Source organism: Lederbergia citrisecunda (genome assembly GCF_018343695.1).
Lineage (GTDB): Bacteria > Bacillota > Bacilli > Bacillales > Bacillaceae_C > Lederbergia > Lederbergia citrisecunda.
Genome location: NZ_JAGYPJ010000001.1, coordinates 4050430 through 4108100 on the forward strand (window position 1 = coordinate 4050430; position 57671 = coordinate 4108100).

Below are 57671 nucleotides of genomic sequence, written 5' to 3' on the forward strand. Positions count from 1 at the left end.
ACCAAAAGACATTAGGGAAAACAATCAAGAAAGTATTTATGTTTATGAAATGAAAAATAAAACGGAGTTGAAATTTATTTTTTCAAATGACTTGAAGAGTGTTGATCATATTTCTATTTACAACCCAGGACGCTTCGAAACTAAACAATATACTCTCGATATAAAAGGAAATTCGAATCAATTATCCGTCAAAGCTTGGGAAAGTATGAAAAACTGGCGAGAGGAAATTAAACAGTTTTCAGTAGAACATCCCAGCGTATATGTAAACGGTCCAAATAAGAAGATGGTTGCTTTGACATTTGATGATGGACCTGATGAAAAAATAACTCCGGCAATCATTAACATATTGAATGATTACAACGTAAAAGGGAATTTTTTCTTTTTAGGAAGTAATGTAAAGCTTCATCCAGAAGTAGTAAAGCAAGCTTTTGAAAGTGGTCATTTAGTTTTAAGTCATAGTTTTAATCATGTAGAACTATCAAAGTTAGGAAAAAGCGAGGTTGAGAAGGAAGTTAAGCGTGCTGGTGAGGAAATTCAATCCGTTATTGGAAAAATGCCAGCCATTTTGCGAACGCCATATGGAGATACAAATGATCAAGTAGTAAATGTTTCAAAAGAACAGGGATACTCCATTGTACTTTGGTCTATCGATACGCTTGACTGGTCGCAAAAAGACGCAACTAACATCGTAAAAAATGTAGTGGACAATGTACGCAATGGTGATATCATCTTAATGCATTCAGACTCAGATAAAATGGAAACAGAAAAGGCACTCCCATTAATGATTGAATCATTGGAAAAAATGAATTTTGAAATTGTGGAATTAGAAACTCTATTAAATATAAAGGCTTACCAATAGAAATTGGGGGGTGGGATCAATGGAAAGATTAATAATTAGAGATTTAAGGATAGAAGACTGTGAAATAATATCGACGGCATTTGCAGAACAAGGATGGAACAAGCCTGTATCTCAATATGAAAGCTATTTTACAGAGCAAAAAGAAGGAGTTAGAAAAATCCTTGTTGCCGAATTTGATAATCAATTTGCAGGATATTTAACGATTAGATGGAAATCAGACTATGAACCCTTTGATTCAAAGGGTATTCCAGAAATAGTAGATTTAAATGTATTAATAAAGTTTCGAAAAAAAGGAATCGCCGCCGCTCTAATGGATGAAGCAGAGAGAATCGTAAGTGAAAAATGCGATTGTATAGGTATAGGATTCGGGCTTACTGGTGATTACGGAGCCGCCCAAAGAATCTATGTGAAAAGGGGATATATTCCTGATGGCCTGGGTATGTCTAAATCAGGAAGATTCTTGACATATGGGGATCAAATTACAGTTGATGATGATTTAGCCTTATATTTAACGAAAACATTTAAAAAATAGTTAGTTTTATACAGAACAAACACCTAATCAAACGTTTGATAAAGCTAACGGACATTCATTATGATACAAAATTTAATAAAGGAGAATTCTAAATGAACCGTCCACAATCTTGGTCAAATTGCGATGAAGATATAAAGTCGTTTATCATGGCGCTAACTGAAAAAATGAAAAATGAGCAGGGTCCCAATTTAATAGGTATATATCTTCATGGTTCATTGGCGATGGGGAGCTATTACCGGCCAAAAAGTGATATTGATATAATTATAGTCGTTAAACGAAGACTAGAAAATGAAACGGCGCGCTGTGTTGGAACTACTATTGCTTTGGAATCTCAAAAAAGACCAACAATCGGCGATATTGAATTAAGTATCATTACAAAAGAGGTAGCAAAACATGTACCAGTGCCAACTCCATATGAACTTCATTACAGCACGGAATGGGCTGAAAAGATATTAAACAATGAGGTGGAATATAGTAAAGAAGTTACCGACTCTGATCTTCCGTCACACTTAACCTATGTTGTACAGCGAGGGATTTGTTTGGCTGGGCAACCGATACAAGACGTTTTCGGCCAATATCCATGGAATATGTTAATTGAATCGGTCATTTACGATCTGGAATGGATTCTTGATGAAGATCATATTCTAGAAACCCCGTATTATAGCATTTTAAATATATGTCGTGTATTTCAATTGGTTAGCGAAAACAGCCAAAGGGTACATAGTAAAGACGAAGGTGGAGAGTGGGGACTTTTGCATTTACCTAAAAATTTCAACCCGCTTATTCAACAAGCACTAGACGTGTATCGCTCTCCAAAAATAGTGAGTAAAGATGAAAGAAAAACAGGCGGCAGGGAATGGGAATCTTCCAAACTGCTCGCCTTTAGAGATTATGCCCGAGAAAAACTACTAAACCTCTAGCATTTCATATAAATATGAACGAATTATTTTTCCATCTTCATCACCCATAGTACCAATAACATCAAAATAAAGATCTATCAACTCAAAAAGAACCTTTTGGATGCTTTCATCGTTCATTTTTACTTCATAGGTTCTTTTTAATTTTGATAAAAACGGGCTATCCAATTGATCGATGGATTTATCAAAATCATAGTTGATCCCATTTTGTATGCATAGGAAACGTATAATTTGGTCTCGGATGAAGTCCATGTCTTTCATTGCTTTCATGTATTGCTTACGTTTTAATGCTACCGCTGCGCTTCGGTAAAATTGCCAAATGAAGCTCAGGGAATCTTGTATCGCTTCATCTATATTAGAAAAACCATGTGATGTTAATGATTCTTCAAGTATTCTTTGAATCTCGTTGTTTTCTCGGTCAAACATAACCTTCCAATATGGTTTAGTGGCTCGAAGTTTCTCCTTCGACCATACGCCTAAATCCAACTCTAAATAATTTTCAAAAAAGAAACATGTTACGAAAATATCCTCTTCATGTCGATATACCTTTTCTTTTAATACGTGAAAATGATGATTAATATATTCCTGAAGCTGATCATGGATTTGAACAACATCCTTACTATTTTTTACAACGATAAGGAGATCAAGGTCAGAAAACTCATCCCTAAAGCCGTTTGCGCCAGAACCGACTAATAGCAGACCTTGAATGTCATGTATGGTTCTAGAAAAATCTATAATTTTATTCAATAAAGTAGTTCGATCTTCACTTTGATACATAACAATCTCCCGCTTATTATATTTAAACTGCCACAAACCATCGAACTCGTTCTTTTACTAATGATTCCGGCCAGTCTTCCAACAACTGCATCCAGCTCTTACCTGCATCAATCGATTGATAAATTCCGAGATTATTCACAGCGTAAAATACTCCAGGCTCCGACTCATGAGAAATAAGAGAAAAGATAGAAGAGCCATGACGTTTAGGCAATCCGTCATGAATGGCTTCCCAAGGATTTCCGCCTTCACTGCGTACAATGACAGTGCTTGCCCGACCGGGATCATAGGCGGAGTATGCACCTTGAGCAGCAGAAGCGATTATAGTATCAGGATTGGCTGGGTCGACGGCTATATCTACAAGATACGTATCCGAACCAAGTCCATCAATAAACGTTGCCCAAGTTTTGCCACCATCTTGAGATTCCGCAAAACCACCACCTGCTGCTTCATATATACGGCCTTTTGCTAATGGATTCATTGTCATAGTATGACAGTCATATTGGGATCCGGGTTTACGGTCCTCCCAATGAATCCCTTTATCTTCACTTTTCATTACTCCACCTAATTCAATCCCGACATAAATCTTATGTTCGTCGTGAAGATCAGGTTGAATCCAGCGGACATGATGAGTATTTGGGCGAGGAGGGAAGCGCCAAGTAGGTTTTGACGGCAAATCAAGGAGCTTTGGAAAATGTACCCATGTTTTTCCGCCATCTTCCGAACGGAAAAGTTCACTCGGTTCTGTTCCTACCCATACGACATTGTAGCCATTGATTATTTCCGTCGGACTAACCGCAACGCTTAAAACACGATCGTGAAAAATTCCTTTGCCTGCTGGCTCCCATGTCGTTCCACCATCATCGCTAATCCAAAGCCGATCATTGAAAGTCCCAGCATATAGCCTTTTTGGACGAATGGGATCGATTGCCAAGCAGTAGAAATTATGAGGCGCTTTCATTTCATAGAGACTCCAAACAGAATCATTCTTCGTTACTTTAAAGATGGAACTTCCCGCCACAAAATATAATGCAGATACCATGATATCATCTCCATAATATTTTTAGTCTAATTCAATTCCCATGCCTTTGCTTTTTCAATCTCTTCCATTAATACTATTCTAGCTTTCTGTTCATTTTCCTCGTTGTCTGGGTATTTACGGTAATGAGCCTCAATGATGATGAGAAGAAGATTGTATATTTGATACACATTCAATAAACATTTCTCACTGTTGGAAAATGAGCTATCCCTCCCATATCCGTTCTTAAATCCTTCATTTTCTTCTGCAAACCCGAATACAAAGTCCAATAAAGGATCGCCATATAGCGCTCTTTCATAATCGGTAATTCCAGTGATTTGTAAAGTGTTAGGATCAACAAAAATATTCCCCCACCATAAATCGCGATGCACAAACCTAGGAGTTTTAACCGTATCTAGGATCGAACGCTTATCCAAAAATACCTGTCTCAGCTCCTCAAAACTTAACGGAAGCTCAATATTTTCATCAATTGCATCAAGAATTAGGTCATCAATAAATGAAATAAAAGCATCTGACCATTTTTTATAGCCTTTATTATTTGCAACGTGTAACCAAATGCATTTCCTTTCATATTGTGAAATTGTTTCGCGTACGCCCCAACTTGGTGACTTATATACAAAAACTCATCCTCAGAAAAGTGGTCATATAACTGATCCAGTGGCTTGCCATGGATATATTCCATAAAAAAATAGTCCCGATTGATGAAATTTTTGCTAAAGTTGTAATAAAATACAGTCGGAGTGGGGATTCTAGTATTATTTGCAATGAAATTAAGAGCTTTTATCTCTGATTTCATGATGTCTTTTTCACAACGCAATACTTTTATATCATTTGAATGGGCTACCTTTAGAACGGTTTTCATGTTATTTTCAAAAGTAATAAAATATGCTACATTAAAAAAGCCTCCTTTTAGTTCTTCAATGGATATTATTTTTGAGTTGTGTCCGAATGCTGCCATTGTTATTTGAAGTATTTCTTCATTTGAAAGTTTTTTTTGTAATGCTATCCAAAGTATTCATCCCTTTTGAAAAAGTGGTTTTTAAGTTTCTTCGCCAAACTTTAAAAACCTCCTGCATCATAAAAGTATTGATCTACAAAAAAATAGATGAAACATTTTTTGTTGAAAACCGTCTATTAATCGATAAAGGCTATTTTCTTAAAGTTTGTTGTATTTGTAAAAGTCCACTCCAATAAGGGAGTTTAGCGGTTCTTATTAGGTTGGCAACTCTTTTCTCAACAGAATAATTAATGATAAGGTCCAAATACTTTTATGCTATATAGGAACAAGCTTTGAGAAAAGAGCCTAGATAAAACTAAGTTTCGTATGAAATTGGAAAGAGGTTTATATGTCAGAGTTATTAAGAAATCGTTTTGTACGTGTCATTTTCCTATCGGCATTGTTTCTGCAAGTTGGAATTTGGGTGCGGAATTTTGCGGTCCTTTTATTTGTAATGGAAAAAACGAATGGAGATGCGTTTGCTGTTTCGATGATTTCGGTTGCTGAGTTTGCCCCTATCTTCATTTTTTCTTTCATAGGAGGAACATTCGCGGACCGATGGAAGCCGAAGCTCACTATGATTTGGTGTGACGTGTTAAGTGCCGTTTCAGTCTTTGCAGTGTTAATTACTTTAGTGATCGGCTCATGGAAAATCATCTTTTTTGCTACGTTAATATCGGCGATCTTATCACAGTTTTCGCAACCATCAGGAATGAAATTATTTAAAATGCATTTGAAACCCGAATTAATTCAGTCAGCAATGTCTATTTACCAAACAATTTTTGCGATATTTATGGTTTTGGGTCCAGTGCTTGGTACATTTATATTTCAACAATTTGGAATAGATGTTTCGATTGCGATAACAGGTGTTGCATTCCTACTCTCAGCGGTAATGCTTTTATTTATCCCAGCTGACCATGCAATAGAAAAAGAAAAAGCGACAACGAGTGTTCTTGAAGAAATGAAAGCTGGGGTTAAATACGTTCTGGCTAAAAAGGAATTAAAACTGCTTGGCCTTTGCTTTACGGCTGCAGGTCTTGCAATTGGGTTGATTCAGCCACTCACCATTTTTCTCGTAACAGAAAGATTGGAGTTGGCAAAAGAAAATTTACAATGGCTATTGATGGCAAATGGAATTGGGATGATTCTTGGAGGGGCTCTTTCTGTCATGTTTACGAAACAAGTTGCCCCACAAAGGCTACTTGTTATAGGGATGTTTGCTAACGCTATTGGGATGAGTGTAGTCGGATTTTCTACTTCCCTTCCGCTTACTATGGGAGCAGAGTTCTTTACAGGATTATTTTTCCCTTGTATTCAGATAGGGATCAATACGATGATTCTTCAAAGTACAAAAGCAGAATTTATAGGCAGGGTAAATGGTACATTAAGTCCATTATTCTCTGGGGCAATGGTTCTAACAATGAGCTTTTCCGGTATTCTTAAACATGTGACATCCATTGTACTCATATTTGAATTGTCAGCAATTCTTTTCGTGATTGGAATCTTAGTCATTATGCCGATCTTTAATATGAAAATTCAGCCTCAAACAGAAGGGGCATCAAACGTTTGATTAAGTACCCGTTCGGCGGTAACGTCCACTCTATTTGTAGTTTTCTACATGGAGTGGCTTTTTTGTGTTAAAATCTTTGTGAACTTGTACAGGAGTTTCTAGGAGGCATGTGTAATGTTTTGGGAATATCTAAATACACATCAAGACTTAAAAAACATCTTGATTTCCATCGCTATATTATTATTTTTTCTGTTATTGAGAAAAATTTTTGCGAAATATGTGTTTACTCTATTTTTGAAATTGACAAGTAAAGCTCCGAGTAAACTGTTCTCTAACATTTGGATTGCATTTGAAAAACCGATGCAATGGTTTTTTATCATACTAGGGATTTATATTGCTGCGCACTATTTTCCTTATTTTGAGCAAGGAGATCAGCTTTTTATCAGTTTGGTTAAATCTGCAATCATCTCACTTATAGCTTGGGGACTCATTAATCTATCTGGTTCATCTTCCCTCCTTTTTACGAGAATAAATAAAAGGTACAATATCGAAATAGATAATATATTAATACCATTTTTATCTAAAGCAATTAGAGTTATTATTGTAGCTTTGGCGATAAGTGTTATCGCTGAAGAGTTTAATTATAGTGTGAGTGGATTTGTAGCGGGACTGGGTTTAGGTGGTCTAGCCTTTGCACTTGCCGCTAAAGATGCCCTTGCTAATTTATTTGGTGGCATCATTATTATTACCGAAAAACCTTTTACAATAGGTGATTGGATATCGACACCAAGTGTTGAGGGGAAAGTTGAAGATATCAGTTTCCGCAGTACGAAAGTACGTACTTTCACCCAGGCACTCGTTACTGTACCCAACGCTACACTTGCTGATCAACCGATTACCAACTGGAGCAAAATGGGAAAAAGACAAATTTCATTTTCCTTAAAGCTTCCCCTTGATACTCCGAAAGAAAAATTGGAAAGAACTATACAGCGGCTAGAAGAGATATTGAAAGGCTATCCTGCTATTCATCCAGATTCCATACATGTCACATTTGACAAGTATATGGTTGATGGATATGAAATTTTCCTTTATTTCTTTACGACATCAACTGAATGGGGAGAGTATTTAAAGGTAAAAGAAGACATTAATTATAAAATACTTGATATTCTTAAAAATGAAGAAGAACATGAAAAGGAAATCCCTTCCAGGTAAGATTCTTAATTTTTTTCAAATCGCCCGCTCAATATGTATAAAGAGCGGGTTTTTTGTTGAAAAAAAACGCTAAATTATTATATTTAGTACATTGCATTGTGTAGTACTGTATGATATATTGTTTTTGCAAGGTATTTTTTATTGCTTAGTATTGTATAATATATAGTAGCGAAAAAGAAATGAGGTGTCGTTTAGCATTGAACGTACAATTTAAAAAAGGTGTGTTGGAACTTTGTGTTTTAGCATTACTTGATAAACAGGATCGATACGGATATGAATTAGTTCAAAAAATATCCGACCAAATTGCTATTTCTGAAGGCACAGTATATCCACTTTTAAGACGGCTGACAAAAGAAGAGTACTTTACAACATACTTACGAGAATCAACGGAAGGACCATCCCGGAAGTATTACAAATTAACGGATAGAGGAAGAAAGTATTTATACGCGTTAATTGAAGAGTGGAAAGAGTTCATTTCTGGAGTAAATCAATTAATAAATGAAGGGGTTAATCATGAATAAATATCAATTTATGAGAATATTGGAGTCATCATTAGAAAGACTTCCATCCAATGAGCGATTCGATATTTTACAAGATTTTGAAGAGCATTTTACGATTGGATTAGAAGAAGGGAAAACGGAAGAACAAATTGTGCAATCACTTGGATCTCCGTATCAAATAGTCAAAGAGATTTTGGCGACGCATCATCTTGAAAAAGTGCAAACAAAAGCGACGACAGGAAATATTTTTCGAGCAGTATGGGCAGTCATTGGATTGGGTTTCTTTAATTTAGTGATTGTGCTCGGTCCTTTTATTGCGATAGCTGGAGTTATTGTGGCCGGATGGGCAGTAGGAATTTCTTTTATTGCTTCTCCATTGTTGGTCTTGGTTAATACGGCCATTTTTCCGGGAACATTTGAATACTTTGATTTGTTTTTCTCAATGGTTCTTTGCGGCATCGGGTTATTTATCTCGATAGGAATGTTCTTTGCCACTAGGGGAATTACTAACGGCTTTATCCGTTATTTAAAATTTAACGCAAGAATTGTTAAAGGTGGGTTAAAACATGAATAATATAAAAATTATAGCTACTGCAGCCCTTTTTCTTTTACTGGTAGGTATTGTGGGCAGTATAGCTACGTTTAAATCAATGTATCAGTCCGAACAAATTTCAAATGAAAAGATTATAGAACAAGATTTCTCAAACATAATGATAGACTCTAACAACTCAAAAATAGAAATCTATCCTTCAAATGATTCCAAAGCAACTGTTGAACTTTCAGGGAAGGTAGCTAAAAATTTGAAATATACATTTTCTGCTGATGTAAAAGGCGATACACTGAACGTAGAATTAAAGGAAAAACTTAGAAAGCTATTTAACTTTGATTTTTTTGCAACGTCTGTAACGCTTAAAGTATACGTTCCCGAAAAACAATATAAGTCGATCGAGTCATTAAGTAATAACGGATATATAAAAGCGGAGAAATTAAATACTGACGAATTTATCATCGAAACGGATAACGGACGAATTCAGCTTAAAGATATTAACACTTCCACAATCTCGGCAAAAGCAAGCAATGGCATGATTGATATGAATAATATTAAAGCCACTTCTGTAGAAACTAAAGCTGCCAATGGAAAAGTCAATCTTAATGATGTAGAAGGTAAAATCGTAGTCAAGGTAAACAACGGAAGAGTTTCCCTTACAACCAATAATTTAGATCGACCGATTGATATTAAATCAGATAACGGAGAAATCATCATTAAAGCGGACAAAGAACCGACCAATGCAACGATTGATGTAAGCGTGGATAATGGCATAGTCGATATCTTTGGCCAATCCAACCGAAATGTTGTCTTTGGCAACGGCGAAAACATGATTAAACTTGTTACTCATAATGGCAGAATTACAGTAAACAAATAAATCTGATAACGGATGAATACAATGGTTTAAGGTATTCATCTTTTTTTATTAGATGGGGCTTAAAAGCTTGGAATTATATGTACTGGAGCCCTTAAAACTAGGGAAAATTGAGTGTTAGGTCACCAATCGGTGGATTGACTCCATTGATTATGGAAAAAATTAAAGGATATGTCACCACTCATTGTATTGGTGACCTTTGTTTGGGGAAATAGTATTTTAAAGGTAACCAATCGTGGTATTGGCTCCCTTATTTTTGGAAAAAAGCAATGGTAAGGAACTCAATTGTAGTAGTGATTTCTTTAATTAGATAAAGAGGGTGCATCAAGTTATAAAATTTAATATTTGAAACATAAATGTAAAAGAGTAGATTTTTCCTTTAATAAGCATGAAAAATAGTAAAAAAATATCATTGAAAAAATGAAAGAGGCTCTATATATAGTAGGAAAGTATTGACAACACTGCTATAATATTGGTAAGAACTCAATGTTAAAGTTATTTTGACAAAGGGGTAAAGCATATATGGGCGAGAATTTCATAAATATTGGTGAAATCCTACAGTCGTTAAGGGTAAATAAAGGATTGGCTATAGATGAATTGGCGGAAGGGATTTGCTCCGTTGAGGAACTCGATTTAATGGAAAAAAACAAGCAAGTTCCTACAATTGATCAACTATTTAGGTTGGCCAATAAACTAAATGTAAAATTAAGTGACTTCTTTGATTTCACTTCAGCGGACTCTGCTAGTTACGTATCAGCAGTTAGTGGGTTGATTAATAAGTATAGAAGAGAACGAAACTATAAAGCTATCAACGAAATTGTGCAGAGAGAAAAAAATAATCCACTCTTTAATTTTTCATCCAGCCAGCAATTTCTACTTTGGCATGAGGCGATTTGTTTATACAATCTAGCTGAACCAGGGAAAAGAGATAAGCAGTCATCTATTCTGATGTTAAATGATGCGTTGGACATGACAAATCCACTGCGAAAAGGTCTTTCTGAAAGAGAAATAGAAATTAAAATGGCAATAGCATTGATAGAAAAAGATGATATGAACTTTGAGGAAGCCATTACATTATTAAAAGAGATATTAGAGGATATAGATAAACTCCCTGCTTTGGCAGAGCCACAACTTCGATTAAGGGTACTATTTGGATTATCACAGTCCCTATCGAGATTAGAAGAATTTGAGGAATCCTTAATTTATAGTGAAAAAGGAATACAACAGTGTATTAACGATGATGTCTTATACTTACTTGGTGAATTTCTTTATCAGACAGCATCAAATAACTTAGCATTAGACAATAAAGAGCGTGGTATTAAATATCTTACAAAAGCACTAAATATTTTTAACTTACAAGAAAATAAAGTGTTTAGTAGTCTAGTGGAAGCAGAGTTGGAAAAATTATCAACTTAATGATATAATTTGGAATAGTAAAATAATATATATATAAGGAGATATAAAAATGAAGAAACTGATACTTATTTCAGCTCTTACATTAGGTTTATTTGGCCTGGGAGGTTCATTAGGTACAGAGCTTGCAGGGGAGCCTCTACCCGATTTACCAACCCAATATAGTGTAGACCCAATAGTTGCAGGAAAGCCACTACCTGATTTACCAACCCAATATAGAGTAAATCCAATAGTTGCAGGAAATCCATTACCTGATTTACCAACCCAATATAGAGTAAATCCAATAGTTGAAGGAAAACCGTTACCTGATTTACCAACTCAATATAGCGTAGACCCTATAGTTGCAGGAAATCCACTGCCTGACCTACCAACCCAATACAGTGTAAATCCTAAAACATTCGCATAACCTAAAGCAACGCAGCACTCAATGCTTCGTTGCTTTTTTTTATGGAAAAAATAATAAAAAATGCATTGACTCTCACGTTACGTGATACCTTATAGTTAAAAAAGAAGGGAGGAAAAACAGTTTGAAAATAAAAGAAGTGGCTGATTTGGTTGGGATCAGTGTGCGCACACTGCATCATTATGATGAGATTGGGTTGTTAATTCCTGAGGAAACGACGGAGGCGGGGTATCGAATTTATTCAGATGAAAATCTTGAGACGCTGCAGCAAATATTATTTTTTAAAGAACTGGGCTTCCCTTTGAAGAAAATTAAAGACATTATCAGTAGTCCATCGTTTGATCGATATGAGGCACTTTTGATGCACCGAAAAATGTTGCTTGAGAAGCGGAGGCGGCTTGATCGGATGATTGAGACGGTGGAAAAGACGATGAAGTATATGAAAGGAGATATTTACATGTCTAATAAGGAAAAGTTCGAAGGCTTTGATTTCAGCCAAAATCCGTACGAGCAAGAAGCACGTGAACGTTGGGGGGATGAAGCTGTTGATAAATCCGAGCAAAAAATAGGCAATATGTCCAAGAGTGAAAAGAAGGATTTTGAAGAAAGGTTTAATGAAATTTATCGTAAACTTGCAGCGATTCGCCATACTGCACCTGATTCAAAAGAAGCTCAGGAAGGAATAAAAGAATGGTATGATTTTTTAAAAACTATTGGGGATTATTCTCTCGACGCGTTTAAAGGATTAGGCCAAATGTATGTCGATGATGAACGTTTTACGAGAAATATTGACCAATTTGGTGAGGGCTTAGCCGAATTCATGCGTGATTCGATGGCCGTTTTTGCAGACCGAACCAATAAATAATTTCGCATCCAATCGAGACAGAGCTCGTCAAAAAGAAGTAAATGTGTCTCGATTCAAATCCAATCACGACTGATAAAAGAGCTTGGGACCCCAAGCTCTTTTTCCACGACAATTAATGAAGTTTTAATTTATTTTCAACTTCCTGACAGACTTCTTCTGCGGACATACCATTTGCATCAATGATCGACCCTTCTATGGAAATGTTTTGGATTCCCATAAAATTTGAATCGAGACCTGATACGACACAACAATCTACATTTTTAATATCAGATTCGTTATGGACTGTAATTACTTCGTACCCTTTTTCTTGAAGTGCTTGTTGTACATTTGTTAATGCTGGCTCGATACCGATTTTTGCCACAATGCACACCTCCCTTTCCAACCTAGTTTTCCTGTTTATAATGGAAATATTCACCCGTCAATGTCTCGCTTATTGTAAAAAATAAAACCTAAACTAGACATCACTATCGCAATGAATGTCAATATTGAAACAATCATAAAGTCCATGTCTTCAACGGGAAGTTGTGGAATGAGGCCGTATGGTGATAGATTGCTCATCCAATCTGGGAATTGAAGCAATCTGCCTAAATAAACAACAATGAATGAGTAAAGCAAGTAAATCCAAGCGAGTCCGGAAAACCTAGGGGCCAATCCGAGAAACAAAACCGCTAAGCCAATCATTGTCCACATCGCTGGAAGATAGGCGATGGCAGCACCATAAATAGTACTAAAGGAAATCCCATCATCCATTACGGCTGCACCCGCAGACCATAATCCAATGGCAGCCATTGATAGAGTGAGAAAACCAATTCCAAACGATACGATTACATAACTAGTCAAAAGTCTCGAACGTGAAACAGCTCTACTTAACAAGTGCTCAGTTCGATTTTTTCCTTCCTCTCCTTTTAACTTTAAGATTGCCATTAATGCTGGAATCGTACTAATCATCGCCAATATGGACATTAGCATCGAAATAAATTGCTCCGTCAGAGAATAACCTTCTACGGATGTTAAAATTTCTTCCATCATTTCAACATTTTTTAAAAATGACTCTAGATCACCTAATACAGATCCATAAGATGCCCCTAAGATAAACATTCCAATTGCCCAGGAGATGATTCCTGTTCGTTGCAATCGAATGTTCAGACCAAGTGAACTTTGTAAAAGTACGGACGCATGACTCTTTCCGGGTTTGGATGGTAAAAATCCTGCACCTAAATCACGAATCGCATTTAAATAGTAAGCAAGAATAAATAAAACAATTGATACTCCGACAGTAAGGAATATCGGCAACCAATAATTGTTGACGTACACTTCCGAACTTAATATCCAGCCTAGTGGAGAAAACCATGACATGGTTTCGTTACTTACATCGCCGATTGCTCGGATCAAATAAGAAACACCTAATACGACAAAGCTAAGTCCAATCGTACCGCGTGAGTTTTCCGCTAGCTGAGCAAACACGACTGTAATACCTGTGAAGAAGATCCCTGTTGCACCTAATGCGGCTCCATATAAAAGGGAACCATTCAAGTCCATACTTTCAATTCTTAAAGCATACAATCCGAATCCGATTAAAAGTGCTAATAGCACATTCGTACCAACTAAAACTAAAATAGTAGCACTTAAATTGGACAATCGGCCAACAGGCAACGAGCGAATTAATTCGATCAGCCCTTCTTCCTCATCTGCTCGTGTATGACGGGCCACGAGTAAAATGCTCATAAGACCTACAATAATAGCAGTAAATAGCAGCATTTGATGTGCCATCATTGCTCCAATTGTATAGTGATCCAGTCCATAGCCTTTACCTACCATTGCAGTCATGGCAGGATTCCGCATTGTTTCAGCAATTGCCTGTCTATCCAAATTTGTTGCATATAAATCTTTAAAAGCAAAGGCAACCAAAAAAGTTATAGAAGCTAAAGAAATAAGCCAAATAGGAATTCGTATACGATCTCTCCGAATGATAAAGCGTGTAATGCCGCCAGTCTGATTATAGAGCTTATGGGCCATTAAGCTTCACCTCGAGACCCTTCGTAATGGCGCAGAAATAAATCTTCCAATGTTGGCGGTGTGCTTTCTAATTTTACGATCCCGAACTGACTGATATATTTCATGACACTGTCCAATTCTTCCGAATCTACTTGGAATGAAAGGAACTGTTCTTTTCGAACAATATCGTGAACACCTTTTAGTTCATGAAGAGTTGTCATGATCTGTTTCGTTTCAACGATAAGATTTAGTCTCGTTAAATGGCGTAATTCATTTAAGGACCCTGTTTCAATTATTTTTCCTTCCCGAATGATCCCAACTCTGTCACACAACTTTTCGACCTCAGATAAAATATGACTCGAAAGCAGCACGCTTTTTCCGGCTTTTTTGGCATCCATCACACATTCTTGAAAAACTTTTTCCATTAATGGATCGAGGCCAGATGTTGGCTCATCTAGAATGTATAGGTCTGCATCCGAAGAAAAAGCAGACACCAATGCAACCTTCTGTCTATTTCCTTTCGAATAAGTTCGGCACTTCTTCGTAGGATCTAAATCAAATTGTTGTATTAGTTCTTCGCGTCGATTCTTATGATTTGAGCCTCGAAGTTTTACAAATAAATCGATTACTTCTCCGCCTGTTAAATTTGGCCACAAATTGACGTCTCCAGGAACATAAGCAATACGTTTGTGAATCTCAACAGCATCTTTCCATGCATCAAAACCGAAAATCTTGGCTGCACCTTCCGTCGCTTTTAAAATTCCGAGCAGCACACGGATCGTTGTAGATTTTCCAGCGCCATTTGGACCTATGAACCCAAAAATTTCACCTTCATTCACCTCTATATTAACTCCGTCTAATGCAGTAAAATTTCCAAATCGTTTTGTTAAGTTGGATGTTTCTAATATGTTCAATCCACTCACCACTCCCATAAGTTTTGAAATATTTTACTTTATATAGTTCATAATATATATAAAATGATTCTGTTTCAATATATTTATGAAATATATTAATTGTTTTATTACAAAACTTTCATTAAACTTAAAGGGAGGTGAAAAAAATGGATGGATTTATACGCCGTAAAGAAATGAAAAAAGCAGATATTTTAAGTGCAGCATTAGCATTATTTATGGAATTTGGCGTTCAAAAAGTATCCATAGCGGAAATCGCGAGGAAAGCCAGTGTATCTCAAGTGACGATCTATAATTACTTTGAGAGCAAGGATAATTTAGTTCATGAGGTCATCGTTTTTTACATAGATAAAGAGTGGTGTGAATACGAACAATTACTTAAGAGCAATCTTAAATTTCCTGAAAAAATTAAAAGGATTATTTTCAACAAGAAGGAAGCGGCTAGCAATATTCATGAGGACTTTTATCAGTATTTTATGAAGGAATATGCAGAGGGAATGAGCTATATGGAGAATCTTTATGCGGAAAAAGCCTTTCCTCGTTTTATTGATTTGTTTAATGAAGGGAAAGAACATGGTTACATTGATCCTGCATTATCAAATGAAGTCATATTATTTTATATTCAAATGATGATGGAATATATGCAGCGTGAGGATGTTTATCAAAAGGTCCTGCCAATGACGGAAGATTTAATGAAGCTTTTATTTTATGGGATTATGGGCAAAAGAGGGGATGAATGAAATAGGATACGGTAAAAGATTCCGTATCCTGGATAGAAAGTCATGTAAAATATTCCTGTTTCGCTTCTGGAAAATATTTTTTCAAATAACCGCCGAGTGTATCTTTAATATCAGCTTGTTCCTCATCCTTATACACATATTTACCTATCCCATATTTTCCCCATTTATATTTCCTCTTTGCCTCGTCAAGTTCGAGCTTGGTCATGGGGTAGTTTTTTTGGATCACTCGTTTAGCTGGCATCGTAAAGCGATGTTGAATTAATTCAAATGTTAAATTCTTTTTAGCAAAGCTTGGTAGCTCTGCTTCAAGCTTTTGAAACATTTCTTCATATCCTTTTTTCCAACCGTCGTGCAAATAAATAGGGGCTACAATAAAGCCTAGAGGGTAGCCAGCATTCGCTATTTTTATTGCTCCTTCAATCCTTTCATTTAATCGAGATGTTCCTGGTTCAAAATACTTAATAATATAATCATCGTTAATGCTAAAGCGAAACCGGGTTCGACCATTATGTTTGGCATCAAGCAGATGGTCGACATGGGCAAACTTCGTAACAAACCGTAATTTTCCAAATTCCGATCGACCGAAATATTCAATTGCTTTTTTTAACGTGTGCGTCAAATGATCAACACCAACAATATCTGACGTACAGGATGCTTCGAACCTTGTTTCCTCTGGTGCACGTTCTTGCATATAGTTTTCTGCCGCTTCAAGGATTTCATCGACATTTACATACGTTCGAATATATGGCTTACTTCCCATCGTCGTTTGCAAATAACAATAATGACAATGCCCCATACAACCAGTCGCAAAAGGAATCGCATATTCAGCAGATGGCTTCGACGTATCAAATTTCAACGTTTTTCTCACACCAACAACAAGCGTAGATTTGGCAATTCTGTATTTTTGAAAATGGTTTTCACCAGGTAAATTGCGGATCTGATTATGAGATGTCGTTTGTCTCGTTTCAATTCCCATTTCATTAAATTTATCTACTAATGTCTTTCCAAGTGGATATTCAAGAGCACCCGGTTCAAAATAGACCAATTGGGGGATAAATGGTTTAACCATAATACTCCTCAATATCAGCAGAACCAAATGCTTCGAAATAAGCTTGTTCTGCCTCTTCCTTTGATTGATAAATGGCTAAATCTTCGGAAATGGGGTAATACGTCTCGTATAGAAAAAGTGCTAATTGATTCGGAGAATCGGGAGCTTGAACGACAGCGGCTTCTTGAATATTTGCAACGTCCTGTGTATGAGGATTACGATAAATGACATATACAATTTGACCTGGGTTGAAATTAATTAGCATATGATCGTCCTACTTCCTAATAAGTAATAATTGAATGTGTTAATACTATGCATAAAATCATCAACTTTATTCACTCATCCAAAGACTACAAATTTTTCACTAAATTTAAAAAATATAACTTTAATATTAGGTGATATTCTATAATGATAAATAGGAGAGGTGGGAATACATAATGTTTAGCAATTATGGAAAACTTTGTACGGAGTTTTACGATTTTACAAAGCCCGTTGGAATGTCGATAGATGGAGATATCGAATATTACTTAGATCGGTTAAAACATGTTCATGGAAGAATCTTGGAAGCGGGAGTAGGGTCAGGGAGATTTTTGATTCCACTTTTGGAAAAAGGATTTGTTGTAGATGGCCTAGACTATTCTGCAGATATGTTAAAGTCTTGCAAAGAGCGTTGTGAAAATAGAGGTTTCCATCCCGAGTTATATGAAGGTTTGCTTGAGGACTTTCATTTGCCTTATAAGTACGAAGCGATTATTATGCCGACAGGCACTTTTGGTTTACTAGAAACAAGGGGAGCTGCGCTAAATGCATTAACATGTTTTAAAAATCACTTGCAACCTGGCGGCCGAATTATTATTGACCTAGGATTACCTAATGATTTTAAAGTAGGGGATATATCTAATAGTGTCATTTCTTTTCCTAATGGTGAAGGAATCACGCTTGAAGGTAGATCAATTGAACTTGATTGGGTTCAGCAAAGAACCGTAACACATCTTAGGTATGAAAAATGGAAAGACGGAAAGCTAATAGATACAGAGCTCCAAAGATTAGTATTGAGTTGGTATGGAATTGAAGAATTTAAACTGATTTTAAGTGATATTGGATTTACAAACGTTTCCGTTTCATCTGGGTATACATATGAAAAGAACCCAACCAGTGCAAATGAAATCATTACGTTTGAAGGAGAAGTAGATTAAAAGAGTAAGATTCCTAATACGCACTATGGTAGTTTTTAACAGGCTGTTACTTATCTGAAAACGTACTGTTTTTTGGATTTGTTTCTCAATTTTAATTGTTAAGCTAAGGTGCTTAGGGGGTGTGAAGGTGATTAAGAAAAAGAAAGTTCTTCTTTTATACGCAGGTATTTTAGTTGCTGTATTCATCTTCATCCCGCTGTTCGGGAATCCTCTTAGTGCATTATTTTAATAAAAGGAATTTTTTACCAATATATTATATACTAGTCTTTTTTATGCTTTAGGAAAATAATCTTTTCACTTATTTTTACTGAACAGTTCATAAATGTCTGATCATATATGTAAAGCACCGCTTAATATCAACTAATTATTTATAGGGTTGAGAAAGCAACAATTACCGGAAAAACGCAAAATCAGGTGGGAAAATTATTTGCCTTATTCCACCTGATTTTAATTTTTCTGAGCTTATTGTGTTGTGTATGAATATTTGATGATTGTTTTTTCATCAAGTGGGTCATTATTCGAAAATAGATCAGGGATGTCCTGTAGCATTTCTAGTAATACTTCGGTAGTTTTACCTGCATCACATACCCTTGTTTCCGCATTTCCGAAATTCCCTTTAGTCATTGCTTTGCGACGTAACAGAATGTCATCAACCTTCCAAAAATAATCGGACCAAGTTTCACCACAATGCCTTTGAGATGGAACATCAATGATACGGCCATCCATCATAATCGTTTGAAGGGGCTTGTGCATGTCGGTCAACCTGCCGGGAATATTGGCCCATTCTTCAATTCCGTGGATAAATGTATTTTTTGTCAAATCAACCCCAACTAGCAAGATTTGAGCATTCCGGTCTAGCAACCTGCCCCATGCTGATTCACGTGCACAAGGGGTGGTGCAATATTCGTCTCCTGATGTGAAAGCTTCAGCATCTTTTCCAAAGGCAGCAACAGAATGGGTAGGATGCGCAGAACGAAGAACATTCGGTCTTTTTCGGAATAATTCCGTTAATATGCCTACACAGGAAGGAGAGTCCGTTACTGAAAAAATTGGATTTCCCGTATTAATATATGACCAACTATGAGTCGGAAAAACGAGAAGGCCGTCATTCATATATTCCTGAAAGGCATCCAAAACAGTATCCGCTCTTCCCGCAACAGGACCAATTTTTTTATAAGAAGAGTGGACTATTAATGTTCCCTCCGGATTAATTCCTAGATTATACAAATCTTCTATCAAGCTTTCTTTCGTATGCATTTCTGATGTCCTTTCTAATCTTTCTCATCTTGATTGGAGGTCTTATATTTACAAAACATCCGATTTCATTTCGATTGAAAGTCGCTCCTCGCTTCCTGCAGCAGTAAGGTAGATTTTCCTTTCATTCGGAATATAAGAGACTGTGTAAAGTGTACCAAAAAATTGATCATAATTCGTATAAAATAAAGGAGAGTCCGCTTTGCTGAACCAATCGTGAAGCTCCTTTACAGTTTGGGAGGAGGTAGCTTTTTCTAATACTGCTAAACGGTCATCTGATGAGCCTACCCATTTTCGGTTGTACCCCTCCATTTTACTCGTCTGGAATTTGTTTACGCAGGCAAGCTCGTTTGGACGCGTTAAGATTTGAACATCTTCAGGTGAAGCTTCGACGACAGCAAAGTTTCCTTTTCCATCTAGCAGAGAGTAATTATAGCAAGCAGCATGAGGTAATTCTTTCAATAATTGAATAGCCTCATCCACATCTTTGCACATTTCTAAAACAATTCTCACGATCGTGCTGCATACAAAGCCTTTTTTATAAAATTCATTGTTGACAAAATGTAAACCAACGACTAATCCTGAACGATTCATTCCGTCCAATCGACCGACTAGAAATTGGGCATTACCGTAAACTGTATCGTTCTTAATAAATAAGCCATCATAGACCCTTGGACTGAAATCATAATTCCTCACATAAAAATCGCTTGTAATGAAACTAGTACATCCTAATTCTGCAAGCTGTGGCATGTCGTATCCGGCAAGAAAACGAAGGATGTCAGCTTCCGGAAATCCAGAGCCATCGATAATGCCCTGCAGTTCCTCAAGAAGGGGAGGACAATAAATATTCAAAACCTCTTTTATTTCCTCCGCATTTTGTTGCAATTGATATGCTTTTTGTAACTCCTTGAATTGAGCTTGTATCGCTATAGAGTTTTTTACCATGGCACCTATAGCAAGGCCACTTTCGTAATAATTACCAGAAATCACTACTTGTTGGATAGATAACACATGACCACTCCTTTACGTAGAGATTATATGAATTGTAGAAATACTTTATCATATATGAATAGAAAAAAAAGGACTTCATTTGCTCAATGAAGTCCGAGTAATTTTTATTTTGAGAAGCGCTCTTTTACAAAGCCAATGATTGCAGGTAAAACAGATATAAAGATGATAAGCAAAATAACCGTGGAGAAGTTATTTTTGATGATTTTGATATTACCGAAGAAATACCCGGCGATTGTACAAAGCAACACCCAAATCGCACCGCCGATAATATTATAGGTGATAAAATAACGATAGTTCATTCGGCTTGCTCCTGCTACGAATGGAGCAAATGTACGAATAAATGGCATAAAACGAGCGAATATAATGGTTTTACCACCGTGCTTCTTAAAGAATTCCTCTGCTTTTTCCATTTTTTCTTTGTTGATCATCTTGCCGATCCAGCTATTTGATGGAATCGATGTTCCAATTTTTTTTCCAATATGATAATTGACGGTATCTCCAATTACTGCCGCGCTAAAAAAGACAATCAACAGTAAAACGATATTGAATGCACCGACTGCCGCAAAAGCCCCACTCGCAAACAATAAAGAATCTCCAGGTAAAAATGGAAAGACTACGACACCTGTTTCAACAAAGACAATTAAAAATAAAATCGCATAGGACCATATATCAAATATTTGAATGATGTCGATTAAATGTTCATCAATATGTAAAATGAAACTAATTAAACTTTTAATAATATTCACGATTCCAAATCCTTTTTAAGTATTTAGTAGAAAGGTACACAACACATTATCGCCTTTTTACGAATATACCGCAAGTGCTACAATAGAGTGAGGGGACGAAATCATGCTTTCAGCTTATCTTGCTAAGAAAATTATTGATGAAGTTATGAAGTTGTTTGATAAAGATATTATCATTGTCGATGAAGATGGCATTATTATGGCCAGTTCTGATGAACAAAGGGTCGGAAAGTTCCATGAAGGTGCTTTAATAAGCGTTCAGGAAAAAAGAAAGGTTATCATTAAAAAAGAAGATGAAGCCACTTTACAAGGTGTGAAAGCTGGAGTGAATTTACCAATCTTTTTCCTAGATAGAGTGATTGGTGTTATTGGCATAACTGGTGAACCAGAACTAATCTTTCCTTATGGTGAGTTGTTAAAAAAGATGACGGAGCTACTTATACAGGAAAACTATTATTCGGAACAAAAGCAATGGCGCTCTAGAATGATAGAGTCATTTGTGTATGATTGGATTCAGCGGAAGGATTGGTCACCAGAGTTCATTGAGTTTGCAAAAATTCTCAATATTAATCTTCAACTAGATAGAAGACTCGTATTAATTCAGTTAAACGAGCAGCCCGAATTTATCATAAAAGGAATGAGTGAACTTACGTATATTTGGGATGATTCTAGTGAAGATTTATTCATTCCTTGGGGAAATAACCGTCTTCTCTTCATTCATCACGATAAAAAAGATAATGTGAGGCATATGGTAGAAAGGCTGAAACAGTTAAAATTGTATATTACGTCGACTTGGAACACAGATGTATCTATCGGTGTCAGCCAGCCAGTGGTAAGCTCACAGATGGCAAATGGATATGAACAGGCAGAACGCGCATTAAAAGTGGCATTAAAAACGAACGACATTGTATGTGAAGAAGACCTGCGCTTGGAACTATGTTTAGAGGAAATTAGTCCAGCTTCGTGCGAGAAGTTCACGGAGCGAATTTTACAAGGTGTCATTCATAATGAAGAGTTACTTGAAACTTTTTATATGTATTTTGAGAAAAACATGTCTATCAAACTTACAGCTGAGGCTCTACATATACATATTAATACACTGCATTATCGGATTAAAAAATTGGAAAACATCACTGGCCTAGATTTGAAAAAGGTTCCAGATATCGTCAATCTCTATTTAGCTCTCCGTTTTTTGTATGAACATCCAAAAAAACAATGAAATTATCTATTGGATTTTACATTTTTGCACATAGAATTGTATGTAACAATCTTATAAGATAAATAGAAAGCTTGAAAAGGGTGTGAAAGAATGATTACGGATCAAATAAAGGAGAGGCTATCCTCGATTGTAGGAGAAGAAAATGTAATCGCTTCACAAGCTGGTCGCCTAGTATATTCATATGACGCTACACCAAATTATCAGTCAATGCCTGATTTGGTAGTTGCACCGCGCAATATAGAAGAAATAGCTGAAATTGTAAACGTTTGCCGATATGAGAAGATTCCAATCATTCCGCGTGGATCAGGGACTAATTTATGTGCAGGAACGGTCCCAACTGAGGGTGGGATTGTTCTTTTATTCAAACATATGAACAAAATCCTCGAAATTGATGAGGAAAATTTAACGGTAACCGTTCAACCAGGTGTGATTACGCAAGATATGATACGGGAAGTAGAAAAGCGAGGACTATTCTATCCACCCGATCCGAGTTCAATGAAAATATCAACCATTGGCGGCAATATTAATGAGAACTCAGGTGGCTTACGTGGCTTAAAGTACGGAGTAACGGCTGATTATGTCATGGCTCTAGAAGCTGTGTTACCGAACGGGGATATTATTCGAACCGGTGGAAAACTGGCCAAAGATGTGGCGGGCTATAATTTGACCCAGCTTCTTGTTGGCTCGGAAGGAACCCTAGCCATTATAACAGAAGCGACATTGAAACTCATTCCGATTCCGGAAACGAAACAGACAATGCTTGCACTTTATCAAAATATGGATGCAGCAGCGCGATCTGTTTCGGAAATTATTTCATCAAAAATTATTCCAGCAACACTAGAGTTCCTAGATCAACCAACATTAAAAGCAGTTGAAGATTTTGCGAAAATAGGCCTTCCAACTGATGTGGAGGCGGTCCTTTTAATTGAGCAAGACGGACCACATGAGATTGTGGAGCGGGATATGAAAAAAATGGCGGATATTTGCACAAAAGAAGGAGCTGTTTCAGTAAAAATTGCAGAAACAGAAGTAGAGGCCCTAGCCTTAACAGAAGCTCGCAGGTCGGCTCTTTCTGCATTGGCAAGATTAAAACCGACGACCATTCTTGAAGATGCAACCGTTCCACGCTCGGAAATCGCTAATATGGTAAAAGCCATTAATGAAATTGCCGAAAAGCACAATGTCACGATCTGTACGTTCGGTCATGCGGGTGATGGTAATTTGCACCCTACCTGTCCAACAGATGTTAGGGATAAAGAGGAAATGAAACGGGTGGATGCTGCATTTGCAGATATTTTTGCGAAAGCCATTGAACTTGGCGGGACCATTACAGGGGAACATGGAGTCGGGATGATGAAGGCTCCATTTTTGGAATGGAAGCTCGGTACAGAAGGAATTTTGATCATGAGGGCAATCAAGCAATCATTTGACCCTCATAACATTATGAATCCAGGGAAAATTTTTGCAAAAGAAACACGGAAACGGCTGGTGGTAAGCCGATGATTGAAATGACGAAAAGGGAAAAAGCGATTCAGGAAGCATTTAAAGAAAGAATGGATGAAACGGAACTGCTAAACTGTATGCGCTGCGGTTTTTGCCTACCAGCTTGCCCAACTTATATTGAAACCGGATTTGATGAGACTCACTCACCGCGTGGGCGAATTGCTTTGATGAAAGCCGTTCATGATGGCTTGATTTCTCCAGATGATGATGTGGAAAGATCGCTAAATCTTTGTCTCGGCTGTCGTGCGTGTGAGCCGGTTTGCCCGGCAGGTGTCCAATACGGACATTTGCTTGAAGATGCAAGAGATATATTTAATGAGTATAATCGTCATTCCCTTCCGATAAAAATGGTGCGCAAAACGATATTTGAAGGATTATTTCCACATCAGAATCGGATGGCAAATGCTATTGGCTTGCTTAGTTTTTATCAGCGGAGTGGTTTACAAAAGGCAACTCGAAAAATAGGCTTTATAAAGCTTTTTCCTAAACATCTCAGGCAAATGGAAAAGGCCTTACCTGACGTGCCTTCGCGAAAAACGATGAAAAATAGACCTACGAATCTATCAGCAAATACGTATCAATTTAAAGCAAAAGTGGCCTTCTTTCGCGGATGTTTAATGGATACGATGTTTATGGATACGAATGATGCTACCTTAAAGCTTCTACAAAAGGCAGGATGTGAAATCGTTATTCCCGAGGGGCAGAATTGCTGTGGGGCTTTGCATGGGCATAGTGGAGAAATGGATAAAGCGAAGGAACTAGCTAAGCGGAATATTGATGCATTTGAGAATACTGATGCAGATTACATTATTGTGAATGCGGGTGGTTGTGGTGCTTTTTTAATCGATTATGATCACTTGCTGAAGGATGATCCCGAGTATGCTGGCCGCGCAAAAGAGTTCGCAGCAAAAATGAAGGATATATCACAAATATTATATGAGCTGGATTTTCATAAACAAGTTCCACTTTCTCTTAAAAATCAAATTGTTACGTATCAGGACTCCTGCCATCTACGCAATGTCATGAAAACATTTTTACCACCACGGGCCCTCATTTCCGCTATCCAAGGGGCAAATTTTAGAGAAATGGAAAAAGCCGATAGCTGCTGTGGCTCAGCGGGGATTTATAATATTATAGAATCCGAGATGTCGATGAAAATTTTGGATCATAAAATGGAAAAAGTGGCAGAAACAGAAGCCCACACAATTGTAACAGCCAATCCCGGATGCCTGCTTCAAATGAAGCTTGGGATCGAAAGAGAAGGGCTATCAGATAGAGTCCGCGCGATCCATATTGTAGATTTGTTGTTAGAGGCATGTGATTAATAATAAAAAAACAAGGAGGAAAACATGGATAATCATTTATTTCTTTTCGGTGGCGGCCCTCCTTTCACTATGAACATGGCAGAATTATTTGCAAATAAAACTTCCCATCCGGAAGGTCCGATCTCCATTTTATTTGTTGAAAGAGATGGCTGGGAGGATTATATGCCTGTTTATACAGGAGAATTAGAAAAATTGGGTATTAGTGAATTTTACTATTTGCCACTTCCGGCTACACCCATTGAACAAGTAATCGATTGTCTCTCTAAAAGTGCAGGGATCATGATTGGAGGCGGAGATACGAATTTATATGCAGATTATATCGTTGAAACGGACATTTCTAATGTCATAAAAGATCGATATGAACAAGGTATCCCAGTCGCAGGTTTTTCAGCAGGTGCATTAATAAGTCCGAAGCTGTGCGTTATTTCCCCAAAAGATAATGTGCAAAATGAATTTCAACATCGAAGAGGATTAGGATTAATATCAGATGTATTAATTGCGGTCCATTTTTCGCAATGGAATGAGGAACATCATTTAAGAAATGCCGCTAGTCATTTTAGTGATCATGAGTATTACGGTATTGACGAAAATACATGTGCCTATTTCTTAAACGGAAATCTTGAAGCTATGGAAGGTGAAGGAGTTTATCGTTTGGAGAATGAAATGATAAAAAAGATAAATTAAAAAGGTTTATTGGAGAAAATAACCAGTCGAGAGGATACAACTGGTTATTTTTTTGTGATTGTCGATAACTTATCTTTTATCATTTCATACGCAGCTCTATCTTCTTTTTTAGCAAAAAATCTCAATGCATCTATCCCTTTAAACAACATTCCGCATAATAACCTCTCATGAAAATGGGGAATTTCCTCACCGTTTTTTCTCCACGCTTCGTAAAAGGTTTGAGGGATTTCGAGCTGAGGAGCCCAAAAGTGTAAATTAGCGATATCGAACATAAAGTCCCCATACGTTGCCATTTCCCAATCGACAATGGCGGTAATATCCTTGCCATCCGAAATAATATTACCTAAATGAAAATCTCCATGGACGAGATATTTTTCGTTAGGAGCATATGATGACAATTCCAACATCATATCGTAATAATAATCAAAAATCTCTTTTTCTAAGAAACTCTGATCAAAGAGTGTATACCAATCCTTCCAAAACCCATCCTGTTCTTTCTGAAAAAAAGATTCAATGTATTGTTGCCATGTATTAAAAGAACCTTCTCCATCATGGTTTATTGCCCCATGTTTTCCGGATGAATCGATTGGAATTTCAGTAATCTTTTTAAATTCAGTAGCTAGTGCAGGCAAAACCTTTTTAATTTCATTTTCAGGGTACGCGACCAAAGATTGTCCAAGAGCTTTTTCCGATATTGAAAAAAATACATCATTTATATTACCGTTTCTTTCAATTCGTGGGATCGGGATTCCGAGCTTGGAAAGATTTTTATACAAATACTCGTCTTTTAAAAATCTTTCACCAGCACGATTAAAATGAATGACAAATGCTTTGCCTTGATAGTTATAACTAAAGACTTTGCTCAGCTCTCCGAAGGTAATTGCTTGAACATTCGAGACTGAATCATTCATTATGTTTTGGATAATCGTAATTGCTGTATTCAAATCCATGTCTAATTTAAACGATTTCATTATTCTATCCACCTTCCTTCCCCTAATTATACCAATTGTGGAATCTGTAATGACAATAAATATTTATGAAAAAGTACTTCATCATGCATAGTAATATGTGTTACAATGCAAAATGAAGGAGGGTTTGTATGAATAATGCTACTCCCATAAGCAGCGATCTGATTCGTGGTCATATTGATACGATCATTTTGCGCGTTTTATCTGAAGGGGATAATTACGGATATGAAATCATTAAAAGTATTTTTGACCAAAGTAAAGGAAAATTTGAATTGAAGGAACCGTCCCTTTATACAAGCTTGAAGAGATTAGAGAAGCAGAAATATATCTCGGCTTACTGGGGGGACGAAAGTCAAGGTGGCAGACGAAAGTATTATAAAATCACGGATACTGGAAGAATGGCTTATAAAGAGGCTGTCGATTTATGGCTTGGTGCAAAGGAATTAATCGATTTATTGATTGTAAAAAGAGGTGAAAATGATGAATGAATTAAAGGTATATGTGGATCATTTATTTAGAAAATATAAGCATCATCGTAATATCAACGAACTGAAGGAAGAAATCTTAGGGAATTTAGAAGCGAAAGTATCTCATCTCCTCGCAGAAGGTGAAAATGAAACGAGTGCTATTGCAAAAGCTAAAAGCAGTATCACTAATATAGATGACCTCATTGATAGTAATATGTCCGTCAAGATCAATCAATTTTGGTTTAAAGCCTATCAGATTGCTTTTTTATATGTCATCGTGGCATGGATTATCACCATTCCATTTACGATCGTTGGTATTGGATTTTTGATGAATTTCATGTTGTTTTTAGTTGTCCTTGTTCTTCTTATTGTCTATTTGATTTTAGGAAAAATACTAAAAAGTAAAAAGGAAAAAATAAGCCAATTGAACATTGTTTCTTTTGTAAAGACAAAGAAAGTAATATGGCTACTTTGGGCTCTTTTTATTGTCGTGACATGGGGTTGTATAACTGCGATTTTGTTTGGGAGCAATATATGGTTTGCAAGACCTATTCATATTGATGGGCCATACCAATTCGGAGTATTAATTGCGAGATATGCTTTGCCATTTATTTCAATCATCATTCCACTTATTTTTACAGCTTGGGAGAAATTAATCACGCAATTTGAAGCGGGTGAATTACATGAGTAAGCTAGGGAAATGGATCGTTGTTTTATTAGTCTTTGGATTAATGTTATTTGGTATCGTGCAATTTGTAGTAATTCCGAAGCAAAACGCAGCTGCTGAGCAATATGTAATAGAACAAGAGAAGCCACTTACACATGATTTGGAGTATATTAAGCAGTACAAAAATCCTTATATGGGAAATGCGGGAAATACCACTCAACTTTTTGGTCATCTGCCATTACATGATATATTGAAAGACTTTGAACTGAAATCAGACGATTTAACGGTGATGGTAAATTATACGCAGAAAACGACAGACATTAACAATCAACTGTTAAACCAATCTCTTATCTATAATTCAACTGCCGCTTTCGCATTAATCGAAAACCTTGAAAAAATTGAATATCATTTTGTAGATGAGACTATTACAGTGGATAGAGAAAGTATTGAAAGACAATATACGAATTTTGATGAGTTAACTGAGAGTACTAAAATTTGGAATGAAAAAGTTCGAAATCCGTTAAAGGATACTAAGTATGTAGAGGATTTTATTAATGAAATTTTGCATTAAAACATGAAACAAAAAAGGGAGAATGAAGTCAATCTAGTGGTGTCTTCTACCTTCTGCTTAATAAACGCAATAGCACAAAAATACGAAACCCCTTCAACGTTAAGCTGAAGGGGAAGGAAGTATTCTAGATACTTAACTCTAAAATTATCAAAATGTATTTTCAAAACTAATACTTTCATTTAAATCTCAATTTTGACCACATCTTCGGCATTAAGTAAGTGCAACTGCTAAACCACTAAAGGAAATTGGTCCTACAACAGTAGCTTCTGTTCCACTTGTAATATTTTGAACGGTTACTTGATAAGTATGGGTACCTTGACTCACATTTGAATCTATTGCTTGAAATGTTTCAACATAGTTTACCTCCGACGTAGGATCTGATTCTACCCCTACTTGAAATCTAAAGAATTCTAATCCATCACGGAAGATCCTAAACAACAACTGAGATGTACCAGTAACCCCACGCACGCCCACGGATGAAATTAATTGTACCCGATTGTTAGTTGCATTACTTTGAGGAATAGTTAAACGAATAGTTGCTAATACAACTCTAATAGGAGATTGAGGGATAGCGATATTAACTGAATTAGCCCTACGAGAGGGTTGTGTTGCTTGGTAATCTATAATACTAACCATTACAGCCACCTCCTTAATTTTATACTTTAAAATACGTTATTAAGAAGAAATGGCTTGGATAATATAATTATAATGATAGGTAAAAGGTGTCGAAAAATGAAAAAAAGGCTATTTTTTCTTTTGAAATGTATTTAAACAGTCTATTTTGTGGACCAATCAAGGATAAATTTAATAGGACACATAGTATTTTAAATAATAAATGTTGTATTAATCCTCAAGTACCTTATATATTTTTTTAATCCTTTTTAACTGAGGTGCCGTAAGTTCGTTTTCTCTTTTTCGTAACACGGTTAATAATTCCGCTTTATTGTCGTCTGTTACTGCAAGGATAGTGCTTTCAGAATGCTGTGGGATTTCCTTTGGTCTACAAGTCTCCAAATGTGAGAGTAAAAACGGAAAAATACGCTCAGTGTTTTGCTTGTTTACGGCTGCTAACTTTGCTAGGGTTAAGACTCCTTTATCAATAGTGATGACTGAGCCAGTTTTCATTGCAGAAAATAAAGTTTCGATATGTTCTATAATAATCTCAGATGACTCTAGTGCTATGGTAGATAGTGCAGTCATGGCTCCCCAAACTAAACGATTATTCCGACTTTTAAGAAGGTCTATGAAAATTAAGGCATACTCACTTATGAGTTCCGGTTTCAATTCTCCAATTTCATAAGCTACTTTTATACAATCTTGTTGAATCTTCTTATCCTTATTAGATAAGTTCTGAATTACTTCTTTTATGCCTTCACAATTATTTGTGTTAACTAATTCATGGGCAAGTTCAATATTTGGCTCTTCATCTTTATGATTAAGTTGTGTTGCTAACTTGTTTATTATCGTCATAATAATCCCTCTTTTAGCAAAATAATCGGATACCATAATTACTAAACACTGTTATTCTCTGTAAAAGGGATGCCAAGAAATCTCGACAGCCCTTTTGCCTTTTAATAAAAATGTCAAGCAGTGACTTTTTCAGCTGCTTCACTTGCCTCTTTTCTAAAGTAAAAGATAGCTCCCATTAATGCGACAAGTATAAATCCAAATAGTACGAGCGACCATAACGTAACAGAAATATGGAATCGATCTAATAATTCACCAGCTACTTTAGGTAGGAAAGCCCCTCCTAAACCACCCATTGCAACAAGTAGACTTGTTGTCCATTCCTCTAACCCGGCAGAATTTTCGTTAATAATCAGCAATCCAATAGAGAAAATACCGCCCATTAATAATCCTGTTAAAAAGATGGCTACGTAACTAATAATAGCTGTAGGTGATACGGCAAAAATGATTAAAGCGAAAAATTGACCGATACAGCTAATGATAAAGAGTTTAATGTAACCAATTTTATCGATAATAAACGTCATGCATAGTCTTCCAATCGTCATAGCCAACCAGAAAACCGTAATGCTTAATGCAAGGAAGGAAGCATCTAAGTTGGTTGTTTTTCCTAAAATCGTTGGTAAGTAGTTCGGCAGTACCATTTCTGTACCCACATACATAAAGAAAAAGAAAGCTCCAATAGCCAATAGAGGAATTTGTTTTCGAGGGTATCGGTTTCTACTAGTCTTCTCTTTAGTTTGTGTACGTACTTTCACCTGCTTTTTTAAAATAGGGTCTACTTCTCCAAATGAAAGAAAGAACCAACCAATTAACGTGACACTAGTTATGATGGCGACAGTTGTAAAAGAGGCATTCCACATTCCGTTCAGAATAAAAAATGCAGAAACAATCGGGATTACAAGTGCTCCAACGCCAAAAAATACTTCAGTCAGTACAAGCGTGGAAGCTTTTCTTTCTTTTAAATGTCCAACTATTAGTGCTGCGACAACGGTTTCAGCAATCCCGATGCCAGCCCCGCCAATTGGAGCGGTGAATAATAAGAAATCCCACTTTGGGACAGAGCCAAGTACAAATTGGGCAATAGCAAAACAAAGTAGTGCTAGGGAAATAGTCATTTTACGCCCAATCGCTTTTACAATCATCGGTGCAAATGATACCCCGACGAGAAATCCCAAAAACTGATTCATAATTAGCTGGCCGCCGTCTCCATAATGAATGCCATATGATTTCACCATGGGTTCAAGAACGGTACCAATGATAATATGGCCAAAACCGTTTAAAGCATAAATAACGCAAGCGAAAAATACAAATTTCTTCATATCATTCTCCTATACAATTAATTTCCAAGCTATCTTATCAGTAAAGTAGAAAAAGGTCTATAGAAGAAAATGATTAGGGAATAAAAAAGGAGTGTACGAAGGACGTATTGAAATAATATAGATGAACAAATTTATAGACGTAAAGGACGGTTAAATAATGGAATCAGTCGAGAACATGATTTTGCCAGAAGCAGTACAAAAATGGGTAGTAGATTCTATTAATTCAGAAGCTACGATTGAGTCTATTAGTCAGTTGAAGGGTGGCATTTCCTCCCTTGTTTGTATTGTTAAACTAAAAGTGAATGACGAAATAAACGATTATGTGGTCCGCTTACATTTTGCTGAAGGCTGGGCTGAAAATAATCCCGATTTAGTGATTCATGAAGCTGAGAACCTCCGTTTTACGAGGTTGAAAAACCTTCCGACTCCAGAAATCATTACGATTGAAGAGACAGGGACTCGTTTTGGTTCCTATGCTTCTATCATGTCCAAGCTTGAAGGCAAAGTTGTTCTAGAGCCCGATGATATGGATGGATGGCTAAGTGGGCTTGCTCAAGCACTTGTACAAATACACGAAGTGGAAGCAAGTCAATTTCCACGACCTTATTATACATATCAGGATCTTAATGCTTTTGAGATTCCATCATGGGTGAGTTTAACGGAAGAATGGGGAAAAGTTCTTAGTATTATAAAAGGTCCACGACCTATATTCAGAGAGTGCTTTATCCACCGGGACTATCATCCAAGCAATGTTTTATGGGAAGGAAACTCTGTAAGTGGAATTGTAGACTGGATTAACGCATGTATTGGTCCAGCAGGTATTGATGTCGGTCATTGCAGGCTCAATCTTGCTCAGTTATACGGAGTGAAAGAAGCTGACCTTTTTTTATCTTATTACCAACAGTACGCTGGACCAAATTTTGTTTATGATCCATATTGGGATTTAATTTCCCTCGTTGATATTCTTTTCTGGGAACCCGAAGTGTATCCAGGATGGACAGACTTAGGCTTTAAAGGATTAACAGCTCAATTAATCAAGGAGCGTCTGGAGTATTATATGGTAAGTTTAATCAACCGTTTTTAAAGAATTTCGACTTAATTTAACGGTTAAACAATGTACAGAAATTAGTATGTTTGTTAAAATGAATATAGCATTTTTGATAAATATTTACATTAATAGTAGGGAGTGGGATAAGCATATGAGCAAAAAAGCACTAATTGTATGGGGTGGATGGGATGGTCATCAACCGGAACAAGTCGCGCAAATATTTAAAGGAATCCTAGAAGAAGAGAATTTTAATGTAGAAGTTTCTAATTCACTAGATTCATATGCGGATACGGAAAAATTGAAAGCGTTTGATTTAGTTATTCCGCATTGGACAATGGGACAAATTAAAAATAATGTTGCGCTTAATATTTCCGAGGCCATTGTGAGTGGTGTAGGATTAGCGGGATGCCATGGTGGTATGTGTGACTCCTTCCGTAATAATGTGGACTGGCAGTTCATGACAGGAGGAAATTGGGTTGCGCATCCTGGAAATGATGGAATCGAATATATGGTTAATATTAAGCATTCATCCAGCCCTCTTTTAGAAGGTATTTCAGATTTCAAGGTTGTCAGTGAGCAATATTATTTACACGTCGATCCGGCAGTAGAAGTTTTGGCAACAACTCGTTTTCCTGTTTTTGAAGGTCCTCATTCAACGAATAGAGCAGTTGATATGCCGGTTGTATGGACAAAACGATGGGGAGCGGGACGCGTTTTTTACTGCTCATTAGGCCATCTAGCAAATATTGTAGCAATGCCGGAAGTGACTGAGATTATGAGAAGAGGCTTCCTATGGGCTGCTGAAGGGAAGACCCTTTACAGCGAACTGGGAGCAGAATTATCAGAAGGCAATGTTCGTTCCTTTACGGGTATGGGAGATAGCCCAAATTAATAGAAAAGCGGAAGCGCCTTGTTTATCGACGTACAAACTTCAGGACCTTTGACTGAGATAAAGGAAACACGAAGAGGAACGAGTCGATGTTGACTTATCGTAGGGAAAAGGGCAAGAAGTTTGCTAGTCGATAGGCGCTGTAGCTAGACAAAGAAAAGCGGAAGCGCCTTGCTCATCGACGTACAGGCCCACAGGATGTGGGTCCGTCGAATTTTAAAAAATTAGAGGTTGGGACAAAACTCACCTCTGAATGAAAAAGCCGGAGAAATTTTACAACGAGTAAAATTTCTCCGGCTTTGAATATTTTTGCAATAAAATAAGGACAACTTCTGATAAAATTAAGTTACCACACCAAATCTAATCAGAAAGAAGTGTCCTTATGTTTAAAAATTATAACATGAATCAAATAGTTTTGCCTTTAGATTTAGAAGTAAAATTACAAAGTAATGATATTGCCTTCCATATCCATCATTTAGTTGAAAGTATTCCTCATGAAGCGTTCGAACCATTTCTACGAAATGAGGGCTGTCCTGCCTATCACCCACGCATGATGCTTAAACTTATCTTATGTGCCTATTCGCAATCTGTCTTCTCAGGGCGCAAAATTGAAGCCCAATTAAAAGACAGTATCCGTATGATGTGGCTGGCTCAAGGGTATGAACCGAGCTACCGCACAATCAACCGATTCCGTGTTCAAGCAGAAGTGAAAGAATTAATACGCCAATGTTTCGTCCAATTCCGTTGCCAATTGATCGAAGAAAAACTTATCGATCAAGAAGCTGTTTTTATTGATGGTACAAAGATAGAGGCAAATGCGAATAAATTTACCTTTGTATGGAAGAAATCTATCGAAAAGTATCATATTGGATTAATTGAAAAGTCAAATGAACTATACAACGAGTTACTTGAAAAAGAAATTATACCTGAAATTGAACGAGAAAGTGAAGAACAGTTATCACTTGAAGAACTTACTCAATTAGCCAAAAAGGTAGACGATGTCGTTACTGAGTATGACAAAAGAATCGGAGATTCTTCAGATGTAGAAGAACGTAAAGTTTTAAGAAATAAGCGGAAATTCCCGAAACAAGCACGGAAACAATTAATGGATTATATTGTTCGAAAACAAAACTATCAACGAGACTTTGAAATCTTTGGCGAACGAAATAGTTATTCAAAGACGGATCACGATGCGACATTTATGCGCATGAAAGATGATTATATGAAAAATGGTCAATTGAAGGCAGGCTATAATGTACAAGTCGCAACAGAGGGTCAATATGCGCTTGCCTATAATCTATTTTCAAATCCCACAGATACACGTACATTAATCCCTTTCTTAGACACAATTGAGGAAGATTATTTTAAGTTACCAAAGCATATTGTCGCAGATGCAGGTTATGGTAGTGAACAGAATTATGATGATGTCATTTCGAATCGTAAACGAGAAGCTTTAATTACGTATGGCATGTACCTCAAAGAGCAAAAGAAAAAATATAAACAAAACGAATTCAATCCAGACAACTGGCATTATGATAAAGAAAACGATACATACACTTGCCCAAATCAACAAAGCGTAGTTTTTAAATATCATTCTGTACGTATGGATAAAACAGGCTTCAAACGAGAGTTTAAGATCTATGAATGTGAAGACTGTTCAGGCTGCCCTTTCCGTTCATCATGTACAAAAGCAAAAGAGGGAAATAATCGAAAATTAATGGTGAATGAGAAGTGGGAACAACAAAAAGAATATGTGAGAGCGAAGCTTTCAGAAGAAAAAACGAGTTCCATCTATCGTAAACGAAAAATCGATGTGGAACCAGTTTTTGGATTCTTGAAGGCTAATTTGCGTTTCACTCGATTTTCTTTACGAGGAAAATCGAAGGTTGAAAACGAAATGGGTCTAGCGTTAATGGCTGTGAATTTACGAAAATTCGCAGCCAACAACTAAGAATGAATAAGCATTAATATAGAAAATAGAAAAAAGCGAAATTAAGTACGCTCAATTTCGCTTTTTTCGTTAATTGAAGCTAGTTATGTCCCAGCCTCTTTTTTAGGCTGAGAGGTATTCTTTTGAAGAATCATAAGTGATGCCCCTCCAATCAATAAGATCCCTGTAAATAGAAATCCTTGATTTGCAGTTAAGCTTAATAATCCGGTTAATCCTGAGCCGACAACAACGCCAATCGAAAAGAATGCGTAAAAATATCCATATGCTTTACCTCGATGTGTTTGTTCTGTCGCCTCAATCAACAAGGAATTAATTGATGGGAATAAAAAAGCAAATCCAATTCCATAGATCCCCATGATTACATAAAGGAATGGAATGGTATTGCTGAAACTAATCATGATTAAGCCCACAGCCATTGCTGCCATTCCGAATGTAGCACTCTTCACCGGCTTGATGATGTCAAATAAATTGTTAATCGGCAAAACGAAAACGAGAATAGCAACAATGCCAAATGTACTTAAAAGAAGTCCGCTCGTTTGTGAATCTTGTCCAAGTGCAACTACTTTTAATGGAAGCATATACGCAAGTACTCCTTGTGAAAACATTAAGAAAAATGCTCCAGAAAAAGCTCTCATGATAAGCGTATTTTTGAAAAAAACTTTTACCTTTAACGTATCTGACCCATCTTTTATTCCTCTTTCAATTACTTTCCTGCGTAAGAAAATAATAGAAAGAATTCCTAATAGAATCATAAAACATGCTGTAACACTTAAAACTGTTATTTCATTAGATTTACTTGCAACAATCCCACTAAATGCAGGCCCAATTACAGCAGCAAGTCCAACGAATGCGCCGGAAAGTGCAGCGCCTTTTCCTTTTTTCTCTTGATTAGAAGAATTCGCTAAGTATGTAAAAGCTGCTGGCACAATTAATCCTGCCGTTAAACCATGTAAAAAGCGAATAATAAGTAGAGACCATGCGTCAGCGGCGAGAAAATATGAAAAAAGCATTATACCAGTAAATAATAGTCCCAGTAACAAGATAACAAACGGGCCTCTTTTATCTGTTAGAAACCCGGAAATTATATTTCCTATTGTATTTGAAAAAGAGTACATCCCAACGGCCAAGCCTGTTAAAAACGGAGTGGCACCAAGTGATGTTGCAAGAGGAGTCATAATCGGCAGCTGAGTAAATAAATCAAAAAATGAAAAAAATACGATGAAATATACGAAAACCCGCATAAATGGTAAGCCTCCATCTATTAAACTTATCTTTATCATCTCTTTTTAAATGGAAATAGGCAAGTGGAATCATTTATTGGAATTTTTTATTGTATATACTGTTGACCCATCAACCCAACAGTGAGTATAATGAATTTGTAGAAAATTTAGTAAATATAGGAGTTGATAGATGTAAGCGCTTAATATAATATTTCGATATTATGTTTCTGTAATTCCTCCTTCCTTAGAAAAAGTAGCAACAAGACTACTATCATTTCATCACGATCTTCCCATCTTATGCTTCACCACGATTACTAGCCACACCCAGAAATGTTCCATCATACGACTGCTATCCAAAAACTTAATCATTCATTAGGGGGTGAAATGGATTGCCTCGTTTACAAGAGATATCACAACAAGAACCCATTCTTAAAAACACAAAGAGTCGTTTCCGCTTCACAAGACAGGAAAAGCGTAGTTTAGCAAAGGGTTTACTTTTTATTTCTCCTTGGTTAATCGGCTTTTTAGCCTTCACTTTAACGCCTTTTCTAATGTCTTTATATTATAGTTTTACAGATTATGATATTATCCAATCGCCTGTGTGGGTTGGATTACAAAATTTCCAGACACTTTTTCATGACAAGTTATTTTGGAAATCACTCTACAATACCTTTTATTATACTTTAGTTTATTGCCCGTTGAGTGTAATTGTAGGGGTGTCATTGGCGCTATTACTCAATCTAAAAGTACGAGGGATGGCCATTTATAGAACGATATTTTATTTGCCATCGATCGTTCCGTTTGTAGCTTCTTCTATTCTTTGGTTGTGGTTATTGGATCCACAATTTGGAATTATCAATTCAATTATCGCAATTTTTGGAATCCAAGGACCGGGTTGGTTAGTAGATCCTCAATGGTCAAAGCCTGCACTTATCATGATGGGGCTTTGGGGTGTTGGTGCGCCTATGATTATTTATTTAGCAGCCTTGCAAGACATTCCGAATGAAATGTATGAATCTGCTGATATAGATGGTGCTGTGGGGTGGCAAAAAATATTGTTTATAACCGTTCCGATGCTTACACCAGTCATTTTATTTAATCTAATTATGGGACTAATCGGATCGTTCCAATATTTTACACAGGCGTATATTATGACCAAAGGTGGCCCAAACGATTCAACATTATTCTATGCTTTGTATTTGTATAACAATGCGTTTTCATATTTTCATATGGGTTATGCTTCTGCAATGGCTTGGATTTTGTTCGTCATTATTATGGCGACTACGTTGCTCATATTTAAATCGTCCGCACGATGGGTTTATTACGGTGGCGAATAACAATTAATGGGGAGTGTTATAGTTGAAGGTAAAAATTAGATCATTATTAGTAAACGTTTTGGCTATTTTGATTTTAATCAGTATGACGGCTTGTAGCTCTACTGGTTCATCTTCGAATAAAAACAATTCATCAAAGGATGGAGTTGTTGAAGTTACGTATTGGCATATGTGGACAGGTGATTGGAAAAAGTTGATTGACGATCTTGTTGATGAGTTTAATGAAAGCCATCCAGACATACGTGTAAAAGCTCTGTCAATTGCAGGTGACGCAGATTCTAAATTCCTCACTGCGCAGGCAGGTGGAACCCCTCCAGATGTGATGACACAGTGGAACCAGGTAATACCTTCATGGGCAGAAAAAGGCGCTATTCTTTCATTAGAAGAATACATTAGTGGCAGCGCTCCAGAATTAAAGGATTGGATGTATCCAATCGTAGCTGAAATTGGTAGTTATAAAGGAGAAATGTATGCGGTTCCATTTTCAATGGATGCATTTGCACTCTTTTATAATAAGGATATTTTTAAAGAAGAAGGTTTAGATCCTGAAAATCCTCCTAAAACAATTGGGGAATTAGATGCGGTTCAAGACAAACTCTGGAAAATGGATGATAGGGGCTTTGTAGAACGAGTTGGATTTATGCCAGCGGGTATAACTCTTTGGGGACCTGCATTTAGCAGCCAATGGGCCGATGCGGATGGAAAAATAACAGCGACTCATGAAAATAATCTCAAAGCTTTGAAATGGTTTGAGTCATACACTAAAAAATATGATCCAATGAAAGTAGCTTCTTTTAACAAAAGTATGAGTGCTAACACAATCAATAGCACATGGCCATTTCTTGGCGGAAAAACAGTATTTGATGTAGATGGAATGTGGCGTTTGTTAGACCTAGAAAAATATGCACCGGATTTAAATTATGGAGTCATCCCTTTACCGTATCCAGAAGAAAATGGGAAACCTAATTCTTCATGGGTTGGAGGAAATTACAATATTATCCCAGCGGGTGCTAAGCATCCAAAAGAAGCGTGGGAATTTATCCTATGGCTAACAGGTTATAAAAATGAAGAGTGGGCAGGGAATATGCTACCAAAAGGTGGATGGATTCCAGCTTCTCCTAAAATCACAGATACAGCCGGATACCAAGATTTTATGAATGAAATCCCGGCTCGTAAAGTATTTGTAGATTTATTTAATAGTGAAAACGTTCAAATTACTCCAGTAATTCCTGTCCAGCAGTACTATTGGGACCGTCTGGAATCAGCTGAGGAAGCCGTCATGACTGGGAAAAGTACAGCTGAAAAGGCTTTAGAAGAGGTTCAAAAAGAAGTGGAAAATGAAATGAAGAAAATTAAGTGAAAAAAATAAGGGAGTTTATCTCCCTTATTTTTGAAAGGGGGGGCGTGAATGGGCTCAAATTATAACGGTTTCAGAAGAAAAAAAAGGCATATTACAAAGCAATTCACTGCTCATGTTTTTCTAATTTTATTTGGGATCTCTTTCTTATTTCCTTTTGTTTGGATGTTATCGACATCTTTAAAGCCTGAATCTCAAATATTTAAATGGCCTCCTGAATGGATTCCGGAAACTTTTATGTGGCAAAACTTTCCCGAGGCGTTGACGTTTGTACCATTTGCCTTGTATTTCAAAAATACATTAGTTATATGCGTGCTTACTGTTTTAGGAACAATTATTTCATCTGCCTTTGTAGCATATGGTTTTGCTAGAATCCAATGGAGGGGAAGAAATATTTTCTTTTTCCTTATGCTGACAACAATGATGTTGCCTTACCAAGTAGTCATGGTTCCACTATTTTTAGTATTTAAGGAGATTGGTTGGGTTGGAACATTCAAACCATTAATAATTCCCGCATTTTTCGGTACGAATGCATTCTTTATATTTTTATTAAGACAATTTTTCCTAACCATACCGTATGAACTGTCTGATGCAGCAAAAATTGATGGCTGTTCGGAATTCCGTATTTTTTGGCAAATTGTGTTGCCGTTAGCGAGGCCCGCCATAGCGACAGTTGGTTTATTTACCTTTATGGAAAATTGGAATGACTTTTTAGGACCATTAATCTATTTAAATGATGAATCTAAATATACGATTGCCTTAGGGCTGCAACAGTTTATTGGTCAATATGGCACCCAGTGGGGAATGCTGATGGCCGCCTCAACAGTGGCTACTGCTCCGATTATTATTCTATTTTTCTTTACACAAAAAACATTTATCCAAGGTATCTCTACTACTGGGATAAAGGGATAATACGAAATTAATAAAATATCAATAATAATGAATTGAGGGAAATGCTATGCCGAAAATTACAATCATTGGGGCTGGGAGCTCATTTACACAGCATATTGCTGTAGATATTTTATCCATTGATGGCCTTTCAAAAGGCACTATTGCATTAGTTGATGTTGATCAGGAACGATTAGATATTGCGCATCAGCTAGTTGAAATGGTTATAAAAAAGTTAGATAAAGAATGGAATGTAATATCCTCTGTCAATCGAAAGGAAGTCATTAAGGATTCAAATTATATTATTAATCAAATAGAAGTAAACGGATTAAATACAGTTAAAAGTGAGTTTGAAATCCCTTTAAAATATGGTGTAAAACAGTGTATAGGCGATACAATGGGCCCAGGAGGTCTTTTTAAAACACTTCGGACACTGCCACAGTGGCTTGAAATTATAAAAGACATTGAGGAATTAGCTCCTAATTCAATTATATTAAACTATACAAATCCGATGTCTGCTGTCACATTGGCAACTAGTAGAGTTACAAACATTCCAGTAGTAGGACTATGTCACTCCATACAAAATACATCTAGGCAGCTTTCAGATTATATTGGCGTTCCATATGATGAATTACATTGGAAGGCAGCAGGAATAAATCATATGTCTTGGTTTGTTGAATTAAAACATCAAGGTAAAGATATGTACCCACTTTTGATAGAAAAAACGAGTAATAAGGAGTTTTTAGAGAAAGATTCAGTAAGACTGGATGCGATGAAATATTTAGGAGCGTTTGTTTCTGAATCTAGTGGGCATTTTTCCGAATATATTCCTTACTATCGTAAAAGGGATGACCTGATAGATATCCATTGCAGTACGGGATATAACGGTGGAACTGGGTTTTATGCCAATAATTGGCCAACTTGGCGAAAAGAAAATGATGAATATATTAGAGGCATTTTAAGTGGAGAAAATGAACTAAGCATATCTCCTAGTAATGAGTATGCGGCAGTGATAATAGAAGGTATGGAAAAGAACACGCCAAAAGTGATCTATGGGAATGTGCCTAATAATGGTCTGATTGATAATTTACCAAACGATGGCATCGTTGAGGTCGCTTGCCTAGTTGATCGAAACGGAGTAAATCCTTGTCACTTTGGGAAACTTCCAACACATTTAGCCGCACTGTGTCAAAGTAATATGGCTTTCTTTGATCTTGCTGTGAGTGCTGTTTTAGAGAAGGATAAAGAGAAAGCTCTTTACGCGCTATCGATTGATCCATTAACTGCAGCCGTATGCTCCCTTAAAGAAATTAAAGAGATGTTTAATGAATTATATGAAAGTGAAAAGGAATACCTAAACATCTAAGATAAAACAAGATAGGATGATGGAATGAAATGGGAATCTATTGGATTCCCATATTTGTTTACATAGGGCTACCTAATAAATATGTGGATTAATTCCACTAATGAGAAAGGGATAAAAATGGAAAGAATGCTTGATCATTCGAGTGTGGTACCTTTATATCATCAGCTTAAAGAATTGCTTAAAGAAGCAATCGAAAAAGAGGGTGGAAAGCCTGGAGATAAAATGCCATCGGAAAACGAGTTATGTGCTCAATATAACATCAGTAGAAATACAGCAAAAAAAGCAATAGAAGATTTAGTACAAGAAGGAGTATTGAAGAGAGTTAAAGGAAAAGGCACCTTTATTGCAAAACCAAAACTTGAGCAATCCTTGTCCGGTTTTTACAGTTTCAGTAAAGTAATGCAGGAGAGTGGCATAGAGTCAAAGGATATCATTATTGACTTGAAAGTAGTAGAACCAACCACAAAGGTAATGAGAGTATTACAGCTACTTCATGGTGATAAAGTTATTGAATTAAAAAGACTACGATGCGCTAACAAGGAACCGATCATTTTTGAAACATCCTATATTCCTGAGCATTTTGTATCAAGGATTTCAACGGAGGATATACAAAATAGTTCTTTATATGATGTGATGGAAAAAACTTTTGGAATCATAGTGGCAAAAGCAAAAGAGGTTTTCGAGCCAATCCTAATTCAAGAATACGAAAGCAAATATTTGGAAGTTAAGGAGGGATATCCAGCCCTTTTATTGGAACGAATAGCATTTGATACTAGCGAAAATCCGGTAGAATTTTGTCATTCTGTTGTGCGCGGAGACCGATGCCGTTTTTATACGGAATTAATATAAATTGACCCTTGAAAAAATTATTATTAAATAGAATTTCAAGTGACGGGAATGAAGGAAATGGACGTCGTTCCGTGAACCTTCTAAATAATTGCACGAAAGCAGTAGAGCTCATCGGCACCGTACCGACTGTTGTCGGTAGAATACAAAGATAAGCATGCGGCTTTTATCAAGAGGTGTTTGTATGGATAAGCTGAGTTGCTTTGCAACGCCATATTATGGCCTGTGGCTCGAGGGTAAGCAGATTATCCAAAATAAATCCCGCTCAAGTCTTGAGCGGGAAGTACATACTATCGGCTAGGTCGGGGAAGTCGATAAACGGATTCCGGTTTCCCTGAATATTTTGGATTGCCTGGTTTCTGTGTTTTTCATGAAGGAGCGGTGAAAATTGCGCATTCCATTTTCTCAATAATTGGAAGTTCACTCTTTTTCCGAATCCCCTCCTGATTTCGTTTGGATAGCGGAGGATGAAATAGAGCATTGCCCTTGCAACAGTGCCTTTGCCATATTCTGGTTCGAAAAAGTTAAAGTCGGCGATGCCGCAGTTATTGCGGATTTTTTCATCCGGCGATTCGGGATCGTAATAAGGAAAATCATGAAAGGCAAAGTTGGCTCTCTTTGCATTGCATCCGGGATCGCACGCAAACAGGTGATGAAGGTCTCCTTTCATTGGCTCACGCCCCCCAAACCAAGATTGCGGAACGATATGCTCTGCGTTGAATTTGAATTCTTCAGGTACTGTTTTATCCGGATGAGCGGCTTCTCCAACTTTGAAATCAGCTTCCTTTTGCCGCATGCGGACTTCATAATCCTTTCTGAGCAAATCAGCAGGATGATTTTCTTCACCGGAATAAATGCTCTTTACGCTTCCGTTTGGCTGTAGATCAACCCATGTATATAAATATTCATCCTTGCTGACGAAATAGGGCAGCCGGTTTTTATGGGTCCTTTCCACGAGCGAGTGAAGTATATTGAATTTCTGCCGTGAATTCCCCATGAGTAGATCCAATCCGTGATAATATTGAGAAATGAACTCACGATCCAATCCTTCATCATAATAGGCACGTTCATTTTCCTTCATATTCATCTGATTATGCTGGACACTCCCGATTCTTTTCTCGAGCTGCTCCAATTTCATCGTATCACCCCCTAAAGGACCTTCGTTGTCCAAGTTTCACAGTTCCAAACGTCCGTTGCTATTTTTCGGTAAAAATCCGGCTCGTGGCTGATAAGAAGTATGGAACCTTTATATGCTTTCAAGGCGCGCTTTAGCTCTTCCTTCGCATCTGTATCAAGATGGTTCGTAGGCTCATCCAGCACAAGTAGATTGGATTCCTGATTGACAAGCTTGCAGAGGCGAACCTTCGCCTTTTCACCGCCGCTCAGCACATCCATTCTGCTCTCGATATGCTTCGTTGTGAGGCCACATTTGGCTAGTACGGAACGGATTTCGTACTGGGTAAACGATGGAAACGAATTCCACAGCTCTTCGATACATGTATTGGCATTTCCGCCTTGCACTTCTTGCTCGAAATAGCCGATGTGCAAATAATCCCCAAGCCGGACACTTCCGGAAACGGGCTTGATTTCACCAAGGATGCTGCGGAGCAATGTTGTTTTTCCAATTCCGTTTGCGCCTGTGAGCGCAATTTTTTGACCGCGATCCATTTTCAAGCTTAGCGGCTTGGACAGCGGCTCATGATAGCCGATGACAAGCTCGTCTGTTTCAAAGATGGATTTTCCACTCGCCCTGGCTTCACGGAAATGAAATTCAGGCTTTGGCTTTTGTGCGGAAAGTTCGATGACCTCCATTTTATCCAATTTCTTTTGTCGTGACATCGCCATGTTTCTTGTCGATACCCGGGCTTTATTGCGAGCGACGAAATCCTTCAGCTCGGAAATTTCCTGTTGCTGCCTCTTGTATGCCGCTTCAAGTTGCTGTTTTTTCATTTCATATACTTTCATAAAATCATCGTAGTCTCCGACATAGCGGTTCAGCTCTTGGTTTTCCATATGATAAATAAGATTAACTACACTGTTTAAAAACGGGATATCATGTGAAATCAGGATAAATGCATTTTCATATTCTTGAAGGTAGCGCTTGAGCCATTCAATATGGACTTCATCCAGATAGTTGGTTGGCTCGTCCAAAAGCAGAATATCCGGCTTTTCCAAAAGTAGCTTCGCGAGCAGAACCTTGGTCCGTTGACCTCCGGAAAGCTCTTGGACGTCCCGTTCAAGACCAATTTCATCAAGACCGAGTCCGCGGGAGATTTCCTCAACCTTAGCATCGATCATATAAAAATCGTTATGGGTGAGCGTTTCCTGAATGATGCCAGTTTCTTCGAGCAGCTGCTCGAGCTCATCAGGGGATGCGGCGCTCATTTTTTCGTAAATTCCATTCATCTCGGCTTCCAAATCAAATAAATATTGAAATGCCATTTTCAATACATCTCTTATGGAAAAGCCTTCTTTAAGAACGGCGTGCTGATCCAGATAGCCGACTCTTACCTTCCTCGCCCATTCAATTTTCCCTTCGTCTGCTTGGAGCTTTCTTGTAATGATGTTCATAAAGGTGGACTTTCCCTCGCCGTTTGCACCGATAAGACCGATATGCTCGCCTTTTAAAAGGCGAAATGATACATTATGAAAGATAGCACGGTCGCCAAAACCGTGGCTTAGCTTACTGACAGATAGTATGCTCATGATACACCTCTTTTGATGGATTTTAATTAATGGCTCTTTTCTTAAACAATGTTGCTTTTTTCTTAATTTAAATAATAAGAGTAAATTTGGAACTCAAAACTTAGTCATTCAGCTGAGAAAAGAGCTGCTTACTTTATAAGAATCGCTAAACTCACCTTTTAGGGGTAAAAGCCGGCTTTTGGGCTTAAAAAAAAACAAACTTTACGAAAACAGCCTAATTTATTGAATCAAAGCCCGCCGCATAGTTCTGCCGATTGTGCCGAGATCATTTTTGAATAGATGCAAATCTCAAGCTCAACGACGGATCACGGCTGGATCAATGGATTGTATAAATAAACTATTAATCTTTCATTTGACTGAAAATAAAATCTGAATGGATACTGACAAAACCGGGCTTAATATAATAGAGCTTAGTGTATGACCATTTCAGAAAGTTCATGTTTAATCCTTCCTTTCCCATTTATTATAAGCACAAAGTCTCCTCTTGAAAATAGGAAGAGGATGGGTCAATCGATCAAAATTGGGGAAAGAAAAGACGAGAGTGAATGCGAGGGATCCGATATGAATAAAGACAATCAATTTGACTCAGTTTTTAACCAGTTGAAAGGCCAGCTGAACAAGCTACCGATAGCCGGCAATTCAAAGAAAAAAATGCTATCAAAACTGAGTGAACTGAAAGAAATGACCGTTGATGCTCGAGAGCCGCGAATTGCGCTCATCGGGCGGAGAGGAGCAGGGAAGTCCTCCCTCATCAATGCACTGTTCGGTGAAGCGAAACAGTTCGTCAGCCCTGTGCAGGCTGGAACGGGGCGGGGAAAATGGTTTTGGTATCCTTCTGAAGAGGAGAAAAAAATCCGCCTGCTTGATTCACGGGGGCTCGGAGAAACTGAAAAGCCAATTGAAAGCTCGGAAGAAGCATCCGCCTTTAACCAGTTGAAAAAAGAATTGGAGGCCGAACAGCCCGATGTATTATTATTCCTCATCAAGGGGAAGGAAACGGATGCGAGAATTGAAGAAGATTTACGGGAATTGAACTTGCTGCGGACATTCGTTAAGGAGACCCATCAATACGATGTTCCAGTCCTCTGTGTTGTGACTCAGGTGGATGAGCTGGATCCGCCGTATTACAAAGAGGTGCCGTTTGACGCGAATCCTATCAAGGCTGCCAATATCCGGGCAGCAGTCGAATTGATGGAAAAGCGGTTCCAGGAAGCTGAAATACCGCTTCTCAACATTATCCCGGTCTGTACGTATGTGGATTTTGATGAAGAAGGCAATATTCTCTTCGATATGCGCTGGAATATTGATAAGGTATCCTCCTATTTAATTGATTCGCTGCCAAATGAAGCAATATTGAAAACAGCAAAGGCGACCCAAGCCAAATCCGCAAAAAAAAAAGTCGCACAAAAAATTATTTTGACAATGTCGGGAATCGCAGGCATCATCGCACTTGAGCCAATTCCGTTTGCCGACATGCCTATTTTGACAGCTCTGCAAGCTCTGATGATAATGGCTATCGCCTACATTGCCGGCCGCGAGATCAGCAGGAAAACAGCTGCAGAATTCATAGGTGCGGTTGGTGCTAATCTTGGATTGGCGTTTGCAGTAAGAGAAGGAGTCCGCTCGGTGGTCAAGCTTATACCTGCTGCCGGAAATGTAATTTCCGGTGCGGTGGCCGGTGCTATAACTTTCGGGATCGGACAGGCTGGCATCGTGTATTTCATAGATGGGCATGATATTGGAAAGGCAAAGAAGGCATTCCAATCAGGTAGAAAACAATATAAAAAGGATTAGGAATACGAAAGCAAGTATTTGGAGGTTAGAGAGGGATACTAGCAGTATTATTAGAGAGTTGTTCGTATAGAGCGTTGCCATTTTTAACAAGAAAATAATCCCTTGACAAAATTATCATTAAATAATATGTTTAAAACAACTACTTTGTTAAGCCAAGTAGTTGTTTTTAAAGTCACTATCTTGTTAAACAAAATAGCGAAGATCTAGTTTTTTATTTAATTCGCTATCTTGCTTAGCAATATAGCTGAGGAAGGATGCTGCATATGTCGATAAGAAGCCAGTTGTTAAAAGGGATTTTGGATGGTTGCGTGTTGGCTGTAATCGAGAAAGAACCCGTTTACGGATATGAACTTTCAAAAAAGCTGCAGGATATTGGCCTTGAAGATGTAAGTGAAGGAACGATTTATCCTGTTTTGTTAAGACTTCAAAAAAACGGATTGATACGGGGAGAGATGAGGCCATCGGATTCGGGACCAAATCGGAAATATTATTACTTGACGGAGATAGGGAAAGAGGCCTTATTGACCATTACAGAAGAGTGGAATCAAATAAGTGAGCCCGTCAATGCATTGTTCAAAAGGAGAGAAGACTAACGATGAATGTAAAAAAATTAATAGCAGAAAACAATCGAAAAAGAGAATTATTAACACCAGAAAATGAAGCATATTACAGTGATATGTTGATTTATATAAGGCTTCAAATGGCATTATCAGAGCAGCAGTCCGAAGAAGTGTTGATGGAAATGCTTGACCATTTACTTGAAGGACAGGAAGAAGGAAAAACAGCTAAAGACATTTTCGGAGACAACCCGAAAGCATTTGCCGATGAAATTATTGAGCAATTGCCAAAAGAGAAAAAGCGAGCCGTTATTCCTTTTATTGCAGGAATAGTAGCCAATATCGTTAGTTGGATTTTAATGATAAGAGGAATTCTTTTTCTCGTATTATCACAATTTACAGAGGTGAAAACGGAGGTTTACCCAATTGCAGTTGTTGCCGTAGCCTTCGTCATCTCATGCTTTGTATGCATCACAATTTGGTTTATTTTAAGACTGGTTAAAAATTCGCTGTTTCAAGAAAAGCGAAATACAAAAATGGATATGCTTAAGGCAGGGTTAGTCGGTGCTGTAGGCATGGGTGTCGTACTGGCAGCAACTCTGTTCATCCCGGAAGTTGGACCTTCATTCAATTTTTCATGGTGGGCGTCTTTCATTGCTGGGGGCATTCTATGGATAATCTTGTTTATCACGAAGAAGCTAGGAGGTAAATAAAATGTTATCAAATAAAAGTGAGAGATTTATAGAAAATCTTCGACTGTATCTTATGACATCAGGAAAAAATGAAAAAGAAATAAGTGAATTAGTAGAGGAACTAAGGGATCATCTTATTGAATCAGAAAAACATGGAAAGAATATTGAGGGAATCATAGATTGTACTCCTGCTGAATATATGGCTACCCTGAAAAGGGAAATGAAGACTGATTATAAAAGTCTAGTAAAAAATCTACCTATCTTTTTTCTTGGAGTTATTGCTTATTTTATGATGGGACCTGCGATAAAAGGGGAGTTTGAACTGAACATAGTTCAAGTCATTGGTTTTCCTATCATCGCCGCGATAGGTTTCGTAATTTACATTGTCTTTTTACAACGAGCGGGAAAAAATCAGTATTCAAACAAGAAACTTTTCTTTGTTGGTATGATGGCTTCTGCAAGTGTGATGGTCCTGTTCATACTTTTAATGGTAGCGAGTGGAGTTTTTATTGAACCTTTTTATAAGGCAAGTACACTTGCAAACTGGACCATTGTAGCGATATGTTCCTTCATTTTTATTTTCGGTGCATTATGGGCTAAAGCGTGGTTTCCTATTTGGATCCCGGTTATACTTTTCATTCCCGATTTTCTTTTCCGTTTTTCCAAATTACCTGATGAAACGATTCTTGTTATTAGTTTCATGTCTTTTATACTTATGTTTATTTTAATCATTTTAAGTTTAGTGGTCACTGAGAGAAAAAAGCCAAAAGTAACATAATGGATATATGTTACTTTTGGCTATACAGTTGCTTTCGTTGGTAGGTAGACAGTACGACTCCTCCTACTATAAAAATGGAGCCGACTATTTCTACGCCTGTAATTGGTTTGAATAATAGTATGAGTCCAAATATCATTGCGACAAAGGGCTCAAGATTTGATAATATGGATGCCTTGGAAGCATCGACATGACGTATATTGCTATTCCAAATAAGTGTGGCTAGTCCATGCACAATAACGGCCGTTCCGATTAAAAGCCCCCAATCAGTGATGTTGCTACTGATTTGTAACGGATTATCGAGCGAAAATGCAAAAAAGATCGAAATAAACAGACCAACAACATTCGAATATAAAGTAATCATAAGTGGATCGATTCTTTGGGAGAGTACTCTTGTCATAATGATCATAATTGCAAAGGTGACCATAGTGACTACAATCCAAAGAAGGCCAATTTCAACGTGTAAAGACGATAAACTGCCTTTTGTTACAACAAAAAAAATCCCAACAATCGCCACGATAGAACCGAATATCATTCGAGTAGATAATCTTTCTTTTAAGAAGATAGCTGCTAAAACACTAGTTAAAATTGGAGTTGTAGCTAATATTAATGCGGAAGTTGTGGGGTCAGCTGTTTGTAATCCTTCAAAAAACGACCATTGGTTTATAAATACTCCGATAAATCCCAGAAAGAAAATCACTATTACATCCGTTTTATTTATACGACTTAGCTGTTTTTTGTAAGATAATGCAATTAGAAAAAGCACAATGAAGACAAGCCTTAGAAATGTTAATAGAGCAGGAGAGAAACTCTGTACTAAAATCTTTCCAAATACAAAATTACTTCCCCAAACGACCACACAAAAAGTTAGCCATGCATAAGCTTTAAACATAGATGAATCCGTCCTTTTATGAAATGCTAACTTTTCTATTTTATCCGTAAAAGGATGCATCGTAAACTTATAAGCAATTAACAGACTTCCTGGCCTAAACACTAGCGTTTCGCTATTCTCCCGTTTAGCCTTCCAGCCATTCACAATGTGGATCTTCTCGTTCCCACTGATACTGATGGAGGTTAATCTGATTATCTTTTATAACCTCGATACCTTCACGTTCTAGTAAGAACTGTTGCTGATAGGCGGTTTCGGAATCTCCAATTACAATTTCACCTTTAGCATTCACGACACGGTGCCAAGGAAGTTCATATTTCGAACTCATTGAGTGAAGAATTCGTGAAACTTGTCTTGCCCCACGTGGATTTCCGGCTAGACGTGCAATTTGACCATATGTAGCGACACGACCTTTGGGGATCGATTTTAAGGTAGTTATAACTTTTTCTGTAAATGGATTCATTTTTAACCTCTCCAATCTTTTTCAGTATATCATTTGTTTGTTTAATAAATAGGGTAATAATGACTGTAATATAGTTCTAGCAGGAAAAATCCTCGTGACACTACGGGGATATTGAATATCATGTATAATCTTAGTAATAAGTGGAAAAAGGAAGATCATTATGGCGAAAATTATGATTGTAGAAGATGATCCGAAGATTGCTAAGCTGCTTCAAAACCATCTTGAAAAGTATGGATATCAGGCGAAGCTAACGGAGGATTTTGAACATATATTGGCGCTTTTCACAGAAATAAAACCAGACTTGGTTCTGCTGGACATTAATTTGCCAAGTTATGACGGATATTACTGGTGTAGGCAAATTCGTAAAATATCAACGTGTCCGATATTATTTATTTCCGCTAGGTCGGGTGAGATGGATCAAGTGATGGCATTAGAAAATGGTGCGGATGATTTTATAACGAAACCGTTCCATTATGAGGTGGTCATGGCTAAAATTCGTAGTCAATTGCGGCGTGCCTACGGAGAATATGCCCCTAAAGTAGAGGAACGAATCGTTAATATAGAAGGACTTACTCTTTATATGGAACGGATGGAAGCGGAAAAAGGAGAGAAGACTGTTTCTTTAACTAAAAAAGAAGCCATCTTGCTGGAAACTCTCATGAGAAGATCTCCACGAGTAGTAAGTCGTGAAGCGATATTAGAAAAATTATGGGACGATCAATCATTCGTTGATGAAAACACCCTGAATGTCAACATAACACGTGTACGTAAAAAGCTTCAGGAACTTGAAATTGATAACGCTATAGAAACTGTACGGGGAGCAGGATACCGGCTAGTTCCTAATTGGGTGGAAGAAGGATGAAGTTATTTTTCCGAGAGCATATACCACTAATCATTGTGAATATCGTCCAAATGATAGCGGTCTTGTCTATCTATATAATGGATGGCTATCGTAATTACCATACTGCTCTTTATGCTTTATTTATCGGGATTTTCTTATTAACTGCATACTTATTCTATCGCTATTTTACGCATAAAGACTTTTATAGGAGGCTATCTAATCCAATTCACAAGCTTGATGAGGTAAATGAAATATTAGGATTTTCTTCACTCCCAGAAGCATTAACTCACCTTTTAAAATCACAGCATACTGAGTATATGAATCAACTTCATCAACAGGAAAGAACACGGAATGATCATCTAACCTTCATTAATCAGTGGGTGCATCAAATGAAAACACCGCTTTCGGTCATCCAGCTGATCACCCAAGAGGAAGATGACGAGCGTTTTACTAGCATTCAGGAAGAAGTAGATAAAATTGGGAAAGGCTTGGATATGGTTTTATATGCCGCTAGGCTTGAAGCGTTTGAACACGATTTTCAAGTGGAGTTAGTTTCCCTTAGAAAAATGACAGAACAAGCCATTTCGGAAAATAAAAGACTTTTTATTAAAAATCGTGTATATCCCGAAATCCATATAGACCAGAACATTCTTGTAGACTCGGATGAAAAGTGGCTTATGTTTATACTGAATCAGTTAATCACGAACGCTGTAAAATATTCAACAGGAATATCGCAAAAAATACTTATAAAAGGTTCGGATAGGAGCCTAGAAGTTCAAGATAACGGAATCGGTATTCCGAAATCAGATATAAAACGAGTGTTTAATCCTTTTTATACAGGCGAAAACGGTCGCTTGTACCGAGAATCAACCGGGATGGGGTTATACCTTGTAAAAGAAGTATGCGATAGACTTGGTCATCAAGTTGAAATTGCATCGGAGGTAGAAGAAGGGACAACGGTAAAAATAAAGTTTGTGTAATACCTTACAAAGATGTAAGAAAACTGAAAGATAAATAGATGGTTGAAAAATCCCCTTTTCTACTACAATAACGGTAGATGGAAAGGGGATTTTTACAATGGAAATGTTAAAAATCAAGAATCTAAGTAAAGTGTATGATGGAAAAGTTGCTTACAGGGCGCTATCAGATATCGATTTAACCATTGAAGAAGGTGAATTTGTCGGAATTATGGGGCCTTCCGGAAGCGGAAAGACAACCCTATTAAATATGGTGGCAACAATTGACCAACCAACGTCCGGGGCAATTTTAATTAATGGGAAGGATCCGTTTCGCTTAAAGCAGAATGATTTGGCTTTATTTAGGCGCAGACAATTAGGATTTGTATTCCAAGATTTTAATTTGCTTCCAACGCTTACCGTTGAAGAAAATATTGTCCTACCGCTAACACTGGACGGCGTAAGTGTAAAAGTGATGGATGAAAAAGTAGAAGCCATTGCTGAAAAATTAGGGATTAAAGAAATTTTAAATAAGCGCATTTATGAAATTTCTGGTGGACAGGCGCAAAGAACAGCGATTGCGCGAGCGACGATTCATTCTCCGCAAATGGTGCTGGCGGATGAGCCGACTGGAAATCTCGATTCGAAGGCTTCAAAGGCAGTGATGGAAATGATGGAATCCATCAATAAAAATGATAAAACGACGATGATGATGGTTACACATGATCCGATTGCAGCCAGTTATTGTGACCGAGTTGTCTTTATTAAAGACGGGAAATTTTATAATGAAGTTCACCGCGGTGATAATCGCCAAACCTTTTTCCAAAAAATCATCGATGTGCTTTCACTGTTAGGAGGGGATTCAAATGACCTTCAGACAGTTCGCATTTAACAATGTATTTCGGAACAAAAGGACATATGCCGCCTACTTTTTAAGCAGTATGTTTTCTGTTCTAGTGTTTTTTGTTTATGCCATATTTGCATTTCATCCAGCGCTTAAAAATATAAATGCGAATGTTGCGGTTGGTCTGCACTTTGCTGAAGGGATTATTTATGTTTTCTCATTCATATTTGTGCTAGTTTCGATGAGTGCGTTTTTAAAATCAAGAAAAAAAGAATTCGGTCTCATGGTCATGCATGGAATGACAAATATGCAATTGCGTAAAATGGTCTTTTTAGAAAATGTCTTTATTGGTTTTTTTGCAACTATTTTTGGAATGCTAGTAGGCGTAGTTTTTTCAAAAATGATTTTATTAGCTGCGGAAAATGTATTGAATTTGGATGAAGTTTTACCTTTCTATTGGCCGGTTAACGCTATAGTATTGACGTTCGTGGCGTTTCTGCTCCTATTCATCATTATTTCCTTTTTCACGGTTTCTGTTTTGAAAGGGAATAAGCTTGTTGATTTAATTAAGGGGAGTGCAGCGCCTAAAAAAGAGCCGAAAGCATCTATCGCTTTATCCTTATTATCCATTTTCCTTTTGGGTATTGGTTACGCGGGTGCTTTAATAGCTCGTAATATGCAGGTCGTTATCGCGATGATTCCTGTTACAACCGTCGTCATCATTGGCACATATTTTCTTTTTACACAGGTTAGCGTTTTTACGATTAATCGACTGAAACAAAGTAAATCTTTTTTCCGGAGAAAGACGAATTTGATCGTTATGTCAGACCTTGCTTATCGGATGAAGGATAATGCGAGAGCCTTTTTCTTTGTAGCAATTGTTTCAACTGTCGCCTTTTCGGCAATTGGTTCACTCGTTGGGTTTAGGGCGATGATGACGGCAGATTTGTTTAAAAATAATCCATTTGCCTTTGAGTATACTTCAGAAGAAGGGAATGCTTTGGAAACGAAGCATATTCAACTAATTAGAAAAGAACTAGAAAAAATGCCTTATAAAGAAGTAAGTATGGATATTAAAAGAATGCTTTCGAAAAGTGATTCATATAGTGTGACTAGTCAATCTGGATACAATGAACTTCTTACAATGGTAGGAGAGGATGCTAAGCAAGTCGATCTTAAAGGAAATGAAGCTATTTTGTTATTTTACGATAGTGCAATTGGCATGACCCAACAGGTAAAAGATCATGATACGATTACTTTTGGTAATCTAGTGTTGGAACAGAAAAAAGCGATTCCTGCTAATGTTTTTCCATCGTACCGTGACTTTTTGGTTGTGTCTGATGATGTATTTGATCAGATGAAAGATTATGAATGGAAACAAACATACTATGCTTTTTATATAAAGGATTGGAAACAATCCACAGAAGCAGGAAAAAAATTATCAAGTGAAATCGATCAATTTGACCGAGAAGGAAAGCATGAATTTTTTTCACTAGCTTATACATGGCATGAAATCAATCAAATGTACGGAGCTGTTTTATTTATAGGACTATTTATTGGGGCAGTATTTTTCGTATCAGCCGGTAGCTTTCTATACTTCAGACTATACGCAGACTTCGAAGATGAAAAGCGGAAGTTTTCTTCAATTAGGAAGTTGGGGTTGACTGATAAAGAATTGTCTAAAATTATTACGATTCAATTGGCTTTACTGTTCTTCGTTCCAATTATTGTGGCTATTATTCATGGAGCCGTTGCCCTGACAGCTTTGGAACATATGTTCAGTTATAGCTTGGTAAAGGAATCAACATTGGTTCTGAGCAGCTTTGCTTGCATACAAATCATTTACTTTCTCTTTATTCGCTCCAATTATATTAGAAAAATAAGACGTTCAATTTAAGCGCTCATCGTTATGAGTGCTTTTTTTCTGGAACCTTTTTCCTGTTCGTTCGTAAGAGATAGTATCGGAGTTAAGTCGTAAAAGAAATTTTGCGATCGATGAAAGGGGACGGGATACGATGGAGACAGTTTTATCAGTCGAAGGACTTGGCAAATCTTTTAAACAAACTCAAATCATTCAAAATATCTCCTTTGATGTAAGAAAAGGAGAAATCATGGCCATTCTTGGTCCAAATGGAGCGGGAAAATCGACGACCATACGAAATATTATGGGAATCATGTATCCAGACGAAGGTTCTGTAAATTTTCATAACTATGCTTCTGGCGAAATTCCTCGAAGCAAAATTGGTTATTTGCCGGAAGAACGAGGGTTATATAAAAACGTCAAGGTTTTGGACATGATTTTATATCTTGCGGAATTAAAGGATTATCCGATAAAAAAGGCTAAAGAGCGTGCACTTGAGTATTTATCAAAGCTTGGACTAGAGGGGAAAGAGAAGGTTTCTGTTGAAGAATTATCAAAAGGAATGGGGCAAAAGGTTCAATTTATAGGATCGATTATTCACGAACCAGAATTGTTGATTTTGGACGAACCGTTTTCAGGTCTAGATCCAGTTAGCCAGGAAGTTTTTAAAAATGAAATTAAGGATTTAGCGAGTAAAGGAACAGCCATTCTATTATCTTCCCATCAAATGAATATGGTTGAGGAAGTATGTGATCGATTGTTTATGATTCACCGCGGGCAAAAGGTGATTTATGGAACGTTGGAGGAAGTCAAAAATCAATATGCTAATTTTAAATGTACGATTCGCGGTAGAAATGACATTTCCTTATTAGAGCGACTTTCTCACGTGAATCGTGTTGAGCAAAGAGGGGATGTTTCCATTATTTATTTAACGCCAGATGTGGTTGTACCCTTATGGCTTAGACAGTTACCGGAAACATTGAATATACAGGAGCTTTCCATTGATCGGATTTCACTCCATGAAATTTTCATCGATGTAGCAACGGATCAACATATTGTAAACGAGAGGAGTGTCGTCTATGCGTAATAGCTTGAAAGTCGCAAAATGGGAGATTAAAAGAAATATGATGAATAAATCGTTCATTATCTCTCTTTTATTAACTCCTGCCCTCTTTATGTTTTTCTTTTTTGTTCCCCAATTATTTAGTGGTGGGGATGATTCTGCTGAAATTAAGGTCTTTGTGTCAGATGAGCTAGGGGTTTGGGATGATGTAAAGGCGATTGTTGAGTCGCAGGGCTTAAACTGGAATTTACTTTTAACAGAATTAACGGAGCCTGAGATGCAAGAACAAGTTGCCGATACGGAAAAAACGGTATACATACCCCTTACAGAAAAAACGTTGGACCAAGGGAACATTAATTTATATATGAGTGAAGATGTTGGTGAAAATTTTATTTATGAAGCTTATACGTTGGAAGCTCCTTTACGCCAACTACAAATCGATAGACTCGGATTATCAGAGGATCAAAAAAATGTGATTGCAAAAGGGATCTCCGTTCAGCAAGCCGACTTGGGTGAAGCTGTTGCAAGTGAGGAAGCCGCTTCCGAAGAGAATGATCCACTTAAAAGAGTAATTCCCGCGGCCTTTGCAGGAATCATTTTATTTTCAATCGTTATGACAGGTATGATGATTTTCACTTCCGCCTCCCAGGAAAAGAAAGAAAAAGTAGCGGAAATCATTCTGTCTTCCGTCACTCCGGGCGAATTAATGCAAGGGAAAATTATCGGCTACTTCGTATTAGGTATCACTCAAGTGGTAGTGTGGCTTGCGGTCGGACTACCGCTTGTAGCCTGGAAACTAGATTTGCCACTGATGGAATACTTATTGGTACCGGAATTGTTATTGCTTCTAGTGCTGGCCATTTCTGGATATCTATTGTTCTCATCGATTTTTGTTGCGATCGGTGCAACGGTCGAAGACATGACGTCCACAAGCAATTTCCAAGGAATCGTCATGATGCTTCCATTTTTACCACTTATTTTTATCGGACCGATCATATCGGACCCGAGCGGAATCATCGCCAAAATCGGCTCGTTTTTTCCAATCACATCACCGGCCGTTTGGATCATTCGCCTCTCCATGCTGGACGAATGGCCATGGATTGAAATCGTCATTGCTCTAGCTATTCTTTTCGTGACAATCTGGTTCATGATGAAAGCAGCGGGAAAAATATTCAAGATCGGAATCCTAATGTACGGGAAAAACGCCACTCCGAAAGAAATATGGAAGTGGTTGTGGGCATAGCGTAAAAATTTATAACCGCCATTCGTTCCTTGGAATGGCGGTTTTTATATGGTAAATTGCGTATTCTCGGATAATGGTCTCCAATCCATAATTGGAGTTTCTCTATTCCTGTTTAAGGAATCAGGTCTGTGGAATATCTTGAAAACAAAGAAGTTTGGAAAGTCGGAATCAAACAGGAAGAAAATGAGTATGAACTGGAGATTAACGATAAAGTCAATTAATAGGAAAAATCCGCTGGAGTATACACATTGCTCCAAGGCGGATTTTTTCATTTAATAGTTTGATAGAACTGTTCGCCTTAGGTAGGCTAGCAACGTCATGCTTTTCCAAATAAGGCTTATTTTATGTTTATTGCCTCACATCTAAAAGTGACTTTATCTCTTTTATTTGTTCTATATGTCTCTGTTCATGCAAATATATCTGTTCAATCCATTGGTCAAGAGGTAATTCACCCAAAGCAGGATGCTTCACTGATTTTTCCGCAAGTATCGATTTATCTTCAATAGTACTAAGAAAAGTCATCAATTTTTTCCTCGAATCGTTTAACAAATTAATGAT

At 37.2% G+C, this 57671-nt stretch carries 60 protein-coding genes (2 of these 60 only partly in view); 38 read left to right on the forward strand and 22 right to left on the reverse strand.

Features of this window, described 5'->3' with window-relative positions; genetic code table 11:
- The 3 genes from KHA93_RS19905 to KHA93_RS19915 all read left to right on the forward strand — a co-directional run.
- Positions 1-859 carry the 3' portion of a polysaccharide deacetylase family protein gene (locus KHA93_RS19905; protein ID WP_213112303.1) on the forward strand. 407 nt of this gene lie to the left of the window's left edge, so the window shows 859 of its 1266 coding nt (coding positions 408-1266); its start codon lies off the left edge, out of view; it ends in the stop codon at positions 857-859.
- A gap of 19 nt (positions 860-878) precedes the next feature.
- On the forward strand, positions 879-1391 hold the full coding sequence (locus KHA93_RS19910) for a GNAT family N-acetyltransferase (protein ID WP_213112304.1): 513 nt from the start codon (positions 879-881) through the stop codon (positions 1389-1391).
- A 92-nt stretch (positions 1392-1483) separates the two neighbouring features.
- Positions 1484-2311 carry an aminoglycoside adenylyltransferase domain-containing protein gene (locus tag KHA93_RS19915; protein WP_213112305.1) on the forward strand — a complete coding sequence of 276 codons (828 nt, stop codon included), beginning with the start codon at positions 1484-1486 and terminating at the stop codon, positions 2309-2311.
- On the opposite strand, the gene KHA93_RS19920 is transcribed toward KHA93_RS19915, so the two are convergent.
- The 4 genes from KHA93_RS19920 to KHA93_RS19935 all read right to left on the reverse strand — a co-directional run bounded on the left by KHA93_RS19920 (position 2300) and on the right by KHA93_RS19935 (position 5079).
- Positions 2300-3085: a nucleotidyltransferase domain-containing protein gene (locus KHA93_RS19920; RefSeq protein ID WP_213112306.1), complete on the reverse strand. Its 786-nt coding sequence runs from the start codon at positions 3083-3085 to the stop codon at positions 2300-2302. The genes KHA93_RS19915 and KHA93_RS19920 overlap by 12 nt on opposite strands.
- 22 nt (positions 3086-3107) lie before the next feature.
- On the reverse strand, positions 3108-4124 hold the full coding sequence (locus tag KHA93_RS19925; protein WP_213112307.1) for a WD40/YVTN/BNR-like repeat-containing protein: 1017 nt from the start codon (positions 4122-4124) through the stop codon (positions 3108-3110).
- A 26-nt stretch (positions 4125-4150) separates the two neighbouring features.
- Positions 4151-4537: a phosphotransferase family protein gene (locus KHA93_RS19930; RefSeq protein WP_213112308.1), complete on the reverse strand. Its 387-nt coding sequence runs from the start codon at positions 4535-4537 to the stop codon at positions 4151-4153.
- Between the two features lie 65 nt (positions 4538-4602).
- The gene (locus tag KHA93_RS19935) at positions 4603-5079 is read right to left on the reverse strand and encodes a protein kinase family protein (RefSeq protein ID WP_213112309.1); all 477 of its coding nucleotides are present in this window, start codon (positions 5077-5079) and stop codon (positions 4603-4605) included.
- A 388-nt stretch (positions 5080-5467) separates the two neighbouring features.
- On the opposite strand from KHA93_RS19935, the gene KHA93_RS19940 reads away from it, so the two are divergent.
- The 8 genes from KHA93_RS19940 to KHA93_RS19975 all read left to right on the forward strand — a co-directional run bounded on the left by KHA93_RS19940 (position 5468) and on the right by KHA93_RS19975 (position 12442).
- Positions 5468-6688 carry an MFS transporter gene (locus tag KHA93_RS19940; protein ID WP_213112310.1) on the forward strand — a complete coding sequence of 407 codons (1221 nt, stop codon included), beginning with the start codon at positions 5468-5470 and terminating at the stop codon, positions 6686-6688.
- Between the two features lie 114 nt (positions 6689-6802).
- Positions 6803-7840, forward strand: coding sequence for a mechanosensitive ion channel family protein (locus tag KHA93_RS19945; protein ID WP_213112311.1), 1038 nt, complete (start codon positions 6803-6805; stop codon positions 7838-7840).
- A 197-nt stretch (positions 7841-8037) separates the two neighbouring features.
- On the forward strand, positions 8038-8361 hold the full coding sequence (locus KHA93_RS19950) for a PadR family transcriptional regulator (protein ID WP_213112312.1): 324 nt from the start codon (positions 8038-8040) through the stop codon (positions 8359-8361).
- Complete coding sequence (locus tag KHA93_RS19955) at positions 8354-8914, forward strand: HAAS signaling domain-containing protein (RefSeq protein ID WP_213112313.1); 561 nt, start codon at positions 8354-8356, stop codon at positions 8912-8914. Before KHA93_RS19950 ends, KHA93_RS19955 begins: the two co-directional genes overlap by 8 nt.
- Positions 8907-9764 (forward strand): DUF4097 family beta strand repeat-containing protein, encoded by an 858-nt coding sequence (locus KHA93_RS19960; protein WP_213112314.1) that lies wholly within the window; start codon positions 8907-8909, stop codon positions 9762-9764. The genes KHA93_RS19955 and KHA93_RS19960 overlap by 8 nt, the downstream gene beginning before the upstream one ends.
- A gap of 519 nt (positions 9765-10283) precedes the next feature.
- Positions 10284-11177: a helix-turn-helix domain-containing protein gene (locus tag KHA93_RS19965; protein ID WP_213112315.1), complete on the forward strand. Its 894-nt coding sequence runs from the start codon at positions 10284-10286 to the stop codon at positions 11175-11177.
- A gap of 49 nt (positions 11178-11226) precedes the next feature.
- Positions 11227-11580 (forward strand): hypothetical protein, encoded by a 354-nt coding sequence (locus KHA93_RS19970; RefSeq protein ID WP_213112316.1) that lies wholly within the window; start codon positions 11227-11229, stop codon positions 11578-11580.
- Between the two features lie 91 nt (positions 11581-11671).
- On the forward strand, positions 11672-12442 hold the full coding sequence (locus KHA93_RS19975) for a MerR family transcriptional regulator (protein ID WP_349772365.1): 771 nt from the start codon (positions 11672-11674) through the stop codon (positions 12440-12442).
- 112 nt (positions 12443-12554) lie between these two features.
- Here the strand turns inward: KHA93_RS19975 and KHA93_RS19980 are convergent, their stop codons facing one another.
- Genes KHA93_RS19980 through KHA93_RS19990 form a run of 3 tightly spaced genes read right to left on the reverse strand, consistent with a single transcriptional unit; the run spans position 12555 to position 15351 of the window.
- Positions 12555-12803 carry a YkuS family protein gene (locus KHA93_RS19980; RefSeq protein ID WP_213112318.1) on the reverse strand — a complete coding sequence of 83 codons (249 nt, stop codon included), beginning with the start codon at positions 12801-12803 and terminating at the stop codon, positions 12555-12557.
- Between the two features lie 50 nt (positions 12804-12853).
- On the reverse strand, positions 12854-14458 hold the full coding sequence (locus tag KHA93_RS19985; RefSeq protein ID WP_213112319.1) for an ABC transporter permease: 1605 nt from the start codon (positions 14456-14458) through the stop codon (positions 12854-12856).
- Positions 14458-15351, reverse strand: coding sequence for an ABC transporter ATP-binding protein (locus KHA93_RS19990; protein WP_233711234.1), 894 nt, complete (start codon positions 15349-15351; stop codon positions 14458-14460). The genes KHA93_RS19985 and KHA93_RS19990 overlap by 1 nt, the downstream gene beginning before the upstream one ends.
- A gap of 146 nt (positions 15352-15497) precedes the next feature.
- Between KHA93_RS19990 and KHA93_RS19995 the strand changes: the two genes are divergently transcribed.
- Positions 15498-16088 (forward strand): TetR/AcrR family transcriptional regulator, encoded by a 591-nt coding sequence (locus KHA93_RS19995; RefSeq protein WP_213112321.1) that lies wholly within the window; start codon positions 15498-15500, stop codon positions 16086-16088.
- A 40-nt stretch (positions 16089-16128) separates the two neighbouring features.
- Here the strand turns inward: KHA93_RS19995 and splB are convergent, their stop codons facing one another.
- Together splB and KHA93_RS20005 are read right to left on the reverse strand one after the other, a co-directional pair.
- Positions 16129-17157, reverse strand: a complete 1029-nt coding sequence (gene splB, locus KHA93_RS20000; protein WP_213112322.1) for a spore photoproduct lyase — start codon at positions 17155-17157, stop codon at positions 16129-16131.
- Positions 17150-17401, reverse strand: coding sequence for a transcriptional regulator SplA domain-containing protein (locus KHA93_RS20005; RefSeq protein ID WP_213112323.1), 252 nt, complete (start codon positions 17399-17401; stop codon positions 17150-17152). Before KHA93_RS20005 ends, splB begins: the two co-directional genes overlap by 8 nt.
- A gap of 172 nt (positions 17402-17573) precedes the next feature.
- Between KHA93_RS20005 and KHA93_RS20010 the strand changes: the two genes are divergently transcribed.
- Positions 17574-18332, forward strand: coding sequence for a class I SAM-dependent methyltransferase (locus KHA93_RS20010; RefSeq protein WP_213112324.1), 759 nt, complete (start codon positions 17574-17576; stop codon positions 18330-18332).
- A 462-nt stretch (positions 18333-18794) separates the two neighbouring features.
- On the opposite strand, the gene KHA93_RS20015 is transcribed toward KHA93_RS20010, so the two are convergent.
- From KHA93_RS20015 to KHA93_RS20025, 3 genes are all read right to left on the reverse strand, one after another.
- Positions 18795-19589: an AAC(3) family N-acetyltransferase gene (locus tag KHA93_RS20015; RefSeq protein WP_213112325.1), complete on the reverse strand. Its 795-nt coding sequence runs from the start codon at positions 19587-19589 to the stop codon at positions 18795-18797.
- A gap of 48 nt (positions 19590-19637) precedes the next feature.
- Positions 19638-20597 carry a C45 family autoproteolytic acyltransferase/hydrolase gene (locus tag KHA93_RS20020; RefSeq protein ID WP_213112326.1) on the reverse strand — a complete coding sequence of 320 codons (960 nt, stop codon included), beginning with the start codon at positions 20595-20597 and terminating at the stop codon, positions 19638-19640.
- A gap of 104 nt (positions 20598-20701) precedes the next feature.
- A complete protein-coding gene (locus KHA93_RS20025; RefSeq protein ID WP_213112327.1) occupies positions 20702-21343 on the reverse strand; it encodes a DedA family protein in 642 nt (213 codons plus the stop codon).
- Between the two features lie 103 nt (positions 21344-21446).
- On the opposite strand from KHA93_RS20025, the gene KHA93_RS20030 reads away from it, so the two are divergent.
- From KHA93_RS20030 to KHA93_RS20045, 4 genes are all read left to right on the forward strand, one after another.
- Complete coding sequence (locus KHA93_RS20030; protein ID WP_213112328.1) at positions 21447-22559, forward strand: CdaR family transcriptional regulator; 1113 nt, start codon at positions 21447-21449, stop codon at positions 22557-22559.
- Positions 22560-22649: 90 nt separating this feature from the next.
- A complete protein-coding gene (gene glcD, locus KHA93_RS20035; RefSeq protein WP_213112329.1) occupies positions 22650-24062 on the forward strand; it encodes a glycolate oxidase subunit GlcD in 1413 nt (470 codons plus the stop codon).
- Positions 24059-25387, forward strand: coding sequence for a (Fe-S)-binding protein (locus tag KHA93_RS20040; protein ID WP_213112330.1), 1329 nt, complete (start codon positions 24059-24061; stop codon positions 25385-25387). The genes glcD and KHA93_RS20040 overlap by 4 nt, the downstream gene beginning before the upstream one ends.
- Before the next feature lie 24 nt (positions 25388-25411).
- A complete protein-coding gene (locus tag KHA93_RS20045; protein ID WP_213112331.1) occupies positions 25412-26071 on the forward strand; it encodes a Type 1 glutamine amidotransferase-like domain-containing protein in 660 nt (219 codons plus the stop codon).
- Between the two features lie 44 nt (positions 26072-26115).
- On the opposite strand, the gene KHA93_RS20050 is transcribed toward KHA93_RS20045, so the two are convergent.
- Positions 26116-27042, reverse strand: a complete 927-nt coding sequence (locus tag KHA93_RS20050) for a phosphotransferase family protein (protein WP_213112332.1) — start codon at positions 27040-27042, stop codon at positions 26116-26118.
- A gap of 128 nt (positions 27043-27170) precedes the next feature.
- Here KHA93_RS20050 and KHA93_RS20055 point away from each other — a divergent pair, with 128 nt between their 5' ends.
- Genes KHA93_RS20055 through KHA93_RS20065 form a run of 3 tightly spaced genes read left to right on the forward strand, consistent with a single transcriptional unit; the run spans position 27171 to position 28744 of the window.
- Positions 27171-27527 (forward strand): PadR family transcriptional regulator, encoded by a 357-nt coding sequence (locus KHA93_RS20055; protein WP_213112333.1) that lies wholly within the window; start codon positions 27171-27173, stop codon positions 27525-27527.
- On the forward strand, positions 27517-28197 hold the full coding sequence (locus KHA93_RS20060; RefSeq protein ID WP_213112334.1) for a hypothetical protein: 681 nt from the start codon (positions 27517-27519) through the stop codon (positions 28195-28197). Before KHA93_RS20055 ends, KHA93_RS20060 begins: the two co-directional genes overlap by 11 nt.
- Positions 28190-28744, forward strand: coding sequence for a DUF4825 domain-containing protein (locus KHA93_RS20065; protein WP_213112335.1), 555 nt, complete (start codon positions 28190-28192; stop codon positions 28742-28744). Before KHA93_RS20060 ends, KHA93_RS20065 begins: the two co-directional genes overlap by 8 nt.
- A 210-nt stretch (positions 28745-28954) precedes the next feature.
- Here the strand turns inward: KHA93_RS20065 and KHA93_RS20070 are convergent, their stop codons facing one another.
- The 3 genes from KHA93_RS20070 to KHA93_RS20080 form a co-directional block, all read right to left on the reverse strand.
- Complete coding sequence (locus KHA93_RS20070; RefSeq protein ID WP_213112336.1) at positions 28955-29380, reverse strand: exosporium protein C; 426 nt, start codon at positions 29378-29380, stop codon at positions 28955-28957.
- Positions 29381-29587: 207 nt separating this feature from the next.
- Positions 29588-30214: a hypothetical protein gene (locus tag KHA93_RS20075; RefSeq protein ID WP_233711235.1), complete on the reverse strand. Its 627-nt coding sequence runs from the start codon at positions 30212-30214 to the stop codon at positions 29588-29590.
- Between the two features lie 113 nt (positions 30215-30327).
- A complete protein-coding gene (locus tag KHA93_RS20080) occupies positions 30328-31530 on the reverse strand; it encodes an MFS transporter (protein ID WP_213112338.1) in 1203 nt (400 codons plus the stop codon).
- A gap of 157 nt (positions 31531-31687) precedes the next feature.
- Here KHA93_RS20080 and KHA93_RS20085 point away from each other — a divergent pair, with 157 nt between their 5' ends.
- The 3 genes from KHA93_RS20085 (at position 31688) to KHA93_RS20095 (ending at position 35418) form a co-directional block, all read left to right on the forward strand.
- Positions 31688-32614: a phosphotransferase family protein gene (locus KHA93_RS20085; RefSeq protein WP_213112339.1), complete on the forward strand. Its 927-nt coding sequence runs from the start codon at positions 31688-31690 to the stop codon at positions 32612-32614.
- A gap of 115 nt (positions 32615-32729) precedes the next feature.
- A complete protein-coding gene (locus tag KHA93_RS20090; RefSeq protein ID WP_213112340.1) occupies positions 32730-33470 on the forward strand; it encodes a ThuA domain-containing protein in 741 nt (246 codons plus the stop codon).
- A gap of 379 nt (positions 33471-33849) precedes the next feature.
- A complete protein-coding gene (locus KHA93_RS20095) occupies positions 33850-35418 on the forward strand; it encodes an IS1182 family transposase (protein WP_213111608.1) in 1569 nt (522 codons plus the stop codon).
- Between the two features lie 83 nt (positions 35419-35501).
- Here the strand turns inward: KHA93_RS20095 and KHA93_RS20100 are convergent, their stop codons facing one another.
- Positions 35502-36659, reverse strand: coding sequence for an MFS transporter (locus KHA93_RS20100; RefSeq protein WP_213112341.1), 1158 nt, complete (start codon positions 36657-36659; stop codon positions 35502-35504).
- Positions 36660-37027: 368 nt separating this feature from the next.
- On the opposite strand from KHA93_RS20100, the gene KHA93_RS20105 reads away from it, so the two are divergent.
- The 5 genes from KHA93_RS20105 to KHA93_RS20125 all read left to right on the forward strand — a co-directional run bounded on the left by KHA93_RS20105 (position 37028) and on the right by KHA93_RS20125 (position 42432).
- Positions 37028-37975 carry a carbohydrate ABC transporter permease gene (locus KHA93_RS20105; protein ID WP_233711236.1) on the forward strand — a complete coding sequence of 316 codons (948 nt, stop codon included), beginning with the start codon at positions 37028-37030 and terminating at the stop codon, positions 37973-37975.
- Positions 37976-37997: 22 nt separating this feature from the next.
- Complete coding sequence (locus tag KHA93_RS20110; RefSeq protein WP_213112342.1) at positions 37998-39332, forward strand: ABC transporter substrate-binding protein; 1335 nt, start codon at positions 37998-38000, stop codon at positions 39330-39332.
- Between the two features lie 48 nt (positions 39333-39380).
- Positions 39381-40241 carry a carbohydrate ABC transporter permease gene (locus KHA93_RS20115; protein ID WP_213112343.1) on the forward strand — a complete coding sequence of 287 codons (861 nt, stop codon included), beginning with the start codon at positions 39381-39383 and terminating at the stop codon, positions 40239-40241.
- A gap of 46 nt (positions 40242-40287) precedes the next feature.
- On the forward strand, positions 40288-41583 hold the full coding sequence (gene melA / locus KHA93_RS20120; RefSeq protein ID WP_213112344.1) for an alpha-galactosidase: 1296 nt from the start codon (positions 40288-40290) through the stop codon (positions 41581-41583).
- Positions 41584-41709: 126 nt separating this feature from the next.
- Positions 41710-42432: a GntR family transcriptional regulator gene (locus tag KHA93_RS20125; RefSeq protein ID WP_233711237.1), complete on the forward strand. Its 723-nt coding sequence runs from the start codon at positions 41710-41712 to the stop codon at positions 42430-42432.
- A gap of 262 nt (positions 42433-42694) precedes the next feature.
- Here KHA93_RS20125 and KHA93_RS20130 read toward each other — a convergent pair whose 3' ends face one another.
- Complete coding sequence (locus tag KHA93_RS20130) at positions 42695-43567, reverse strand: endonuclease I family protein (RefSeq protein ID WP_213112346.1); 873 nt, start codon at positions 43565-43567, stop codon at positions 42695-42697.
- Positions 43568-43578: 11 nt separating this feature from the next.
- Positions 43579-45135, reverse strand: a complete 1557-nt coding sequence (locus KHA93_RS20135; protein ID WP_213112347.1) for an ABC-F family ATP-binding cassette domain-containing protein — start codon at positions 45133-45135, stop codon at positions 43579-43581.
- A gap of 561 nt (positions 45136-45696) precedes the next feature.
- Here KHA93_RS20135 and KHA93_RS20140 point away from each other — a divergent pair.
- The 4 genes from KHA93_RS20140 (at position 45697) to KHA93_RS20155 (ending at position 48956) form a co-directional block, all read left to right on the forward strand.
- Positions 45697-46929 (forward strand): GTPase family protein, encoded by a 1233-nt coding sequence (locus KHA93_RS20140; protein ID WP_213112348.1) that lies wholly within the window; start codon positions 45697-45699, stop codon positions 46927-46929.
- 263 nt (positions 46930-47192) lie between these two features.
- Positions 47193-47522 (forward strand): PadR family transcriptional regulator, encoded by a 330-nt coding sequence (locus tag KHA93_RS20145; RefSeq protein ID WP_213112349.1) that lies wholly within the window; start codon positions 47193-47195, stop codon positions 47520-47522.
- 2 nt (positions 47523-47524) lie between these two features.
- A complete protein-coding gene (locus KHA93_RS20150) occupies positions 47525-48199 on the forward strand; it encodes a DUF1129 family protein (RefSeq protein ID WP_213112350.1) in 675 nt (224 codons plus the stop codon).
- Between the two features lies 1 nt (position 48200).
- Positions 48201-48956, forward strand: a complete 756-nt coding sequence (locus tag KHA93_RS20155; RefSeq protein WP_213112351.1) for an HAAS domain-containing protein — start codon at positions 48201-48203, stop codon at positions 48954-48956.
- Between the two features lie 10 nt (positions 48957-48966).
- Here KHA93_RS20155 and KHA93_RS20160 read toward each other — a convergent pair whose 3' ends face one another.
- Both KHA93_RS20160 and KHA93_RS20165 read right to left on the reverse strand, forming a co-directional pair.
- Positions 48967-49989 (reverse strand): DMT family transporter, encoded by a 1023-nt coding sequence (locus tag KHA93_RS20160; protein ID WP_432806330.1) that lies wholly within the window; start codon positions 49987-49989, stop codon positions 48967-48969.
- On the reverse strand, positions 49970-50305 hold the full coding sequence (locus tag KHA93_RS20165; protein WP_213112352.1) for an MGMT family protein: 336 nt from the start codon (positions 50303-50305) through the stop codon (positions 49970-49972). The genes KHA93_RS20160 and KHA93_RS20165 overlap by 20 nt, the downstream gene beginning before the upstream one ends.
- Positions 50306-50465: 160 nt before the next feature.
- On the opposite strand from KHA93_RS20165, the gene KHA93_RS20170 reads away from it, so the two are divergent.
- The 6 genes from KHA93_RS20170 (at position 50466) to KHA93_RS20195 (ending at position 57113) form a co-directional block, all read left to right on the forward strand.
- Positions 50466-51167: a response regulator transcription factor gene (locus KHA93_RS20170; RefSeq protein ID WP_213112353.1), complete on the forward strand. Its 702-nt coding sequence runs from the start codon at positions 50466-50468 to the stop codon at positions 51165-51167.
- Positions 51164-52126 (forward strand): sensor histidine kinase, encoded by a 963-nt coding sequence (locus tag KHA93_RS20175; RefSeq protein WP_213112354.1) that lies wholly within the window; start codon positions 51164-51166, stop codon positions 52124-52126. Before KHA93_RS20170 ends, KHA93_RS20175 begins: the two co-directional genes overlap by 4 nt.
- Before the next feature lie 103 nt (positions 52127-52229).
- The gene (locus KHA93_RS20180; RefSeq protein WP_285891564.1) at positions 52230-52994 is read left to right on the forward strand and encodes an ABC transporter ATP-binding protein; all 765 of its coding nucleotides are present in this window, start codon (positions 52230-52232) and stop codon (positions 52992-52994) included.
- A complete protein-coding gene (locus tag KHA93_RS20185; RefSeq protein ID WP_213112356.1) occupies positions 52969-54843 on the forward strand; it encodes an FtsX-like permease family protein in 1875 nt (624 codons plus the stop codon). Before KHA93_RS20180 ends, KHA93_RS20185 begins: the two co-directional genes overlap by 26 nt.
- Positions 54844-54961: 118 nt before the next feature.
- Positions 54962-55894 carry an ABC transporter ATP-binding protein gene (locus KHA93_RS20190; protein ID WP_213112357.1) on the forward strand — a complete coding sequence of 311 codons (933 nt, stop codon included), beginning with the start codon at positions 54962-54964 and terminating at the stop codon, positions 55892-55894.
- Complete coding sequence (locus tag KHA93_RS20195; protein WP_213112358.1) at positions 55887-57113, forward strand: ABC transporter permease; 1227 nt, start codon at positions 55887-55889, stop codon at positions 57111-57113. Before KHA93_RS20190 ends, KHA93_RS20195 begins: the two co-directional genes overlap by 8 nt.
- 348 nt (positions 57114-57461) lie before the next feature.
- Here the strand turns inward: KHA93_RS20195 and KHA93_RS20200 are convergent, their stop codons facing one another.
- Positions 57462-57671, reverse strand: the 3' end of a protein-coding gene (locus KHA93_RS20200; protein ID WP_213112359.1) for a DinB family protein. The gene runs 306 nt beyond the window's last position; only the last 210 of its 516 coding nucleotides appear in the window; the start codon falls outside the window, past its right edge; it ends in the stop codon at positions 57462-57464.

Bases quoted from the DNA above. Each gene is read 5' to 3' on its own strand.
- KHA93_RS19985 (WP_213112319.1), bottom strand. From the start codon at position 14,458: ATGGCCCATAAGCTCTATAATCAGACTGGCGGCATTACACGCTTTATC.
- KHA93_RS20080 (WP_213112338.1), bottom strand. From the start codon at position 31,530: ATGAAGAAATTTGTATTTTTCGCTTGCGTTATTTATGCTTTAAACGGT.
- KHA93_RS20175 (WP_213112354.1), top strand. From the start codon at position 51,164: ATGAAGTTATTTTTCCGAGAGCATATACCACTAATCATTGTGAATATC.
- KHA93_RS20005 (WP_213112323.1), bottom strand. From the start codon at position 17,401: ATGCTAATTAATTTCAACCCAGGTCAAATTGTATATGTCATTTATCGT.
- KHA93_RS20095 (WP_213111608.1), top strand. From the start codon at position 33,850: ATGTTTAAAAATTATAACATGAATCAAATAGTTTTGCCTTTAGATTTA.
- KHA93_RS20130 (WP_213112346.1), bottom strand. From the start codon at position 43,567: ATGAAATTGGAGCAGCTCGAGAAAAGAATCGGGAGTGTCCAGCATAAT.
- KHA93_RS19935 (WP_213112309.1), bottom strand. From the start codon at position 5,079: ATGGCAGCATTCGGACACAACTCAAAAATAATATCCATTGAAGAACTA.
- KHA93_RS20100 (WP_213112341.1), bottom strand. From the start codon at position 36,659: ATGCGGGTTTTCGTATATTTCATCGTATTTTTTTCATTTTTTGATTTA.
- KHA93_RS19995 (WP_213112321.1), top strand. From the start codon at position 15,498: ATGGATGGATTTATACGCCGTAAAGAAATGAAAAAAGCAGATATTTTA.
- KHA93_RS20195 (WP_213112358.1), top strand. From the start codon at position 55,887: ATGCGTAATAGCTTGAAAGTCGCAAAATGGGAGATTAAAAGAAATATG.
- KHA93_RS20015 (WP_213112325.1), bottom strand. From the start codon at position 19,589: ATGCATACGAAAGAAAGCTTGATAGAAGATTTGTATAATCTAGGAATT.
- KHA93_RS20055 (WP_213112333.1), top strand. From the start codon at position 27,171: ATGAATAATGCTACTCCCATAAGCAGCGATCTGATTCGTGGTCATATT.
- splB (WP_213112322.1), bottom strand. From the start codon at position 17,157: ATGGTTAAACCATTTATCCCCCAATTGGTCTATTTTGAACCGGGTGCT.
- KHA93_RS20075 (WP_233711235.1), bottom strand. From the start codon at position 30,214: ATGACGATAATAAACAAGTTAGCAACACAACTTAATCATAAAGATGAA.
- KHA93_RS20030 (WP_213112328.1), top strand. From the start codon at position 21,447: ATGCTTTCAGCTTATCTTGCTAAGAAAATTATTGATGAAGTTATGAAG.
- KHA93_RS19955 (WP_213112313.1), top strand. From the start codon at position 8,354: ATGAATAAATATCAATTTATGAGAATATTGGAGTCATCATTAGAAAGA.
- KHA93_RS20185 (WP_213112356.1), top strand. From the start codon at position 52,969: ATGACCTTCAGACAGTTCGCATTTAACAATGTATTTCGGAACAAAAGG.
- KHA93_RS20115 (WP_213112343.1), top strand. From the start codon at position 39,381: ATGGGCTCAAATTATAACGGTTTCAGAAGAAAAAAAAGGCATATTACA.
- KHA93_RS20010 (WP_213112324.1), top strand. From the start codon at position 17,574: ATGTTTAGCAATTATGGAAAACTTTGTACGGAGTTTTACGATTTTACA.
- KHA93_RS20150 (WP_213112350.1), top strand. From the start codon at position 47,525: ATGAATGTAAAAAAATTAATAGCAGAAAACAATCGAAAAAGAGAATTA.
- KHA93_RS20090 (WP_213112340.1), top strand. From the start codon at position 32,730: ATGAGCAAAAAAGCACTAATTGTATGGGGTGGATGGGATGGTCATCAA.
- KHA93_RS20170 (WP_213112353.1), top strand. From the start codon at position 50,466: ATGGCGAAAATTATGATTGTAGAAGATGATCCGAAGATTGCTAAGCTG.
- KHA93_RS20125 (WP_233711237.1), top strand. From the start codon at position 41,710: ATGCTTGATCATTCGAGTGTGGTACCTTTATATCATCAGCTTAAAGAA.
- KHA93_RS20085 (WP_213112339.1), top strand. From the start codon at position 31,688: ATGGAATCAGTCGAGAACATGATTTTGCCAGAAGCAGTACAAAAATGG.
- KHA93_RS20155 (WP_213112351.1), top strand. From the start codon at position 48,201: ATGTTATCAAATAAAAGTGAGAGATTTATAGAAAATCTTCGACTGTAT.
- KHA93_RS20140 (WP_213112348.1), top strand. From the start codon at position 45,697: ATGAATAAAGACAATCAATTTGACTCAGTTTTTAACCAGTTGAAAGGC.
- KHA93_RS20165 (WP_213112352.1), bottom strand. From the start codon at position 50,305: ATGAATCCATTTACAGAAAAAGTTATAACTACCTTAAAATCGATCCCC.
- KHA93_RS20060 (WP_213112334.1), top strand. From the start codon at position 27,517: ATGATGAATGAATTAAAGGTATATGTGGATCATTTATTTAGAAAATAT.
- KHA93_RS19940 (WP_213112310.1), top strand. From the start codon at position 5,468: ATGTCAGAGTTATTAAGAAATCGTTTTGTACGTGTCATTTTCCTATCG.
- melA (WP_213112344.1), top strand. From the start codon at position 40,288: ATGCCGAAAATTACAATCATTGGGGCTGGGAGCTCATTTACACAGCAT.
- KHA93_RS20190 (WP_213112357.1), top strand. From the start codon at position 54,962: ATGGAGACAGTTTTATCAGTCGAAGGACTTGGCAAATCTTTTAAACAA.
- KHA93_RS19945 (WP_213112311.1), top strand. From the start codon at position 6,803: ATGTTTTGGGAATATCTAAATACACATCAAGACTTAAAAAACATCTTG.
- KHA93_RS20180 (WP_285891564.1), top strand. From the start codon at position 52,230: ATGTTAAAAATCAAGAATCTAAGTAAAGTGTATGATGGAAAAGTTGCT.
- KHA93_RS20070 (WP_213112336.1), bottom strand. From the start codon at position 29,380: ATGGTTAGTATTATAGATTACCAAGCAACACAACCCTCTCGTAGGGCT.
- KHA93_RS20145 (WP_213112349.1), top strand. From the start codon at position 47,193: ATGTCGATAAGAAGCCAGTTGTTAAAAGGGATTTTGGATGGTTGCGTG.
- KHA93_RS19965 (WP_213112315.1), top strand. From the start codon at position 10,284: ATGGGCGAGAATTTCATAAATATTGGTGAAATCCTACAGTCGTTAAGG.
- KHA93_RS19920 (WP_213112306.1), bottom strand. From the start codon at position 3,085: ATGTATCAAAGTGAAGATCGAACTACTTTATTGAATAAAATTATAGAT.
- KHA93_RS20135 (WP_213112347.1), bottom strand. From the start codon at position 45,135: ATGAGCATACTATCTGTCAGTAAGCTAAGCCACGGTTTTGGCGACCGT.
- KHA93_RS19910 (WP_213112304.1), top strand. From the start codon at position 879: ATGGAAAGATTAATAATTAGAGATTTAAGGATAGAAGACTGTGAAATA.
- KHA93_RS20065 (WP_213112335.1), top strand. From the start codon at position 28,190: ATGAGTAAGCTAGGGAAATGGATCGTTGTTTTATTAGTCTTTGGATTA.
- KHA93_RS19915 (WP_213112305.1), top strand. From the start codon at position 1,484: ATGAACCGTCCACAATCTTGGTCAAATTGCGATGAAGATATAAAGTCG.
- KHA93_RS20045 (WP_213112331.1), top strand. From the start codon at position 25,412: ATGGATAATCATTTATTTCTTTTCGGTGGCGGCCCTCCTTTCACTATG.
- KHA93_RS19970 (WP_213112316.1), top strand. From the start codon at position 11,227: ATGAAGAAACTGATACTTATTTCAGCTCTTACATTAGGTTTATTTGGC.
- KHA93_RS19960 (WP_213112314.1), top strand. From the start codon at position 8,907: ATGAATAATATAAAAATTATAGCTACTGCAGCCCTTTTTCTTTTACTG.
- KHA93_RS19925 (WP_213112307.1), bottom strand. From the start codon at position 4,124: ATGGTATCTGCATTATATTTTGTGGCGGGAAGTTCCATCTTTAAAGTA.
- KHA93_RS20050 (WP_213112332.1), bottom strand. From the start codon at position 27,042: ATGAAATCGTTTAAATTAGACATGGATTTGAATACAGCAATTACGATT.
- glcD (WP_213112329.1), top strand. From the start codon at position 22,650: ATGATTACGGATCAAATAAAGGAGAGGCTATCCTCGATTGTAGGAGAA.
- KHA93_RS20040 (WP_213112330.1), top strand. From the start codon at position 24,059: ATGATTGAAATGACGAAAAGGGAAAAAGCGATTCAGGAAGCATTTAAA.